This is a genomic window from Vibrio sp. RE86 (assembly GCF_013114545.1).
In the GTDB taxonomy this organism is placed as follows: Bacteria; Pseudomonadota; Gammaproteobacteria; order Enterobacterales; family Vibrionaceae; genus Vibrio.
This window is the reverse complement of the sequence record NZ_VTXI01000004.1, coordinates 57672-115342: the sequence shown is the minus strand read 5'-3', so window position 1 is coordinate 115342 and position 57671 is coordinate 57672. Positions and strand designations below refer to the sequence as shown.

Below are 57671 nucleotides of genomic sequence, written 5' to 3'. Positions count from 1 at the left end.
AGTATGACCTGCCAGGTGCAATCTCGATGCGTAAGGCTCTGCACAAAGGCCGTCGTCTACAATACGTAAAACCATTTATGTCTGGTGATGACATCGCATTCTTACAATACACCGGAGGTACAACTGGTGTTGCGAAAGGTGCGATCTTGACTCACCGCAATATGATTGCAAACGTGATGCAGGCGAAAGGCGCATACGGCCCTGTACTATCGGAAGGTCGAGAGTTGGTGGTGACTGCACTGCCGCTTTATCATGTCTTCGCACTGACAGTGAACTGCTTATTGTTTGTTGAAATCGGCGGTCAGAACCTACTAATTACCAACCCTCGTGATATTCCAGGCTTCGTTAAAGAACTGCAGAAAGTGCCATTTACTGCCATTACAGGTGTAAATACACTGTTCAACGCGTTAGTGAACAATGAAGATTTCCACGAACTGGACTTTAGCAACCTTAAGCTGGCTGTTGGTGGTGGTATGGCGGTTCAGCGTGCGGTAGCTGAAAGCTGGAAGAAAACCACAGGTGTTCACCTACTGGAAGGCTACGGTTTAACTGAGTGTTCTCCGCTAGTAACGGGTAACCCTTATGACCTCACCGATTATACTGGTGCGATTGGTCTGCCTGTTCCTTCGACTGAAGTTCGTATTGTTGATGATGAAGGTAACCCTGTGGCGAATACTGAGGTAGGTGAGCTGCAGGTTCGTGGCCCACAGGTCATGCAAGGTTACTGGCAACGCCCTGAAGCGACCAAAGAAGTGATCAATGCTGATGGCTGGTTGTCTACGGGTGATATCGTTAAGTTTGACGACGAAGGTTTGATTCATATTGTTGACCGTAAGAAAGATATGATTCTAGTCTCTGGTTTCAACGTTTACCCGAATGAAATCGAAGACGTTGTTGCCTTACACGGTAAAGTTCTTGAAGTGGCAGCGATTGGTCAGCCGCATGAAGTTTCAGGTGAATTGGTGAAGATCTACGTCGTTAAGCGTGATCCTAGCCTGACGAAAGACGAAGTGATTGCTCATTGTCGCCAGCACTTAACAGGTTACAAAGTACCTAAATTGGTTGAGTTCAAAGATGAACTACCAAAGACCAATGTAGGTAAAATTCTGCGCCGTGTGCTTCGCGAAGAAAACGATGCGAATCTCGCGAAATCGAGTCAGGAATAATCGACTTACCTAAGCAACGAAGTGCTAATAGTGATAGAATGCCGACAAAACCTGTCGGCATTTTTTATGCCTGAAGCAAACCGCTCATAGTGAGAAGTTAGTGAACTATCAAATTATTACCCAGTCAGCGCAATTGGAATCCGTATGTAAAAGCGCACGAAATGCCGATGTCGTAATGTTAGACACTGAATTCGTTCGTACACGCACCTATTATCCTCAGCTTGGTCTTATTCAGCTATTTGATGGACAAAACCTTTCGTTGATTGATCCTACAGAAATCGAAGATATGACATCGTTCGTATCGCTTTTAAAAGATACCTCTGTATTGAAAGTGCTCCATGCGTGTGGTGAAGATTTGGAAGTGTTCAATAATAGTTTTGGTTGCCTTCCTTACCCAATGGTGGACACTCAAATCATGGCAGCGTTTCTAGGACATGGATTATCGACAGGCTTTGCTTCGTTGGTTGAGACGTACTTAGGTGTTGAACTGGATAAGAGTGAATCTCGCACTGATTGGTTAGCTCGTCCGTTGTCAACAAAACAGCTTGAATATGCTGCAGCTGATGTTTTCTATCTCCAACCTCTATATGAACAATTGTTTGAAAAGATTACTCAAGCGGGTTGGTGGGAAGCGGCTCAACAAGAGAGTGACTTGATTGCTTCTAAGCGAGTCAAAACCATCAATCATGAAATGGCTTACCTCGATGTGAAGGGGGCTTGGCAGCTAAAACCAAGTGAGCTGGCGATTCTGAAGCCGCTTGCAACTTGGCGATTGAAAGAAGCTCTGCGACGTGACCTAGCGTTGAACTTTGTGTTTAAAGAAAATGATTTGCTGACGATTGCTCGCTACGGTATTCAAAATCGTCAAAGAATGGAGCAAGAGGGGATGGATTTACGTTCTGTGCAGCGCCACAGCACACGTATCATCTCTATTGTGAAGTCGGCAAAAATGACTCCGACCGATGAGTATCCTTACCAAATAGAACGTCTGATGGATCTTCCTGGGTATAAACAGAAATTCAAAGTGCTGAAAGATGAAGTGAAAAAAGCGTCAGCAGCAAGCGGCTTAGCGACCGAATTTCTAGCCTCCAAAAAACAACTTAATCAGTTACTGAGTTGGGTGTGGAAGAAAGATCGTGATCCGGCAAAACTACCTGATGTGATGAAAAACTGGCGTCTAGAGTTGTTTGGCGAGAAGTTAGACAAACTTGTTTAAACCGTATTAAGACCAGATACATAAAAGGGCTTCCAAATTGGAAGCCCTTTTTAGTTTAGACTTTCTAAAAGCTAAGTTTTAGCGACTAGCTAGACATAACCTTATAGATAGGGTCTTCTGCGTCGTTTGCTTCAACTAGGCTACCCGCTTTATGGAGAGTCTTAACACAGTCTTGGCTTAGATGGCGAAGGTGCAGTGTTTTACCCAGAGCAGAGTAACGCTCAGCAATAGTGTCGATTGCTTCGATTGCTGAGTGGTCCGTAACTCGCGAGTTAGCAAAGTCGACAATCACATCTTGAGGGTCGTTTGCAGCATCGAATAGCTCAAGGAAGTTTGCAGTTGAACCGAAGAATACAGGACCGTTAATCTTGTACTCTTTAGAGCCTTGCTCATTGATGTGCGTATCAGCGTAAATGTGTTTCGCATGTTGCCAAGCGAACATAAGCGCAGACGCGATAACACCAACAAATACAGCAACCGCGAGGTCGGTCATTACAGTAACAACAGTTACTAAAACGATAACAAAGAAATCTTGTTTTGGTACGCGGCGTGCAAGTTTGAATGTAGCCCATTCAAATGTACCAATAACAACCATGAACATTACACCCACAAGTGCTGCCAGCGGGATCATCTCAATAAGAGCTGAACCAAATAGAATGAACATCAATAGAGCAACGGCTGCAACGATACCCGAAAGACGACCACGGCCACCAGAGTTAACGTTGATCATTGATTGACCGATCATCGCACAGCCGCCCATCGCGCCAAATACTGAACATGTCATGTTTGCCATACCTTGACCGACACATTCACGGTTAGATTGACCGCGAGTGTTTGTCATCTCATCAAGTACAGTCAGAGTCAATAGGGACTCAATGAGACCGATAGCAGCTAGGATGATTGCGTAAGGTAGAATGATGTACAGCGTTTCTAATGTGAATGGAACCGCTGGGATAGAGAACGTTGGTAGAGAGCCAGCAAGTGTTGCTGCATCATCACCAGACATTGTTCGTAGGAAGTCGACAACCGTACGAGTTTCTAGATCTAGACCGACTACCAGAAGAGTAACGGTAACAATCGCAACCAGTGATGATGGCACTGCTGTTGTTAGTTTAGGTAGGAAGTGGATGATACCCATAGTGAGAGCAACAAGACCAAGCATTAACATCATTTGGTCTTGAGGTAACCAGGTTAGGGCACCTGTTAGATCTGGCGCTTTAAACTGACCAAGCTGAGCAAGGAAGATAACGATAGCAAGACCGTTAACGAAACCAATCATTACTGGATGCGGAACGATGCGGATAAACTTACCAAGCTTAAATACGCCAGCAGCAACCTGAATAATACCGGCCAACATGATTGCGGCAAAAAGGTATTGAACACCGTGAGAGGCAACAAGAGAGACCATTACAACGGCCATAGCACCTGTTGCACCAGAAATCATGCCAGGACGACCACCAAAGATAGAGGTAATCAAGCCAACAATGAAGGCCGCGTAAAGACCAACCATTGGATCTACGCCAGCAACAAACGCGAACGCTACTGCTTCAGGAACCAGAGCTAACGCTACCGTTAGGCCTGATAAAACATCATTCTTTACAGAATGTTTAGAGAATTGAGGAAATTCAAACATATTTGCTCAGTTTGGCTAAGTGTTTAAAGTATTCTGAATTGTGTTTAGTCACCACTGGGCAAAATGCAATGTAAAAGAGCTTGAGGACTAAAGCTTAATCGGTCCGGTAATTTCTGGACGTTTCGACAATTCAGATCGAGTCGGCGCATGCTACCGAAAAGTGTGATTAAGTTCAAGATTGATACAGATATTGACCAATATTTGTGACAAATTGTTGGTTTGATGACAAACGATATCAGTCGAAATGAACGAGGAGCCTGCAATAAGCGGCACTAACCATTGGGCATAAAAAAACAGCCTCTAATTAGAGGCTGTTTTTATTTCTTAGTTAGCACTTAGAACGACGGTTTCGTCATTCCTGCACCAGCTTGGTTACGAGCAACTTGGCTACCTGCACCACGCGATTCATAGCGCTCGGCTTTGAATGGTGCAGCATTAACAGTGATTTCTTTCATCTCTGTTGTACCAGGAGCTTTTGCCATTGCAGCAGATGCATGACCTTTAAAGTTCGCAGGAACAGCAATCTCAGATGTTGCAGAAGCCGTTGGAGCTTGAACCGGTGCTTCTTCTTTCACTGGTTGCTGAACTTCTACCACAGGTTGTGTTTCAGCTACGACTGTTTCAACTACAGGCTCAACAGCTTTAACTTCTGGAGTCGTTACCTTAACAGCTTCTTCTACAACTGTAGGCGCTTCACGGCGAACAATTACTTTACCCATTGCCATTTCAGGACAGGCAAAGCCACCTAATGTTGCTGCAGTTACTGCGTTTTCTACATTCGCTGCTTCAACTGCAGGAGCGTCCACTTTAGCTGCTTTTTGCTGCTTCGGTGCGGGTTTAGAAATACCGTAGCTTGGCATCACTTTACCCATTGCCATCTCTGGAGAAGCTACACCACCTTTACGTAGGCGGAATGGGTTAGGGCGACGATCACGACCACGACGACGACGCTGACCACTTGCACGTAGGTGACGAGGTGAGCGGCGGTTACGACGTTGTTTAGGTTGCTCTGCAGACTCTTCGCTATTCGCTTCTACTGCTTTCTCTTCAGCTACTTCTGCTTTCGCTTCTGACTTAACTTGCTTCGCTTGCTCATCAGACTTAGCTTGTGCTGCCTGATCTTTTACTCGAACTTGTTTAGTCAGTTTACGACGTTGGCGACGCTCTTTTACTTTTGCTGCTCTCTCTTCGCCACGATCTTTACGTGGTTCAGGTTTGTCAGTCTGAGCATCAGCTGCCAGTTTTAGACCTTCTTCAGCAACTTTGCTTGGCTTAGCATCTTCGCGTTTGTTGCGACGATCTTGCTTAGGCTTACGGTTCTGTTGCTTACGCTCGTTAGGCTTCGCTTCGTTCGCTTCATCACGTGTGTTCTTACGTTTATTATCACGCTTGTCTTCACGATTATCGTTGCGGTTGTCACGATTGTCGCGGTTATTACGGCGACGGTTATCGTTACGGTTGCGACGATTGCGATTGTTGCGATTACCTTCTTTACGTTCTTTTGGCTTCTGCTCTTCTTTCTTCTCTTCTTCCTTCTCAGCTGAGCCGAACAGGAAGCTACCTAGAGCTTTGAAGAGACGGCTAACTAAACCAGGCTGAGCCTCTTGAGCAGGTTCGCTTTTCGCTTTTTGCTCTGGAGCTTTAGGCGCAGGGGCTTGAGTTTCCGCTTTTGGCGCTGGAGCTGCTGATTGGCTAGGAGATGCAAAGCCTTTTAGTGCAGGCTCTTCAATCTTCTTAGGTTTCGCTTCGACTTCAACAGGCTCTTTACCTTCCGCTTCCTTCATCGCTTCAAGCTTTTTAGGAAGTAGGTAAGAAAGTAGGTCGAACTCTTCACCTTCACGAACACGGATAACGTCGAAGTGTGGCGTTTCCATATCTGAGTTAGGTACTACCGTAATCTTAACTTCTTGCGTACGTTCGATGTGGTTGACCGAGCGGCGTTTTTCGTTAAGTAGGTAAGAGGCGATAGGCACTGGTACCACAGCAAGAACTTGTGCTGTATTGTCTTTTAGTGCTTCTTCTTCAATAAGACGAAGAACAGACAGTGCCAGTGACTCGTTATCACGAACCACACCAGTACCTGTACAGCGAGGACAGATATGGTGGCTTGCTTCTGCTAGTGACGGACTTAGACGCTGACGAGACATTTCTAACAGACCAAAACGAGAAATTCGGCCAATTTGAACTCGAGCGCGATCCATACGAACAGAATCACGTAGACGGTTTTCCACTTCACGCTGGTGGCGAACTGGAGTCATATCGATGAAGTCAATAACAACTAGACCACCTAAATCACGTAGACGTAACTGACGAGCAATCTCTTCAGCCGCTTCTAGGTTTGTATTTAGAGCTGTCTCTTCGATATCGCCACCCTTTGTTGCACGAGCAGAGTTGATATCGATGGAAGTTAGAGCTTCTGTTGGGTCAATTACGATTGAACCGCCAGACGGTAAACGAACTTCGCGTTGGAATGCTGATTCGATCTGGCTTTCAATTTGGTAGTGACTGAACAGCGGCACTTCACCGTCGTATTTTTTAACACGGCTAACGAAGTCTGGACGCACTAAGCGAATGTGCTCTAGTGCACGCTCGTAGATAGTGTTGCTGTCAATCAGGATTTCGCCGATGTCACGACGTAGGTAATCACGAATCGCACGAACGATAACATTACTTTCTTGGTGAATCAGGAAAGGTGCTTCGTTAGAATCTGAAGCTTGCTTAATCGCTCCCCAGTGATTCAGAAGTACGTTTAAATCCCACTCAAGCTCTTCTGCACTTTTACCAACACCAGCTGTACGTACGATTAGACCCATACCTTGCGGAAGTTCTAGAGTACTTAGTGCTGCTTTTAGTTGAGTGCGCTCGTCACCTTCGATTCGACGTGAAATACCGCCGGCACGAGGGTTATTTGGCATAAGAACTAGATAGCTACCCGCAAGAGAGATAAACGTAGTAAGAGCAGCGCCCTTGCTACCACGTTCTTCTTTTTCTACTTGTACAATTACTTCTTGGCCTTCAGTCAGCACTTCTTTAATGCTTGGACGGCCTTGGTAGGTGTAACCTTCAGGGAAGTATTCGCGAGCAATTTCTTTGAGAGGGAGGAAACCGTGTCTTTCTGCACCGTAGTCAACAAAAGCCGCTTCTAGGCTTGGTTCGATGCGTGTGATACGTCCTTTGTAGATATTTGCTTTTTTAGATTCATGACCAGGGCTTTCGATATCCAAATCGTATAGGCGCTGACCATCAACCAAAGCAACACGCAACTCTTCTTTTTGAGTTGCGTTGATTAGCATTCTTTTCATTGATAAATCTCGTTGTCATTCTTTTGTTTTGTTCTTGTCATTGTGGTCGTGTTCACGGTGCCTGATCCCATGGCTTAATCGTTGCAGCCTCCCGGCTGGAGGGATGCTCTTGGGCACGTCAGTCTTACAGGCTTTTCTCGTTCAGCTTGTAAGCCGCATAATCGGCGGATAATACTCAACATGATCTACGACGAGTAGAGTGACAAGATTGCTAACTCCGAAAATGTCTTACGCCGATTGCAGCATTTTGGTAAATTAGCGGACTACTCTGTTTATTGCTCAAGATATGGGGTGGTTTGTTTAAAATGCAACCAACTCATATATTGCAGGTGTGAACTATAGCAGTACCCATTAAACTCAGCAATCTGCTTTATAATAAAACGCTAAAAAAGCTGATTTTATTTTGTGTAAGTATTTGTTTTTTATTGTGTATTGCGAGTGTTTTTGAAATTTGCAATAAAACTGATGGATTTTTATCCGTAAAGGATATGGAATTCAGTCTTATCACGAAATTTTCCATTTTGTTGCGAAGAAAATGTGAATCTGCGCATGTTAGGATGTTAGAATAACCGCATGAGTGAAATTAGAACTAAAGTCCAATTTGTCGATATCGACGAAGATATGGCGGGTCAGCGTATTGATAACTTCTTGCGCAACCAATTGAAAAGTATTCCTAAAAGCATGGTTTACCGCATCTTGCGTAAGGGTGAAGTGCGTGTAAACAAAAAGCGCATCAAGGCTGAGTATAAGCTAAAGGCGGGCGATCTTGTTCGAATCCCACCTGTGACCATCGAAGAGAAAGCCGAAGAAGTTGCTCCTAGCACGAAGCTAAATAAAGTAGCCGAGCTTGAAAACAAGATCATCTACGAAGACGATCACATGCTCATCCTAAATAAACCTTCAGGAACAGCAGTACATGGTGGCAGCGGCCTCAAGTTTGGTGCAATTGAAGCATTACGAGCTCTGCGCCCTGATGCTCGCTTCCTAGAGTTGGTGCACCGTATTGATCGCGATACCTCGGGTATCTTGTTGGTTGCGAAGAAACGTTCAGCTCTTCGTCATCTTCAAGCACAGTTTCGCGAAAAAACAGTACAAAAATACTATTTTGCTTTGGTGATGGGTGAATGGAAATCAAGCTGTAAGAAGGTCAATGCCCCTCTGCTTAAAAACGAGGTAAACAGCATTGTTCGCGTGAACCCAAATGGCAAAGCATCGGAAACTCGCTTCAAGATTATTGAGAAGTTCGCTAATGCAACTTTGATTCAGGCGAGTCCAATTACCGGACGCACGCACCAGATTCGGGTACACACTCAATATACCGGTCACCCAATCGCTTGGGATGATCGTTATGGTGACCGCCGCTTCGACGCTTACACTGGCAAAGTCGGGCTTGATCGCTTGTTCCTGCATGCCGCAAATATCAAGTTCCAACACCCTTCAAATGACGAGTGGATGGAGATCAATGCGCCAATGGAGCCTAAGTTAGAGAAAGCGTTGGCTGGGTTGCGTAAATTATAAACGTCGTTCCATAGAGTGACGAAGGAGCGAGTAGGGAATCTCTTTAGGGTTCCGACTCGCTTCTGCCTAAAGTACCTCAAACCCTTGTGCTTCAAGCATATCAATTAAGTCAATCAACGGCAGTCCTACCAAGGTATTTGGATCTTTACCTTCCAGGCGTTCGAATAGAGCAATGCCTAAACCTTCACTCTTGAAGCTACCTGCGCAATAAAACGGCTGTTCTTTATCAACATAGTTAGCGATCTGACTGTCGGTTAAATTACGAAAGTGAACGGTAAAGGTATCTACTTTGACATCTGTTTTCTTTGTACTCGAATTAAATAGCGCTAACCCGGTATAGAACTGAATAGATTGACCACGTTGCAGCGTCAATTGTTCGATGGCTTTTTCGCGGCTAAGCGGTTTGCCGATAATGTTGCCATTGATCACACACACTTGATCGCTACCAATCACTAAGTGACCATCGCTTACGTGACAAGATTTTGCTTTACCTATCGCTAGCCTTTCGACGAGTTCTAGTGGACTCTCGTTGGCTAACGGCGTTTCATCGAAGTCAGGGGAGGCGGTAGAGAAGTCAATTGCTAATTTATTGAGCAGTTGTTCTCGATAAGGAGAAGTCGAAGCTAAAACTAGTTGGTAATTTTGCATTTTAATTTACAATCTAAAGCAGGTTAGTAAGAGCTTAATCGATATCACGGTTAGGATACTAGCTCTCTCGTTGATAAGGAAAAAAAGTACATTTTTTTGCCCTTTTTCTTTGACTATAAACGATTTGGAAGATAGAATTCGCGCCCTATGCAAAAGGTAAAAATACCGCGTACGATTGATCCGACACGCTCAGCTCAAAAGCGACTAGATGTTGAAGGTATTATTCAAGTTAGTCTCTTTAAGCGCTTAGAGGAATCAGTCGAAGGCGTTAGACGCGACGCCCAAGTGTCACTGTCATTTGACTTAGATGAGCAGCGACTCGTTGTTATCTCTGGTAAAGCTAACATCGAAGTCGACTTAGAGTGTCAACGCTGTAATGAGGTTTTCGCACATGAGTGCGATGTCCAATTCACCTATACACCGTATCGCGGTGAGAGGACTGAAGAGGAAGCACCGGAAGAGTACGATTTGGTAGATCTGAACGAGTACGGTGAATTAGACCTAATACAGTTAGTTGAAGACGAGTTCATTCTAAACTTGCCTCAAATTGCAATGCACGAAGAAGCGGACTGTAGCGTTGATTCAGATAATATGGTGTTTGGTGAGATTCCAGAAGAAATTGTGGAAGAAGAGAAGCCGAATCCATTTGACGTTTTAAAAAGCTTAAAGAAGTAATTCTTTAATACTTACATAGGAGTAGGGTCAATGGCCGTACAAAAGAGCAAGAAATCACGTTCAATGCGTGGCATGCGTCGTTCACACGATGCCCTAACTACAGCTGCACTTTCTGTAGACGCAACTTCAGGTGAAACTCACCTACGCCACAACGTAACTGCTGAAGGTTACTACCGTGGCAAAAAGGTTATCAACAAGTAAGGTTGACCTTTGCAAAATATAGCCGTTGCACTTGATGCAATGGGCGGGGATTTCGGTCCTCGCGTCACAGTGCCTGCCGCCGTGCAGGCACTGTCGCATTTCCCAGAGCTAAAAGTGGTCCTCATTGGTGATCAAACTCAGATCACGTCTCAATTATCTTCGCTTGGTTTTCAAACGAACTCCCGTTTGAGTATTCAACATACTGACCGAGTGATATCGAATTCCGAAAAGCCTTCTCTTGCATTAAGAAACAGTCATGGTAGTTCCATGGGCACCGCGATTGAATTGGTTGCGGACAACCAAGCGGATGCATGTGTCAGTTGTGGCAACACCGGCGCTCTCATGGCGCTCTCGCGTTTCAAACTCAAATTACTACCTGGCATTGAACGACCAGCATTGATATCTGCATTACCGACCGCATCAGGTGGCCGAACTTGGATGCTCGATTTAGGTGCAAACGTATCAAGTGATGCAGACTCACTGTTTCAATTCGCTGTTATGGGCAGTGCATTGGCAGAACAATATTTGCAACGCGCACCTCGTGTCGCGATTTTAAATATCGGCGCTGAAGAAATAAAAGGTAATGACCTCGTCAAGCGTTGTTCTGAAATGCTATCTCAGACTCAGTCAGTTAACTTTGTCGGCTATATTGAAGGGAACCAACTTCTTCATGACGCCGCCGACGTAGTGGTATGTGATGGGTTTGTCGGCAATGTCTGCCTTAAAACGTGCGAAGGGACGGCACAACTCTTTATTGATAAGTTGAAATCTCACATGATGGCCTCATCTATAAAGGGTTGGATTGCAAGAAAATTATTTTCCAGCTTATTTAATGAGCTAAAAACATTGAACCCCGACCAGTATAATGGCGCAAGTTTGCTAGGATTGCGCGGCATTGTCATAAAAAGCCACGGAAGTGCTGATGTAGACGCTATCATCAATGCGATTGGTGAAGCGTTGCATGAGGTCCAACGACAAGTACCAAACCGTATTAGCGATCGTTTGGAAGCGGTTTTACTCGAGAGGCATTATTAGTCTTCATGTATAGCAAAATTTTAGGTACTGGCAGCTACCTGCCATCTCAGGTGCGTTCAAACGCAGATCTAGAGAAAATGGTAGATACAACGGATGAGTGGATTGTCACTCGTACGGGTATTAAAGAGCGTCGCATTGCAGCTGAAAATGAAACGGTTGCTGATATGAGCTACTTAGCTGCGAAAAACGCCATTGAAATGGCGGGCATTGATAAGGACGATATCGACCTTATTATCGTCGCGACAACAAGTGGCAGCCATACATTCCCGTCATCTGCTTGTCAGGTGCAAGCAAAGCTTGAAATTAAAGGTTGCCCGGCATTTGATCTAGCAGCTGCATGTTCGGGGTTTGTATACGCGCTCTCTGTTGCTGATCAACATATCAAATCGGGTATGTGCAAAAATGTGCTAGTGATCGGTGCTGATGCTCTGTCTAAGACCTGTGATCCAACTGATCGCTCTACTATCATCCTATTTGGTGATGGTGCGGGTGCGGTTGTTGTCGGTCAAAGTGAAGAGCCAGGCATTTTATCTACTCACATTTATTCAGATGGCCGATTCGGTGAGCTTTTAAGCCTAGAAGTGCCCGAACGTGGTAAAGATGCAGACAAATGGCTGCATATGGCGGGCAACGAAGTTTTCAAAGTAGCGGTTACTCAGCTATCGAAGCTAGTAAAAGACACACTTGCTGCGAATGATATGCATAAGTCAGAACTTGATTGGCTTGTACCACACCAAGCAAACTACCGCATTATCTCTGCGACAGCTAAGAAACTGTCAATGTCGCTTGACCAAGTGGTTATTACCCTAGATAAGCATGGCAACACATCAGCAGCGACTGTCCCTACAGCGTTAGATGAAGCTGTTCGTGATGGCCGTATTCAACGTGGCCAAACGTTGTTGCTAGAAGCATTTGGTGGTGGATTTACTTGGGGCTCAGCACTCGTTAAGTTCTAAACAGAATTCAAAAATTAAGATGCCTTTCGTGGCATCTTTTCTTTCTTCTTTAATTTAAAGAAACGTTTTTAAGGAAAAGAAAATGAGCAAGTTTGCTATTGTATTTCCAGGTCAAGGTTCTCAAGCAGTTGGTATGATTGCTGAGCTTGGCGAGCAGTATGACGTAGTTAAACAAACATTTGCTGAAGCATCTGAAGCGCTAGGCTACGACCTATGGGCCCTTGTTCAAAACGGCCCTGCTGAAGATCTAAACCAAACTCACCGTACTCAACCTGCATTGCTAGCATCATCAGTGGCTATCTGGCGTGTATGGCAAGAGCTTGGCCTAGAACAGCCAGCGAACCTAGCAGGTCACAGCCTAGGTGAATACTCTGCATTGGTATGTGCAGGTGTTATCGACTTTAAAGAAGCGATCAAACTTGTTCAGCTTCGTGGTCAACTGATGCAAGAAGCAGTACCAGCAGGCACTGGCGCAATGTATGCAATCATCGGTCTTGACGATGAGTCAATCGCTAAAGCGTGTGAAGAAGCTGCACAAGGCGAAGTCGTTTCTCCAGTAAACTTCAACTCTCCTGGTCAAGTTGTTATTGCTGGCAGCAAAGATGCAGTAGAGCGCGCTGGCGCACTATGTAAAGAAGCGGGCGCTAAGCGTGTACTTCCTCTTCCAGTTTCTGTGCCTTCACATTGTGCACTAATGAAGCCTGCGGCTGACAAGCTAGCAGTAGCTCTAGAAGCGCTAGAATTCAACGCGCCTCAGCTTCCAGTAATCAACAACGTTGATGTTGCTGCGGAAACTGATCCTGCAAAAATTAAAGACGCACTTGTACGTCAGCTATACAGCCCAGTTCGTTGGACTGAAAGCGTACAGCTGATGAGCGAGCAAGGCGTTGAGAAACTTCTTGAATTAGGCCCAGGTAAGGTTCTTACGGGTCTAACCAAACGTATCGTGAAAACACTAAGCGGCGCAGCAGTGAATGATGCTGCATCTCTTGAAGCTGCGAAGTAATTTAAGGAATTAACGACATGATGAATCTAGAAGGCAAAATTGCCCTAGTGACTGGCGCAAGCCGCGGTATCGGCCGTGCGATTGCTGAGCTACTTGTTGAGCGTGGCGCGACAGTAATTGGTACAGCGACTTCTGAAGGCGGCGCAGCTGCAATCAGTGAGTACCTAGGTGAGAACGGTAAAGGTCTTGCTCTAAACGTAACTGATGTTGAGTCTATCGAGGCAACACTAAAAACGATCAACGATGAGTTCGGCGCGATTGATATCCTAGTAAACAATGCTGGTATCACACGCGACAACCTACTTATGCGTATGAAAGATTCTGAGTGGGATGACATCATCGACACTAACTTAACGCCAATTTTCCGCATGTCAAAAGCAGTTCTTCGCGGCATGATGAAAAAGCGCGCTGGTCGCATCATCAACGTAGGTTCAGTTGTTGGTACTATGGGTAACGCAGGTCAAGCAAACTACGCTGCGGCTAAAGCGGGCGTTATCGGTTTTACTAAGTCAATGGCTCGTGAAGTGGCATCTCGTGGTGTTACTGTAAACACAGTTGCACCAGGTTTCATCGAAACTGATATGACAAAAGCACTGAATGAAGAGCAACGTGCTGCTACACTAGCTAACGTACCATCAGGTCGTCTTGGTGACCCTCGTGAAATTGCTTCAGCAGTTGTATTCCTAGCTTCTCCAGAAGCGGCATACATCACTGGTGAAACTTTGCATGTAAATGGCGGTATGTACATGGTGTAAATCGCTTTCGTGCGGAAATCGTGAACTTTTTCATTAATTTTCACTCAAATTTCTGCGCTAAGGTTAATTTGCACTTAATGTCGTCATATAGGCTACTTTTTCCGTTAAAAATAGCCTATAGTTTGTGAACTTTGACCTAAGTGTGCGCAAGATTTGTGCATGATTTAAGTCAAAAATGTATTGAATTTCGGTTAAAATCGCTAAAATTGTGGTTTGACCAGCAAGGTCCCTCTTGCAACTTTCAGTAGTTCGAATAAACTACGGAATCATCGCATTGAGCGAAATCTGTAAAGGAAAAGAAAAATGAGCAACATCGAAGAACGCGTAAAGAAAATCATTGTTGAACAGCTAGGTGTAGACGAAGCTGAAGTTAAAAACGAAGCTTCATTCGTTGACGATCTAGGTGCTGATTCTCTAGACACTGTTGAACTAGTAATGGCTCTAGAAGAAGAATTCGACACTGAGATTCCAGACGAAGAAGCTGAGAAAATTACTACTGTTCAAGCTGCTATCGACTACGTAAACAGCGCTCAGTAATAATATCTCTCCCAGGCGGCCTTCTGGCCGCCTGTGTTCTTTTTAACCCTTCTATCCTTCCATAGAATCATTTCATTTCCGGAGAATAAAATCGTGTCCAAGCGTCGTGTTGTTGTCACTGGCATGGGTATGTTGTCACCGGTAGGCAACACCGTAGAATCATCTTGGAAAGCCCTGCTAGCTGGTCAAAGTGGTATCGTGAATATCGAACACTTTGATGCTGAAAATTTCTCAACTCGCTTTGCGGGTCTTGTTAAAGACTTTGACTGTACTGAATACATGTCAAAGAAAGATGCACGTAAAATGGATCTATTTATCCAGTACGGTATCGCTGCAGGTATCCAAGCACTAGATGACTCTGGTTTACAAATTAACGAAGAAAATGCACCACGTGTTGGTGTTGCAATTGGCTCTGGTATCGGTGGTCTAGACCTTATCGAAACTGGTCATACTGCACTGGTTGATAGAGGCCCTCGTAAAGTAAGCCCATTCTTCGTTCCATCAACCATCGTAAACATGGTTGCAGGTAACTTATCTATTATGCGTGGTCTTCGCGGTCCTAACATCGCGATCTCGACGGCGTGTACAACAGGTCTACACAACATTGGTCACGCGGCTCGTATGATTGCATACGGTGATGCGGAAGCAATGGTTGCTGGTGGTTCTGAAAAAGCATCAACACCACTAGGTATGGCTGGTTTTGGTGCAGCTAAAGCGCTATCTACTCGCAACGATGAGCCACAAAAAGCGTCTCGTCCATGGGATCAAGACCGTGACGGTTTTGTTCTTGGTGACGGTGCAGGCATGATGGTACTAGAAGAGTACGAACATGCGAAAGCGCGTGGTGCTAAAATCTACGCTGAGCTAGTTGGCTTTGGCATGTCTGGTGATGCTTACCACATGACGTCTCCATCTGAAGACGGTTCAGGTGGCGCACTGGCGATGGAAGCAGCAATGCGTGATGCGGGTATCGAAGGTACTCAAGTTGGTTACGTAAATGCTCACGGTACATCAACACCTGCAGGTGACGTTGCTGAAATTAAAGGCGTGCGTCGTGCTCTAGGTGAAGAGGGCGTGAAGCAAGTGAAAGTATCTTCAACTAAATCAATGACAGGTCACCTTCTGGGTGCTGCCGGTTCTGTTGAAGCGATCATCACTGTTATGTCTCTGGTTGACCAAATTGTTCCACCGACAATCAACCTAGACAACCGCGCTGAAGGTCTAGACGATATCGATCTAGTGCCACATACAGCGAAAGAAGTTCAAATGGAGTACGCAATTTGTAACTCATTTGGCTTTGGCGGTACGAACGGCTCGCTAGTATTCAAAAAGATCTAAAGAATCGCTAATTGAATCTAAATAAACGGCTTAATGCTTTGGCATTAAGCCGTTTTGTTATTTAATAGCCCCTGAAACTTCAATAGGGATAGTTATGTTCTGGCTCAATGGAAAACGTGCGGATTCAGTTACGCTCACCGATCGTTCGTTTCAATATGGTGACGGCTGCTTTACGACTATGCTGACGCGAAACGGCCAAATACAACATTGGCAAAAGCATATCGACAGGATGAACGCTTGCCTCGATGTTTTATTGATTCCGCGCCCTGATTGGAAGCAAGTGGAAAAGTGGCTAGACCAAGCGGTCAGATCTGAACCTTTGGCTGGGATAAAAATTCATATTAGCCGCGGTGCTGGAGGAAGGGGATATAGCCCTACTCAAGTGACCTCACCAAATGTTACTATTAGCGCCTTTATTTATCCGCCCCATTATGAACAATGGAGCGCTGACGGGGTAACCCTTGGTGTGTGCCAAACTCGCCTAGGTTTAAACCCAATGCTTGCCGGGCATAAACATAATAATCGTTTAGAGCAAATTATGGTTAAGGCAGAGCTTGATGATTTGCAGCTGCCTGATGGCGTGGTGCTCGATATCAATGGAAATGTTATCGAAACAAGCATGGCTAACCTATTTTGGGTAAAAGATGGTGTTGTTTATACACCCGCATTGACCCACGCTGGTGTGAGTGGCGTGATGCGACGTGTGGTACTTGAAGTGTTAGAGAAACTCCAAATCAGAAGCTCTGTCGGTCATTTTGAATTAGATAATGTACTTGCAGCTGATGAGGTGTTTATCTCTAATTCTATTTTAGGTGTTGCGCCGATCCGTCAAATTAGCTCGGCAAATTTTGAGATTGGAACTATTACAAAACGAATTCAGGAGACGATCGACTCGTGATCAAAAAAATCACCCTTTTTCTTATACTGATTGCCGCCTTATTAGCTGGCGGCTATGTGTATGTCTCGCAGCAAGTATCGCAATACATTACTCAACCTTTAAAGCTTGAAGAAGCTCAGATTTTTACGATTGAATCAGGCACGAGTTTTAATCGAGTATTGGCGAACCTCACCAAGTCTAATCTTATCGAGCCTAACGACATGGTTAAGCTCGTCCGACGCTTTCACCCTGAATTGACTCAAGTTCGAGCGGGTACTTACTTATTAGAACCGGAGCTTAACCTTACACAGGCGCTTGAGCAGTTCAAACAAGGAAAAGAGCATCAATTTGCGATCACTTTTGTTGAAGGCTCAACTTTTAAAGAGTGGCGTGAAATTTTAAAAGCGGCACCATATTTAGAACATGAACTCACCGATTTAAGTGAAGCCGAAATTTCGGCGCTTATTGGCTCTGATCACGAGAAGCTTGAAGGTCTAATGTTAGCAGAAACGTACCACTACACACTGGGTGCGTCTGATTTAGACATTTTAAAGCGAGCGTCAAGCAAACTGCAGTCGGTACTTGATGAACAGTGGGAAAAACGTCAAGAAAAACTGCCCCTTAAATCGGCGTATGAAGCTTTGATCCTCGCCTCTATCATCGAAAAAGAGACGGCAGTCGAGTCAGAGCGTGAACGCGTTGCCGCGGTATTCGTTAACCGTCTAAATAAACGTATGCGCCTGCAAACGGATCCAACGGTTATCTATGGAATGGGTGACAAGTACGACGGAAATATTCGCAAGAAAGATTTGCGTACACCGACACCATACAATACGTACACCATCTTTGGTTTACCGCCGACGCCAATTGCTATGCCAGGTGAAGCGTCTATTGCAGCAGCGTTGAACCCTGAAGACAGTAACTATTACTACTTCGTCGCAAGTGGTAAAGGTGGTCATGTATTTTCAAAAACGTTAGCAGAGCATAATCGAGCTGTTCGAGCGTATCTAAAACAATTAAGAAGCAACAAATGACAAACGCTAAATTCATCGTAATTGAAGGCCTAGAAGGCGCAGGTAAGAGTACGGCAATTAATGCTGTACTAGAAACATTAAAGCAGTCAGGTATTGGGTCGATTAAAAACACTCGTGAGCCGGGCGGTACGGCACTTGCTGAAAAGCTGAGAACGCTTGTTAAGCAGGAGCATGAAGGCGAAACTCTACAGGATATGACAGAGCTTCTGATGATGTATGCTGCTCGCGTTCAACTGGTAGAGAACGTTATCAAGCCTGCACTAGCAGATGGTACTTGGGTGGTGGGTGATCGTCATGATATGTCGTCTCAAGCATACCAAGGTGGTGGTCGCCAAATCTCCAAAGAGACGATGACAGCGCTTAAACAAACCACACTAGGCGACTTTAAACCCGATCTCACCATCTATCTTGATATTGACCCACGTGTTGGCCTTGAACGTGCTCGTGGGCGAGGGGAGCTCGATCGTATCGAAAAGATGGACATGGGTTTCTTTGATCGCACTCGCGAGCGTTACTTAGAGCTCGCGAACAGTGATGAATCAGTCATTATTATTAATGCAGAACAAGAGATTGAGAAAGTCGCTGCTGATATTACTCAAGCTCTAGCTGCGTGGGTGCAAGCGTAAGCTATGAATGAGCTATACCCGTGGTTAACGCCACTCTGGCAAGAATGGCAAGCAAACTTACAAGCTGACCGCTTCTCTAATGCTTCTCTTTTGGTTGCGAACCAAGGGATGGGGGCAGAACAGTTAGTCGAACAATTTAGTCAGGCAGTTATGTGTCAGAACTACCCTGCAGAAGCGTGTGGTTTTTGTCATGGTTGCCAACTAATGAGCTCGAACAGTCACCCAGACTTTCATGTCGTTAAGCCTGAAAAAGAGGGCAAGTCGATCACAGTCGATCAAATTCGCCAGTGTAATCGAATTGCTCAAGAGTCCTCTCAACTGTCTGGAACGCGCCTTTTCATTATCGAGCCTGCTGAGGCTATGAATGAATCTGCTGCCAATGCGCTTCTAAAGACGTTAGAAGAACCTTCATTGAGTTGTATGTTCTTGCTCGTGACACATCGAGCGAATGCATTGCTGCCGACCATAACAAGTCGTTGTCAGCAATGGCACTTATCTGCGCCAAGCTCAGACGTTGTTTCGCAATGGCTATCTGGTCAGTTCAAAGGTTCTGTACCTGCTTATGCGGCTCATCTTAACAGCAATGCTCCGTTGTCAACGCTTGCGTTTGTTGAACAGGACAAAGTCAGCCGTTACGAAGCCATTGAACATGAGTTCATTCAGTGGTGCCAGCAGCAAGGTGATGCTGTCAAATTAGCGAAAGAGTTGGCGTCAGAGCCAAGCGAGTCGCTGAATTGGTTGTGGTATCTCTTATCGGACGCACAAAAAGTCCACTATGGTCTATCGACTGACGATTTTGTGCCTGGAGCTAAGAAACTGGCAACAGTTTGTGATTATCAGCTACTCTATTCTCAAGCTCAGACACTATTAACACTCAATGATCAACTGAGGCTTCACACTGGTTTGAATGCCGAGTTATTGATCATGGACTGGCTATTTCAATTTTACGAGGAACCATGTTCGTAGATTCTCACTGTCATTTAGACAAACTAGATTACCAAGACTTGCATACAGGTATTGAAGATGTTGTTGCTAAAGCAAAAGCGGCTAATGTAACAGAGCTTCTGTCTGTTGGCGTCACGCTAGATTCTTTTCCAAACATGCTCGAAATGATCGAGCCATTCGAGAACGTCTACGCATCATGTGGTGTGCACCCTCTCGACGTAGAGAGCGATTTCGCCTTAGATACACTGCATGAATACGCCGCGCACCCTCGAGTCGTTGCCATTGGTGAAACAGGCCTTGATTATCACTACCAACCTGAAACAGCCGATCTACAAAAGCTCCGTTTCGAGCAACAGGTCGAGTTAGGTGTGAAGTTAAATAAGCCGCTGATCATCCACACTCGAAATGCACGTGAAGATACTCTCGCAATTTTAAAGAATGGTCATGCCGATAAGTGTGGTGGGGTTATTCACTGCTTTACTGAAGACCTGCCTTTTGCCAAAGCGGCGATGGAGCTTGGTTTTTATATCTCGATCTCAGGCATTGTCACGTTTAGACAGGCGACAGAACTGAAAGAAGTGGTCAAAGCGCTTCCGCTTGAAAGACTGCTGATTGAAACAGACTCTCCGTACCTAGCTCCTGTTCCTCACCGAGGAAAACAGAACCAACCTGCTTATGTTGTAGAGGTAGCATCGTACATTTCTCAGCTAAAAGGATGTTCTTTGAGCGAGGTAGGTAAAACAACGACCGCAAACTTCCGTCGTTTATTTTTAGATAAAGTCTGATTTATCAAACCACTTAACAATCTAATATTTATATAGATGGCCAGAGTTCTCTGGCCATTTTTTATCTCGCCTTCTCGTTACTGTCCCATTTATCAACTAACTACCATTTAATGACTCTATTGTTATTAGCAAGGTGATCTAAGTCACGCTTATTAGTGGATATACTGACTTCATTTATAGTATGGTGTCTTGTAAATTTCTAATCATAGAGGCTTGAGGTTTGATTGGTCGATATAAAAAGTGGATGGGTTTTAGTGCTTTATTAGCTAGCCAAGCTTTTGCAAGTGAAACTGTGTGTGAAGCTCAGTGGTCAATATCGGTGGCTGCAACATCAGAGTTCTATTTCGAACAAGTAACGTACCAACATTTGACTCTGAACGGTTCACTACAAGCAAAGAAACTGCATCCAACGGAAGATAGTACAGAGGAAAGGTGGGTGTTTCATTTTATCGATGGTGAGTATTTGGCTGATGGAGAGAGCTATAGCGCCGATGAACTAGAGTACCCATTTATCGCTATCCGTGAAGAATCAGGCCTATTCACAAGCTTTGAATTTCAAGAAGGCTTAAAGCAAGAGAGCAAAGACCAATTAATTGGGATGATTGACTACTTCCAATACTCTTCGAAACTGAACGATAAAGTAGATGATTCAAATGGAAACTATTTGGCTGATTTTACTTACAGCGAAGGCGCTCATGGCAAAAACAAAACTAAATACAATAGCTTAGATCCTGAATTGACGATCACTGTGGACCAATCTAAACACAAAGCGATGGATGGTGTATGTCTACTTGAATCAGGACAGGGAAAGGAACAGCTTACATTTAAATATAACTCGGATTTTTATTTAGAGAGCTCCCAAAAATACAGTTTTGACAAGGAAGATATTACTGAAGGTCTTATTTGGGGGTTGTCATCAGATATTGATACTTGGCCACCTATAAACGTCGAAACCAAGCCATCTTTGCTAGAGATCAAACAAGATGAAAAAGAACTTTTAAGCTTATTGATGACGGGCGACCTCTCTTCAATTGACGCTTATGATCTTGCCGCTCTCCTAAATGAAAAAAAATACGCTCTCGATGGAATTAAAGAGTATTTAGCAGAGGACTCTTTTACTAATCGAGATGCAATGCGTTTCTACCATTCGTTGGGTATTGTCGACAACTCTTTTAGCCATTCGATTATAACGTACCTTTTGGGTGAAGAATCGGTATCTGACAACACGAAATTTCTCGTCACTCAGGCGTTGTTGCAAGGTGAGGGCGAGATATCGCGTAAAACTTACACAGAGTTAGAGGCGTTACTCAATGTTGGAATTAGCCTAGATAGGGACATCAATAATAGTTATCTGCTCGCTTTAGGGTCAATGGTTCAATATCGCGACGGAGAAGAGGTAAAGAAGCTTAACGATCTACTCTCGACTCGTTTAACTGAATCAGATAACCCTAACGAAAAAGCTAAATTTATTACCAGCCTGACGAACACCGCCGATGAAAAGAATATCGACCTTATATCTTCATATCATGACGATTCGTCTGTGTATGTTCAAAGGAATGTTGCCAAATCATTAGGAAAACTGACTTCAGAAAAAGCACAGGAAACCTTGGAGGATATGCTTCATTCGTCAAGTAACCCATCTGTAATTAACGAAGTTGTTCAGTCACTAGGGAGCTATGAGCTTGAGGAAGAAGTTGTAGGGACGCTTCTAGACTTAGCTGCCCGTAATGACAATGACCAATTAAGGTACTCAGCAATAGAAGCTCTAGGCCATCAAGACCAACACACCGATGTCGTTCAAGAAGAACTTCGCAAAATGTTGGCAACAGAAAGGTCGAGAAAAAATTTCCAAGCAATCGTTGATGTCATCGAAAAATAATCTAAAAGTCATAAGGATATAGTATGAAGAAAACATGGATCGCAAGCCTTGTTTCACTCGCATTATTGTCAGGGTGTGGGGAAGAAGATCAATCGGGTAACTTGAAGATTAGCTCTCTTAGAGTGGGTGACACCGACTTAAAAGCTAAAAGTACTGTGAATGTCGAATATGATGTTGAGGTAGAGGGTTACTCTGGTATTGAGACACGAATCGACTTTTATGCAGTATTAGATAGCGATGTTAATGCTCTCTCTGATTCGGACACTGAAACGGAGATTGGTGATTCGCATTTAATCATGTCAGACATTATCTCGATTGAGTCGACGGGTACGTTGAAGAAAAGTGCAGAGCTAGTGATCCCATCTGACGTTAAAATGGCTGGTGATTATATGATCATAGCTATGATCGACCCGTTGGAGGAGCTTGCCGAAACGAACGAAGAGGATAACTGGCCTACCGATGAAATGGTCGAACAGTATCAAGACGATACTTCTGAAATGTATGCATATTCAATGGTTTCAGTTGAAGCAGACCCAGACAATTCGTTAATGATTGATGAACTTGAATTCAGTGGTAACGCGGTCACTTTGGATCATAAGAACAATATGTCCGAATCAGAGATGATGAGTGACATTGTTGGTTTTATTGAGCTCCGTAGCTCTGGCTCGACAAGCTCTGAGTTATTGGTTGAAGCAACTGTGACGGTTCCTGGGACATCTATTAGTAACTCGCCGGTTACGTTTTTAGTGAATCATGATGATGGGACGAAGAGTTACGAGGAGTCTCTTTCTTGCTTCTTCGGTGAAAACACCAATGAGCACTTTATTGGTTTCGACATCCAACTCTCCGAAAGTGATAAGCAAGAGATAAGCGATAATTACGCCTCCAACATGGCTGATTATGCTAATGATCTCGAATTTAAGTTTACGGTTAAAACTCCAGAAGATGAGCTAGCAGCGGTCACGAGAGAAGTCACCATTCCATACTACGTATTTCAAGAAATGGAGGATGATGGAGGTTCAAGCGGCCTTGGTGTGAAGGCTCACAGCAGTGGATTTAGCAGCTCTAGTATTTCTCGTGAACGCTCTTTCGATAAATCTTTTGGTAACCCTAAGAAAGCGGCAATTGGCCTGAGCTTGGAAGGCGGGGCTGTTTTAGACCCGTTACGTGCTGGTGGTGCTGTCACAGCAGCTGGTGAAGCAACGGTAACGTTATTTAATGCTAGAAATACTATTTTTGGCGCAGAACTAGAAGCGGGAGCCTTTCTTCTTGATGAAACGGGGCTAGAGGCTGAATTAGTCCTTCTTAATGCGACTGTTGTTGAAATTGGTGGAGATGATGAAGGTGGTAAGTCTGACGATGATAATAACCTCCCTACTTGGTCTTACGGATTTGAAAAAGAGTGGGAGAAATCAAAGGACTTAATTACTAAAAAGATTTTTGTAGGTCCCGTTCCCATTACGTTGAGTGCTGGCGTTGTCGGTGCAATATCAGGATCGTTTGAGACAGGTTATCGTAGCCTAGGGATCTTTGCTGAAGGCGACTTGTTCTCTGCTGCGTTCGCAGTGAGAGCGAGAGGTGGATTCTCGTTGTTAGGGAATAAGATTTTTGCCGGCCTAGAAGCAAGATTGAACCTAATTGAAAACCTCTTTGCTTTAGAGTCTTCAGTTGGTCTAGACAAGATTACTATCGGTGCTGGTAATGCCGTTTCGGGCTCGGTTGGCTACAACATCTCGTTGACCGATGAATTAGATGCGATTAACGGTAAGTTTGGCTTATTTGCAGAAATTCGTAAGGTGAAGTGGTGTAAACGCCGTTGGTTCCCTTATCCATGTGGCAAAAAGTATTTAACGCATTACCTTTGGTTCTATCAAACACCAAGCTTGTTCTCTAAGGAGTGGACGCTACTCTCAAGAAGCGGGAGTATCGACTTCTAAAAGATAATTACAAAAGTAAATTAAGTTTTTACTAATTAAGGGGCTTTGGCCCCTTTTTTTTGTAACCTAAATCACGCGCAAGCGTTTAAATGGCATTGTTCACTAAAAATGTTGAACTTGAGAGTTAAAAAAGATGTCGATGTAATTTTGTTACATAAAATAACAACTGCATCTATTTTATTTACCCATCAAAATTAATCGTTTTTGAGATTATTTTTCATTTAATCAACAAGTTATGGTGTTGTAATCCATTTCAAATGCCAATTTGGATTGTGATCTATCTATTAGTTTGAAACTAAATTTCGTAACTGGCTAGAAAGTTTGACAAGCGGACAATATATTTAGAGGCAGAAAATATACTGTCATAAGTGGTTACATTTTCTTTGGGTGCTAACATTTAAGGCTACGGGGGTGTGCCGTTAGAACCCAACAATTCTAATAACTTTTCAGGAGCATAAACATGTTTAAGAACCTTTTTGCTAGCCTGCAGAAAGTTGGTAAGTCTCTGATGCTGCCAGTATCAGTGTTACCAGTTGCAGGTATCCTACTTGGTGTTGGTGCGGCCGACCTAGGTTTCATTCCAGAAATCGTTTCAAATCTAATGGAACAAGCGGGTGGCTCAGTATTCGGTCAAATGGCTCTGCTATTTGCTGTAGGTGTAGCACTTGGCTTTACTAACAACGACGGTGTTGCAGGTCTTGCTGCAATCGTTGGTTACGGCATCATGACGGCAACTTTAGCAGTTATGGCTGGCGTAATGGGTGTTGAGAAAATCGATACTGGCGTACTAGGTGGTATCCTAGTCGGTGGTGTTGCTGCTTGGGCATTCAACCGTTTCTTCAAGATTCAACTTCCAGAATACCTAGGCTTCTTCGCTGGTAAGCGTGCAGTGCCAATCATCACTGGTTTCTCAGCTATCGGTCTTGGTATCCTTCTATCTATTGTATGGCCACCAATTGGCGGCGCGATCGCATCTTTCTCTGATTGGGCTGCACACCAGAACCCACAGGTTGCGTTCGGTATTTACGGTATCGTTGAGCGTTCTCTAATTCCATTCGGTCTACACCACGTATGGAACGTACCATTCTTCTTCGAAGCAGGTACTTGTGTTAACGCTGCAGGCGAAACTCAAAACGGCGTACTAACTTGTTACCTAGTTGCTGATGAAGCATCTCGTGCTGCTGGTAATGGCTTCGGTCAGCTAGCGGGTGGTTACATGTTCAAGATGTTCGGTCTACCAGCTGCTGCTATTGCTATCGCTCACTCTGCTAAGCCAGAGAACCGTGCGAAAGTAATGGGTATCATGGCATCTGCTGCACTGACTTCATTCCTAACAGGTATCACAGAGCCAATCGAATTCTCATTCCTATTCGTTGCTCCTGTACTATACGGAATCCACGCTCTACTAGCGGGTTCTGCATACGTAGTTGCTAACACTCTAGGTTTCGTACACGGTACTTCGTTCTCACACGGTCTAATCGACTTCCTAGTACTGTCAGGCAACTCTCAGAAGATTGGCCTAATGGTTGTAACTGGTCTTGTTTACGCAGCAATCTACTACGTAGTATTCCGCGCTGTAATCAAAGCTATGGACCTTAAAACTCCAGGTCGTGAAGACGAATCTGAAGAAGCAGTGGCGACTTCTGGTTCAGACATGGCAGGTGAGCTAGTTGCAGCATTCGGCGGCAAAGCTAACATCACTGGTCTAGACGCATGTATCACTCGTCTACGTGTTGCTGTAGCTGACACAGAAGCTGTTGACCAAGACAAACTGAAACAACTAGGCGCAGCTGGCGTAGTGGTTGTAGCAGGTGGTGTTCAGGCTATCTTCGGTACTAAGTCTGACAACCTAAAAACTGAAATGGACGAGTGGATCCGTACTAACGGTTAATCACTTACCATTGTGATAAAAGGAGGCTTCGGCCTCCTTTTTTGTTTTCATGTTTAAGAGATACTGATAAAGAAATGTCACTTCCTACATTGGGCTTCTTCTCCGTTTCTTTTCACCTTTTCCTGACATCTTTTTCCTACATTTCTGAATAATTGTACGCTGTTTTATTTTGTGCATAGGAATAGCCAGATATGAAAAAGTTAGGTTTGTCGATTGTCCCTGCCTCTTTGCTTGTACTTAGTCCGAACGTATTCGCCAATGAACCTGAAGCGACCGATCTATCGATAGGTATGGTCGTAGACCAACAATTGAGCGTAGTGGTTGAGCTTGATAATAGTTACCGCTTTACACTAGGTAATGATGGAGCGGCGTTTGACTATATCTTGCAGCGCGGTGAGTTTGAGGGGAATACCCCAGTGTCATGGTACGTAGGTGTGGGTGGTTGGAGTGAATGGGAAGGTAAAGAGTTTGGAGCTCGCGTTCCACTGGGCTTAAAATGGGATATCAGCCAAGGCTGGGAGATGTATGGTCAAGTTCACCCTGAACTCAATCTCTACTCAGGCCCAGAGTTACAAATCGGTGGTGCACTAGGCATTAAATATAACTTTTAGGCCATCGTCGTTGAGCGAGAGTGCATTCGGCCTTCTCGCTTTTCACCGAATTATTATACCAACCTAAATAAATACCTGGTCATTCTTGCTTGCTAAAATCGCTAATAGCTTCGTTATAGATTTTGTAGGTAGGTCAACTAGCTAGCTGCAATCTATGCCTTGCTCTAAGCGATTCTTTCTACGCAATTATCTGATCACTTATTTATTCAGATTGGTATTAGAACGACCAAGTTAACCCTAGGTTTGCTGAAAACTGATTCATCCAATCTGTTTTAAATTTGATAACACAAGAATCATTGCCACCAGCGGGTAGGTTACAAACGCCACTGGTCTCATTATCAACCACGGTTCCTAGCCAACGCAGTTGAGTGTTTAGCGCCAAAGTATCGCTAAATGCATATTCAAATCCACCGAAAATACTGGCTGAAAAGCCCCATTCATCATCGACCCAGTCAGCATCAACATACGAGCCACCAAGGCCGATACCAAGGTAAGATGACCATTTATCCTGCACTGGGTAGTAAACGCTACTTTGAAAGTGAAGATAGTGGATAGACGAGCTGAGATTAACGTCTTCGACTTCACTGTTTTGTGTCGCATAGAACAGGCCCATACGCCCTTTATCAATATCCGCTTCTACAGAGAGAGCAAAACTTTCTGAGCCTTTTAGATCCAGTTCATTTTGGTTCTGATCTTCGACGCTTCCACCAAAGGTGTAGCCCACCCAAGGAGAGACATGGACGCTTGCTTGAGCGACCGAGCTTACCCCGATGAGAAGGAGAGAGGTACAGAGTGTTGGTATTGGTCTCATTTTTCACCTACGCGTTTATGTTCACCTTCTAAGTGTGACGCTAACGCCATAATTCCGCACGAAAAATACGTATTTATTGAAGATACCTCACAGTGATGTTATTACTTTGTTACACAATAAGGAGGTGTCTATGGAACACGATCTAAAATATGCCCTACTGATCACTGGTGCAGCATTTGCTGTGATTCTTGGCTACGGCTTAATTGCAGTCATGACTGCCTAGGCCAGCTATGAAGAATTGCGGTGTTATCACCAACGCTGCTGTACAACTTGATACTGATCGACTGAAAAAGTACACCGGCGGTAAAAACGCTCTGGTTGCCCAAGGCGGCGGCCAAAGAGGGATTTTTACTTCTGGTGTTCTTGATGCTTTTCTCCTCTCTAACTTTGACCCTTTCCATACCTTTTATGGCACCTCCGCAGGGGCAATGAATCTTTGTGCATTTTTGTGCCGTCAAAATGGTATAGGCCGCTCTTTCATCCTTGACCTAACAACCGATTCTGAGTTTTTTAACCTGTTCCACTATATTCGTCGCAAGCAGTATTTAGGCTTAGACTGGGCGCTGGATAAAATCTGTGATTACCCATATCGGTTGGATGTGGACTTGGGTCGGGAAGTCCTTGCTGATCGTCAAGCATTCGCTGCGGTAACAGACAGTCATAGCTTAACTGATCGCTATCTTCCAATGTTGCAAGGTGACTGGAGGAGAGTGTTGCTTGCAACGTGTGCGATTCCACGTTTGTATCATGAGACTGTGCGTTTTGAACATGGTGAATATGTCGATGGTGGAGTGTCGGCTTCGATACCCGTTCAAGAAGCATGGCGCAAAGAAGCTCGTTGTATTGTCGTTATTCGAACAGAAGGGGAAGACCTACAAACGGATACTGAGCAATTAACTCAAGAGTACCCGATAGAGTGGCTGAGAGACTCCTTCAACGTTGTTCAAGAACATTGGCAAGGGAAGTTGAGTCAGTGGAAACTGGACTGGTCGAGTTTTTTTAATGAACAGGTACAGAAATCTCAGTTAGAGAAAAGAGACCAAATACATTTGGAGTCATTGAACGGTGGACGTTGGCTTTTCGGTGCTGATGATATTTATCGTTTGAGCCATCTTTTAGGCGATAAATTTGATTCTGGCTTGGCGGACATGCTGATGGTGCACTATCAAACCTATTCATTGACCCAAGACTTTCTCAATTCGCCACCGGATGATTGCTTTATTTTGCAGATAAAGCCCGAGCAGCCTTTAAGGGCGAGCTCTTTAATGAGTGAACGTGAAGACCTACTTCATGATTATCAGATTGGTTTGGATGCAGGGTTTCGCTTTGTAGAAGCATTTAGCCCGTGCATAGAAAAGCCGGTCTATCTAATGAAGTAGGGAGCGTTAGCTGCTCCCATCTCCCATATAGTCCTACTAAATTGATTATGCCGCGAGAATCCGCATACAGTTGGTTGAACCGACGACATCCATCACGTCACCTTGTGTGATGATGACCAAGTCCCCTTTATCCAAAAGTCCGCACTCTCGAAGTGTTGCAACAGCCGCTTCAGCGGTTTCTAATCCCGTATCTCCCTTATCATCAAAGTAGACCGGAAACACGCCACGATAAAGAGCTGAAAGGTTTAACGTTCGCTCATTACGTGACAGTGCGAAGATAGGCAGTCCAGAGCTTAGGCGTGACATCATTAGGGCGGTTCTGCCAGATTCAGTCAGGGTTACAATTCCTTTAATTCCACGCATGTGGTTTGCGGCAAACATGGTCGACATCGCGATGGTTTCTTCTGCTGTCTCAAATACAGACTCCATACGATAGCTTGAGCGATTAACCGACGACATTTTTTCGGCGCCAACACACACTTCAGCCATTGAGCGTACCGTTTCTAATGGGTACTTACCAGCAGCTGTTTCCCCTGACAGCATGACGGCATCGGTGCCATCTAGAACCGCGTTAGCGACATCCATAACCTCTGCACGAGTCGGCATTGGGTTTTCCATCATGGATTCCATCATTTGGGTCGCCGTGATCACTGTGCGATTGAGTGCGCGAGCGCGTCGTATGAGTTGTTTCTGGACACCGATTAACTCAGGGTCACCAATTTCCACCCCTAAATCGCCACGAGCGACCATAACCGCGTCTGACGCCAGAATGATATCATCGATACTCTTTTGGCTTTCGACCGTCTCAGCTCGCTCTACCTTTGCAACTAGGCGTGTTTGTAGCCCTGCATCTGTGGCAAGTCTGCGTGCGTATTTCATGTCTTCCCCATTACGAGGGAAAGATACGGCTAAATAGTCCACTTTAATGTCGGCCGCGAGCTTAATGTCGTTCTTATCTTTCTCTGTCAGTGCTTCAGCGGATAATCCTCCGCCTTTCTTGTTTATGCCTTTGTTGTTCGACAGCGGGCCACCAATCGTCACTTCAGTCCTTACTTGGCATCCAGACACACCCACAACCTTAAGTTGAACGCGACCATCATCGAGGAGCAGAATATCGCCGGTTGAAACATCGTTTGGGAGTTCTTTGTAATCTAAGCCGACCGCATCTTGGTCGCCTTGGCCTGGTTCAATGTTGCTATCAAGCGTAAAAATGTCACCGACCTTGAGTGTGACTTTGTTCTCTTTAAACGTGGAGACACGAATCTTTGGCCCCTGTAAGTCCCCTAAAATCGCGACGTGAGTCCCCAGTTTTGCAGCAATGTTACGTACACGAGTGGCTCTTTCTCGATGGTCCTCAGCGCTACCATGCGAGAAATTCATTCTTACTACATTCACACCTGCTTCGATGATTGCTTCAAGTATGCCGGGTTTGTCGGTGGAAGGTCCAAGAGTCGAAACAATTTTTGTTCTTCTTTGGATGGTGGTCATTCGCATCTCCTTGCTTATGTGCCGCAAATTGTGAAAGGCGTGCGGCGGACGATTAGCGCTTTATCTCTCTGAATTGATAAAACTTGTTTAAGTATATACCCGCTAGAATAAGGTGCTGATTAATTCGGTGATATGAGGCGAGAAACAAGATATTTATTTGTGCAAAAAAATTGCGAAATATTTGTGATAAAAGCTTCGCTATTTGACTCGCTACACAAAGAACCATCTTTATACGTGACACTTGTCACGGCGATATATAAAACTTCTTCACAATTACTTCGCAAAGTAAAAAAATTACCAGGTTGTTGATATCTGGAGCACTCAATGTACATGGCTCAACCTGGCCATATTGATCATATCAAGCAGGTCAATGCTGGCCGTGTATATAAACTCATTGATCAAAAAGGCCCTATTTCTCGAATCGATCTCTCGAAGCAGAGTGAACTTGCGCCCGCGAGTATCACCAAAATTACCCGAGAGTTGATCGAGGCACATCTCATTCATGAAACGACCGTTCAGGAAGCGACCAGTCGTGGGCGTCCTGCTGTCGGTTTGCAAGTCAACAACGAAGGGTGGCAATTTCTCTCTATGCGTTTAGGCCGTGGTTATTTGACCATTGCACTGCACGAATTGGGCGGTGATGTCCTGATCGACACCAAAATAGATATCCACGAAGTTGACCAAGAAGACGTTCTGGCGCGTTTGCTTCATGAAATTGACGAATTCTTCCAAACCTATACTGAGCAGCTTGATCGTGTGACCAGTATCGCGATTACTCTGCCAGGCCTTGTGAACTCAGAGCAGGGTGTGGTGTTACAAATGCCACACTACAATGTTGAGAACCTGCCGCTAGGCCCTGAGATTTACAAAGCGACTGGCTTGCCTGTTTTCATTGCCAATGATACGCGAGCATGGGCACTGGCTGAAAAGCTGTTTGGTCATTCGCAAGAGAATGAAAACTCGGTACTTATCTCAATCCACCATGGTTTAGGTGCAGGCATTGTTTTAGATGGGCGTGTGTTACAAGGTCGTCATGGCAATATCGGCGAGCTAGGTCATATCCAAATAGATCCGAACGGGAAGCCTTGCCACTGTGGTAATCGAGGATGTTTAGAGACAGTCGCAAGTTCACAGGCAATTCGTAATGAAGTAAGTGAACGTCTTGCTAATGGTGAAGAATCATCGCTGTCTGATATTGAAGAGATTTCAGTCGAAGATATCTGTGAAGCAGCTGCGAATGGTGACCCATTAGCCGTAGATGTGATCGAGAAGCTTGGGCGTTATCTGGGCTCTGCAATTTCAATCGTCATTAATCTGTTTAACCCAGAGAAAGTCTTGATTGGTGGTGCGATTAACCAAGCAAAAGACATTTTGTACCCAGCGATTAGAACCTGCATTGAAGAACAAAGCTTACCTGTTTACCACCAAGATCTAGAGCTGGTGGAGTCGCGTTTCTACAAACAAGCAACCATGCCTGGTGCAGCACTGATTAAGCAAGCGCTATACGATGGTCTATTGTTAATGAAGGTGATTGAAGGGTAAAGCAATACAAATCTATTTGATTTCAGAGTAAACCCATATAGTCTTGAGAGATATATGGGTTTATTTTTATCTTAGTCTTGCTATAGACTATTTTTACAGTATCCACAGTGGACGAGAAGTAGTATGTCTGGAGTTTTAAATACCGTTGATCAGCGCACAAATCTAGTGGGTGAAAACCGCTTAGAGTTGTTGTTGTTTAGCTTAAACAGCAGACAGATCTTCGCCATTAATGTCTTTAAAGTCCGTGAAGTGATCAAAGTTCCTCCTCTGACTAAGATGCCAGGTTCACACCATCACATTGTCGGTGTAGCGTCACTACGTGGCGTTTCGGTACCAGTGATAGACTTGCGAGCGGCGATTGGCTTTCCGCCATCACGCATAGAGGACTACGAAGAGAACTTGATCATTACGGAATATAACCGTTCCGTTCAAGGGTTCTTAGTTGGTCAAGTTCGTAACATCGTTAATACCGCTTGGACTGAGATTCAGCCTCCACCGAAGACCGCAGGGCGTGCTAACTACCTGACGGCAATCACTCATGTTAAAGATGCTGACCAGCTTAATATTGTTGAAATTATTGATGTCGAGAAAGTGCTCGCACAAATTATTGACTACGATATTTCCATTTCTGAAGGTGTGCTTGATGAGGCGTTAGCGAATGAGATGGTCGGGCGCAATGTTCTGATTGTTGATGACTCATCGACTGCGCGATCTCAGGTTCGTGGCACCTTATCTCAACTTGGGTTGAATATTATTGAGTGTCGTGATGGCCTAGAAGCACTGAAACTACTTAAAGGTTGGTGTGATGAAGGTAAGAATGTAACGGAAGAATTGCTGCTAATGATCACCGATGCCGAGATGCCTGAAATGGATGGTTATAAGCTGACTTATGAAGTACGTAACGACCCGAGAATGAAAGATCTTTATGTAACGTTGAACACTTCGTTGAGTGGCAGTTTCAATGATGCAATGGTGAAAAAAGTTGGCTGCGATCGTTTTATTTCGAAGTTCCAACCAGATTTACTCGTTCAGGTAGCACAGGATCGTCTAAGACAGGTGTTGAATCGATAAAATATCCTACCATTTTATAGGTAGTGACGATAATTCATTCAGATGCTATATTATTAGTGTTATTTCTAATCGTTTGAAGTAACAGAGCTACTGAAAATTAACTTTTCGTCAGTCTTTTTAAAGGTAGATCTTATTCATGATATGGTTCACGTCTAAGGTTGTTATGACCTTGTGTATGTTGCTATATAGGGAATATAAGAAAAGAAGTATGGAAGCTGAAGGCAAGTTATAGTTTGTCATTAGTAAACACGAAGGGGAGCTACGGCTTCCCTTTTTCTTTGTCTATCGATTAGGGCGAACAGACCCTAATGAAAGTCGCGTGATTTGCTGTCCAGCCCTTGTAGTTTATCGGTCATATCAATCAGTCGCCCTGCGATGACGTGGTGTACTTGCCCCTCTTTTTCCAGAATGCCTTTGACCTGCAATATCTTCGCCGTCAGATACGCCGACTTTTGCGCTCTTGCGGTTGCTTTCCAAACCACGACATTAATATTGCCCGTATCATCTTCTAGAGTGAAGAAGGTGACGCCTGCTGCTGTTCCCGGGGATTGTTTGCCTGTCACTACGCCTGTCACCGTGACTAATGACTGGTGCTCTTTCGCTGACAGGTCGCGCATTCGGGTAAAGCGACCTAAGACTCCTGCCTCATCGAGAAGAGTGATTGGGTGTTTAGCCAGTGATAACCCGGTAGATGCGTAATCTTCCAGCAAGGTTTGGCTGTCACTCGGGTTGCCAATCATCTGCGTCTGTTGATCCTCTACATGTTCAAATAGTGGCAGATCTGACAGTGAATCCATCATTGCCCAGCGAGTTTGATAGCGGTTATTGCTGAGTTGATGCATCGCATTGGCGGAAGCAAGCAGTTCTATATCACGTCGATTCAAACCAATGTGTTTGAGTTGCTGAGTGTGTGTGAACCCATTTTTAGGACGAGCATGGAGTAGTTGTTTAACACTTTGTAAGCTAAACCCTTTTATCTGTCTTAACCCTAAACGTATGGCTAGCTTGCCTTGCACATGGATGACTTGGTGATCGTAGAGTGAGTCATTAACGCAAATAGGTAATACCGTTACTCCGTGGCGACGTGCATCTTGTACGAGTTGTGAGGCGCTGTAAAAGCCCATAGGCAAACTGTTAAGCAGTGAAGTATAGAAAGCCTCAGGGTAATAGTATTTTAGCCAAGCAGAGCAGTAGGCGAGCACTGCAAAAGAGGCGGAGTGACTTTCAGGAAACCCGTATTCACCAAAGCCCAGAATTTGCTCAAAAATACGTTCTGCAAATTCCAACTGGTAGCCACGATTTAGCATGCCTTCGACAAGCTTGGTTTTAAATTTCACCAAATCGCCATTCTTCTTCCAAGCCGCCATTGCTCGGCGCAGTTGATCGGCTTCGCCCCCAGTAAAGCCAGCAGCGACCATAGCAATTTTAATCACTTGCTCTTGGAAGATAGGCACGCCGAGAGTGCGTTCTAATACACTACGCACTTCTTCCGATGGGTAATCAACCTGTTCTTCACCATTACGGCGTTTTAGGAAAGGGTGCACCATGTCCCCTTGAATAGGGCCGGGACGAACAATCGCGATTTGAATCACCAAGTCATAGTAAGTCGCGGGTTTTAGCCGTGGCAACATGCTCATTTGAGCGCGCGATTCAATCTGAAAAACGCCAACCGTATCAGCGTGTTGGATCATCCTATAGACGTCAGGGTCATCCTGTCGTCGGGTGATTTCGGCGATGGAAAGTTTGTGGTTGTAAAGCTTCTCAACCAAATCAAAGCATTTACGGATGGCCGTTAGCATACCAAGGGCAAGCACATCGACCTTGAGCAGCTTGAGTGACTCTAAATCATCTTTGTCCCACTGAATGACAGTGCGGTCGGCCATCGAGGCATTCTCAACGGGAACGAGTTCATAGAGTGGCCCTGCAGCGATTATGAACCCGCCAACGTGTTGAGACAAATGGCGAGGAAAGCCCATAATATCGTTAACCAAAGCGATAAACTGCTCACCTTTGAGTGAATCAGGTTGTAGACCGAGCTCGACAATCTGCCCTTGCCACCCTTGAGAGCGATCGCGGCGATTAACGTTTTTGATAAAGTAATCGAGTTGGCTCTCTTCAATCCCGAGTGCTTTACCCACATCACGAATCGCACTTTTAAAGCGATAAGAGATCACCGTGGCAGCTAATGCAGCGCGTTCACGACCATATTTTTGATAGATGTATTGGATCACCTCTTCACGGCGTTCGTGTTCAAAGTCGACATCAATATCAGGCGGCTCATCTCGCTCTTTACTGATGAATCTTTCAAACAACACTGAGATTTGGCGAGGGTCAACAGAGGTGATCTCCAAGCAGTAACAAACGACCGAGTTAGCGGCAGAGCCTCGGCCTTGGTAAAGAATATGCTGACGCTTGGCAAACATGACGATGTCATGAATCGTCAAAAAATAGAACGGATAGTTGAGCTCTTCAATTAAGGTCAGCTCTTTATCGATGGTGTGCTGAATTTCGGCAGGCACCCCTTCAGGAAAACGTAAGGATTTGCCTTTCTCGACTAACTCTCTTAGATAGCTCATAGGGCTGTAACCATCAGGCACAAGTTCACTTGGGTACTCATATTGAAGATCCCCTAAGCTGAAGGTGCACCTTTCAGCAATTGCCACACTCTCTGTTAGCCACTCTGGCTTAAACAGTTTGGTGAGTTTCTCTTGGCTACGTAAGCTGCGTTCGGTGTTAGTAAGTAGTTGCTCACCTAATTCATTGACGCTGCAACCATGCTGGATAGCCGTTAAAGTGTGTTGCAAAGGCAGACGTGTCGCGGTGTGCATCAGTACACCACCACAGGCAGTGATCGGTAGCTGAATGTTGTTTGCAAGCGTTTGGCAGTGGTCAAGGTATTGTTTGTCGTCGTCTTTTAAGTGACGTTGAATGCCTACCCACAATCTGTGCTGGTGGTGTTGAGCGAGCCAGTGCCCCCATTTTGAATCACTCTCTTGGTGACATGGCAACCAAATCACCAAGCAGTGACGAATCGACATTAAATCCCATTCCGACAGTTGATATTGACCTTTCTCTGAGCGTCGTCTGGCATTGGTAATGATGCGACAAAGCTCAGCGTAGGCTTCTCGGTTGGGGCACAACAAAACAACTTGGCACTCATTATTGAGCCAAAACATACTGCCAATGATGAGTTTGACATTGAGCTGGTGGCTTTGACTGGCGCTGTAGGCTCTCACTACGCCTGCCACCGAGCACTCATCGGTGATGGCCAATGAGTGATAGCGGAGAAAGTCAGCCTGCAAGATCAGTTCTTCCGCATGGGAGGCTCCAGTGAGAAAAGAGAAGTTACTTTGGCAAAAAAGTTCAGCGTAAGCCATGGTGCCTCCAACTAACTAAACAATCCGTGGACGAACCACTGCTTATCTTGATTACGGAAAACCCATAGCCAGCGACCTTGGTTGCTTTGAGCGATAAAGTAGTCGCGAGTCATGTCGTCACCGTCCCACCAACCCGTCACAAACCGTTCGGGGCCTTGGATTAAAGAGACTTTATCGGTTAATGGTTCCGGGTAGGGCAACATAAAACTTGGCCTTAATTTATGCCCGCTGGTTGTTCTAGGAATAGGCAAGGTTGGGTCGCACAAAAACGTGGCCTTTTCGGGGCGAGGATCATGACTATGGGCGACTTTTCTTACTTGTGCTTTGCCTAATTTCGCTTGGAGCATACCGATCAATTCAAGCTCTGTTTGCTCCCCTTGCATACCGTTGAATAGGTCAGAGCTGGTTGACTCAAGTTCACCGCCGCGCACCATGCGTAGAGTGAGCCCTTGCACTGGCGCTTCTAGCTTGATGGATTCCAAAGATAACTGGCACAGAACCATCCAACGGTCGGCAAAGTAGTCACCACTGGCTGAATAAAACTGGATGGAGCTGTCCTCTTTATCTCGCTGGTGGAGAACGAGTTCTAATTCATAACCGACTTGATTTCGTAGAGTCAGAAACAGCTCCAATTTATGGAGCAACTTACTTAAAGGCTTTTCGAGCCATTGAATATTCTCAATATCAAAGAGAAGTTCTTGGTAGCTCTCAAAACATTCTGGCGGATGATAGAAGTCGATAGGGTGTTTAAATTGCCCCATCAATCGACCAATGTAGTTGACTAAGTCAATATCGAAACGTCGAGCTACCTCTTGCATTGGAATGGCTAACAAGTCTTGCAGTGTCTGAATACCCACACGCTGAAGCTGTTCGACTTTTTTGAGCTCAAGCTCCGTCGCAATTAACGGAAAGCTCTGAATGGCTTGGGTAATGTGCTCTTTTTCTAGCGAGAGCAGTTTGGCATTGGACTTCGCGAGCAACATAGCGGAATAAGGGGAAAAACCAATGGAGTAGTAGTATTGAAACCCTAGCGTATTTAAGTGATTAGATACGCGCTGCCAGTAGGCTTCTAGCCCTCCGTAGAGCGATAGCATGTCTGTCACTTTCAGTAGAATACCTTGTGGTGGAAAGAGGCAGATGTCAGAGGTTACGACATAGAGCCATTGAGCAATATTGAGCAGAGATTGTTGCTCGACACTTTCATCATAAGGGTGAACTTGGAGTTGGTGGCAAAGCGCACTTGCACTGCCAAGCCCCATACCGAGCTCAATGCCTTGCTCTTGGGCGACAAGGTTACGTTGTACGACCTTGAAACGCTTGGAATCGACGATCGCTAAAGGCAGATCCTTTTGCTCGGCAAACAAACCGTCCAATTGCAGAGTCGGGAAATGAAGATAGATCCAGCTCTGCATCGTTAACCTTGTCGGCGGATAGGGAAAGGAACCACAACGTGTGCCGCTGGTTTTAGCGTTAAGCTTGGCCAAGTCGCACTCATATCAAGAATAAAGCTTCCCTGAGGCCAGCCCCCTTTGCGTTTTGTAATGGTCACTTCGAGTCCCAAAGGGTGAGGAAGCAGCGTCATGCTTAGATTGACAGGTAAAGAGAAGACACACTTTTGCTCGGTCTTAAATAAAAAATGCAGAGCATTGCCTCGCTCACTGGCCACCTGAAGGCGTCTTGCTTGGTGGACTTCCAGTTCGGAATGCCAAAGTAGAACATTGCTACACGCACCGCTGCGTAAGCACTGCTCAGCGGCCCATAAGGCTTCTTTAGCGTTATTAGGTTGTATCAATAGAATCTTATTATTATCCAGCCCTGCATCGGTTAGGTGCTGAGCGCACAAGTAGCCTGGAGGCTGAATGAAGACAGAGAGCCGTTCCTGACTGGTGTTTTTTAGATGTGGCAGCAGTAGTCTCAATTCGCCGATGCCAGATGATCCTTGTAGCTCAACCACGCCATGTTTTGGAAAGCCACCATCAAGCTTTTGATCAAGAAGATCAAAGCCGGTGGTGAAGTGATCATGGTGTTCTTGAGTTTGTACTCCAGACCAAAGCCATTGTTTCTGTTTAAGATGTTCGATTAATTCATACATAACAAGATACCTGTATATACATACAGTATATATTGTTATTCTTGATGGGCAAGAGGGCGGAAAGCTGAATGGATAAAAAAACGCCTTGTACTCTTTGTTCAAGAGGGCAAGGCGTTGAATTTTTTAATTAAAAAGTAAGGTGTTTAGTCGTTACTTTTTTGGTTGTGCGTCAATACATTCGCCATTGACGCTTTGACCTTCTGGCGCCATTAAGTAAAGGTACAGTGGCATGATATCTTGCGGTGTTTTTAGCAGCTCTGCATCTTCTGCAGGGTAAGCTTTCGCGCGCATACCTGTACGGGTTGCACCTGGGTTAATCGCGTTGACACGAATTGTGGTGTCGCTTAGCTCATCCGCTAGGATCTGCATCATACCTTCAGTGGCAAACTTAGACATGGCGTAGGTGCCCCAAAAAGCACGGCCACTATGACCCACAGTAGAAGAAGTGAAAATGATACGAGCATCTTCAGACTTGTGTAGAAGTGGTAGGACGGCTTGTGTCATCAAGAATTGCGCTTTGACGTTAACTTGCATGATGTCATCAAAGGTGTCTTCACCGATTTGGTCAAACGGGCTGATCACGCCAAGCAAACTTGCATTGTGTAGTACACCATCAAGACGACCAAATTGACCTTGGATAGTGTCAACCATATCCAAATAGTTCTGCTTGGTTGCCCCTTTCATATCGAGCGGGATAATTGCCGGTTGCGGGTAGCCCGCTGCTTCAATTTCGTCGTAGGTTTGTTCGAGTTTTTTCACTGTACGACCAAGCAAAATCACGGTTGCACCATGCTCGGCATAAGAGAGAGCGGCTTGCTTACCAATACCAGCACCAGCGCCAGTAACCAGAATGACTTTACCTTTCAAGGCATCTGATGAAACAGCATAATCCACGATGTGTATCCTTTTTTGATGTTCTACTTTAAGTCTTCGTGACAAGACGGTTACAATACACTAATTCGCACATTAGGGGATATCACATTGGAATTTTTGTTGGACTACGGGCTGTTTTTAGCCAAGATTGTGACTGTCGTGGTCGCAGTGATTGCGATTTTAATTATTGCTAAAGCAGCGGGTGGTAAAAGCGGTGCAGCTAAAGGTGAATTGGAAATTACCAACCTTACTGAGCAACACAAGCAGACGGTTGAGCAGTTAGAGCATCATCTGCACGATGATTCATTCATTAAAGCGCGTGATAAAGCAGAAAAGAAAGAACAGAAAGAGAAAAATAAAGCTCGCGAAAAAGAGATCAAGAAAGCCTCTAAAGAAGGCGATCTTGATAGCCAACGTGAACCGCACCTATTTGTTCTAGATTTCAAAGGCAGCATTGATGCAAAAGAAGTCGCGTCACTGCGTGAAGAGGTGACGGCTATTCTTGCTGTTGCTCGTGAAGGCGATGAAGTCTTGTTACGTTTAGAGTCTGGTGGTGGCATGGTTCATGGTTACGGCCTTGCATCTTCTCAGCTTGATCGTATCAAAGCAGCGAAACTTCCACTGACCATCTCTGTCGATAAAGTGGCAGCAAGTGGTGGCTATATGATGGCATGTATTGCCGATAAAATTGTGTCTGCGCCATTTGCGATTGTTGGATCGATTGGTGTGATTGCCCAGCTACCAAACTTCAACAAAGTGCTGAAAAAGTACGATATTGAGTATGAGCAGCTGACAGCAGGTGAGTATAAACGTACCTTGACCATGTTTGGTGAAAATACAGATAAGGCGCGTGACAAGTTCAAGCAAGAGCTAGAAGAGACACACGGCCTATTCAAAGACTTCATCCGTGAGCGTCGCCCTGAGCTTGAACTTGATAAGGTTGCGACGGGTGAACACTGGTTCGGTACTCAAGCGCATGAGCTAGGCTTAGTTGATGAGATCAAAACTTCGGACGACTTAGTTGTTGAAGCGTGTAAAGAGAAAACGGTTCTAGCGATTCACTACGTTGAGAAGAAAAAGCTGACTTCAAAACTTGCAGGTATTGCAGGAGAAGCGGCAGACAGTGTTCTGATGAAGTTGATTGATCGCGGCCAACGACCGATTGTGTAACTGATCATGACTGCATGATTCAATGCCCACCACTTGGTGGGCATTTTTATAAGAACTGGAAAATAATATCGATGTGTTCAGGTATTCGTGATTTGAATTGCGTGTTCTGTGAGTAGAACAGTCGTTTATAATAGGCTTTGTTAGGTATATACTTCTGATATGTCAGATAGTACAACCTGTACCAGGTACACTGGATGTTAATTAAAAAACAAGAAGCACCACACGATATGCAAATAGGTGCTCGATTTGAAACAAAAAAACATGGCTACGTTCAAGTCATTGAATATTACAACACTCATACTGTGATTGTTGCCTTCGAAAATACCGGTAATATTCGTGCAATTACCGCAGCGAAACTTCGTAGTGGGCAAGTTCCAGATCGCTCTGTTCCTCCGCAGTCTTCTATGGTCGGAGAAAAAGTAGAATCGCTAAAACACGGGATTTTAACCATCATGCAGGTTGAGTCTGAAAATATTGTGGTATTAGAAAATGAAGCGGGTGAAGAAATTCGTATGTTACTTCCTGCTGTTCAAAAACTACGAGATAGAATTGAAGACGAAACTGAAGTTCCTAAGCCAGAAATGCCAACCTCTTTAAGTGCTCTAACAAAAAGAAATAAGAAAACTAAAGACGTTAATAGTCTTTTGAAGAAAATGCTTACCGACTACGGAAAATAATAAAAATTACTATTTGACTGAATTCATAACGTCAGATCACACTTTATCCTTCCCTGTTATACACTTATTCAAAACATACTTTTTTATCGCTACTCCTTTCGAGGTGTTAGTGATAAATTATGTGTTTTAAACTTCTATATGCGTGATCTCCGTCACGAGGTCATTTTGGTTTTGTGATGGTGATCTATTCTGTTTTGGGGTTATTTGGATATTATTCCAATCAACAAATAAACGGAAACAAACAGAGTTTCCTGATTAAAACCCTACAGAGAAATGTATTATGAAAAAGATTATGGTTGTATGTGGTAACGGTCTTGGCACATCACTAATGATGGAAATGGCAGTAAAAGAAGTTGCAAAGAAAATTGGCCTAGAAGCAGACGTTGACCACGAAGATTTATCGTCAGCAGCATCAAGCACTGCTGATATCTGGGTTGCTGCTACAGACGTTGCAAACCAACTTTCAGAAGCGGGTAAAACAAACATTGTAAGCCTTGCAAATATTTTTGATAAAGCGTCAATTGAAGAACAATTAAAAACTTTCATGTAAGGAAGTAGAATATGGCTAATTTCTTTGAGTTCATGCTTGGCTTATTAAAAGAGCCAGCAATCATGGTTGGTTTAATTGCTTTTATAGGTTTGATTGCACAAAAAGCAGATATTTCAACCATATTAAAAGGCACGATTAAAACCGTAATGGGTTTCCTAATTTTAGGTTTCGGTGCGGGTGCACTTGTTGGTGCCCTAAATCATTTTTCAACAGTATTTACAGAAGCATTTGGTGTAAGCGGTGTTATTCCAAATAACGAAGCCATCGTAGCATTAGCGCAAGAAGCATTTGGCTACGAAATGGCACTGATTATGTTCTTTGCGTTCGTAGTAAATATTCTTTTGGCTCGTTTTACTCCGTTAAAATATATTTTCTTAACGGGTCACCACACGATGTTCATGTCTATGCTAGTCGCTGTAATCCTATCTACAGCGGGTATTCAAGGCACAGTATTAGTGGCAATGGGTTCTGTTATTGTTGGTTCTCTGATGGTGATCATGCCTGCACTTGCTCAGAAATATACTGAGAAAGTAATGGGTACTGACCAGCTAGCAATGGGTCACTTCTCAACGTTCTCTTACCTAGTATCTGGTTACATCGGTAGCAAGTTTGGTGATACGTCGAAAACAACGGAAGACATCAATGTACCTAAGAGCCTAATGTTCCTACGTGACACACCCGTTGCGGTTGCGACAACCATGGCAATCTTCTTTATGTTTGCTTCTATCATCGCGGGTGGCGAGTTTGTTGAAACGGTTTCTGGAGGTCAGAACTGGGTAGTCTTTACCTTCATGCAGTCTTTGGTTTTTGCGGGTGGTGTTTACATCGTACTGCAAGGCGTGAAGATGCTAATCGCAGAAATTGTTCCAGCGTTTAAAGGTATCTCTGACAAGCTAGTACCAGGTGCAAAACCAGCACTAGACTGCCCAATGGTATTCCCAGTTGCGCCAAATGCGGTACTTATTGGCTTCCTATCATCGTTTGCTGCAGGTTTAGTAGCGATGGGTATTCAAGGCATGTTTGACTGGACGATTATTGTCGCAGGCGTTGTTCCTCACTTCTTTGTGGGCGGTGCAGCAGGTGTTTACGGTAACGCAACCGGTGGTCTACGTGGTGCGATTCTAGGTTCGTTCACACAAGGTCTGTGTATCTCGTTCCTACCAATGCTTCTTCTTCCTGTTCTTGGTGGCTTAGGTCTTGAAGCAACAACATTCGCTGACTTCGACTTTGGTGTGGTTGGCCTGATTCTAGGATGGTTAGTATCATGAGCATTATGAATCTGATTGGCGATAACATTGTTATCTCAAACGAACAAAACTTAACGGTAGACAACGCACTTGATATCACTTGCTCAAAGCTTATCGAGCAGGGCAAAGTGGAAGCGACTTACCTAAAGGCGATTAAGCAGAAACACAAAGAAATCGGTGCATATTATGTACTGGCTCCGAAAATCGCGATGCCTCATGCTCGCCCTGAAGACGGTGTAAATGAAGCATCTCTGCAAATCACAGTATTTAAACATGGTGTGGATTTGGAGTCAGAAGATAATGGCAATGTGTTTTTCTCTGTCACTTTGGCTGCGCTAGATTCAGACAGCCATATTCAAACGATTGTTGCTTTGTCTGAGCTGTTTCAAAATGATGATGACATCGACGCTATCATTAGTGCAGAGAACAAATCAGCGATTGCTGAGATTCTAAAGAAATACTAATAAAGTAGTCCTCCCCCCTTACTGAAAAGTATTGAGCCCCCGTTAGTCACGGGGGCTTCTTTTATCTAATCATCTATCTATCTAGCTTGGTGACACCTAGTTTTCATCAAGGTCGAAATGATCAACAAGATAGTCAATCAATACGCGTACTCGTTTTACTTTCTGACTGTTGCGACTGAAGTAGAGGTAAAGACCGGGGTAGGTTGGCCACTTACTTTCAAGCACGGGAAGTAGTTCTCCACTCTCCAGTTCCTTTTTCAAAGATGGCAAGACGAGGCGACCAATACCGAGCCCTTGTTTAGCGGCATCAACCATTAAATCGGTATCATTGACGACAAGGCCGTAGGGTATTTCGACACGGATTTGTTGACCGTCTTCGATCAAATTGAGTTGTGCGTATTTGTTGGAGGTAATAAAGCGGTACTGGATCAGTTTGTGCTGGCTTAGATCTTCAAGCGCGCTCGGTGTACCGTAATGCTTCAGGTATTCTGGGGATGCGAACAATGCCTCTTGCATTGGCTCGGTGAGCTTTTTGGCCACCATACCTTCCTCAAGAATACTGCCGAATCGAATCCCTAGGTCGATGCCTTCCTTCACTATGTCCAAAGAGGCATCTGAGATAGAAATCTCAAACTCAATTTGAGGGTATTGGCGACAGAAATCGGCAAAAATGCGCTTGAAGTAAGTATTGTAGACAAACTTTGGCAGAGTAATGCGCAGCTTGCCACTTGGTTCTTCTGTCAGTTCTTGAACACTTTCCAATGCATAGCTGAGGGAATCCATCGCCTTGGCAGTGCGCTCGTGCAGCAATCGACCCGCGTCGGTTAATTCAATCTTTCGGGTGGTTCTATTGAACAGAGTGAGTCCGATATTACTCTCTAACAACTTAAGTGACTGACTCACGGATGGCGCCGCCATCTCAAGTTTTCTAGCCGCAGCGCGAATACTGCCTTCTTGAACAATGGTCTGAAACACTTGCAGTTGGCTATAGGTGGTTCCTTTCATACAGCACTTATCTATTGTTAGGTTTAACCTAATTAAAAAGTAAAATTTACAGATCTACAAGTGATGAATAAACAAGACTAAAGTACTCACATCCGATACGCAGTGTCGCGTTATCCAAAGAGTATTGAGTAGGAGCTAAACATGAGCAAAGTCGTCGTTATTTCAGGTCATCCAAATCTTGAGTCTTCGTACACAAATAAAGTGATTCTTGAGACGCTAAATGAGCAGATAGAGAGTATTGATGTTCGCCGCCTTGATGAACTGTATCCTGATTATCAAATCAATGTTGAGCAAGAACAGAATGCGCTACTGGATGCGGATGTGATTGTGCTTCAGTTTCCATTCTACTGGTACTCAGTGCCAGCACTACTGAAGAAGTGGATTGATGATGTGATGGCATTTAACTTCTCTTACGGGCCAGAGGGCGACAAGCTAAAAGGGAAAGCATTTATCATCTCTACAACTATTGGTGGGCCTACTGAGTCTTATGACCCGCTGGGTTACAACCACTTTACTGTCGAGCAATTGTTATACCCAATACAGCAAACCGCTTACCTAGCTGGAATGAACTACCAAAAGCCAATCTACACCAATGGCATGGTCTATATTCCTGGAGTGTACAACACTCAAAAAGGCGTTGAAGCGAAAGCTGTAGAGCATGCAGAGCGTTTGAGTAATCAAATCAACCATTTGCTTGAGTCACCACAAGTCAAAGTTACCGCTTTAGTAAAACGCTGGTTTGAAAAAATGGACAAACTAGAAGAAGACTCAGGTCCATTCCATGCAATGTTGCGTAACGATGTAGTGATTACTGTGCCAGAAGGTGAGTTCAAAGGGATTGCAGGGTTTAATGATTGGTACGCATTCCTACGTGATGCTTTTAAGCCAAATTGTGAACATGTGTTAGAGCAGATCACGGTTCATGAGCGAGAAGGACAACAAGTCGCTGAACTTAGAGTTCGCTTGATTGCGGAAACAACGCAAGGTGAGTCTATCAATGTACTTGTCAATGAAGAGTGGGTTGTAGACATGAGTGCAAATCAGCCAAAAATTGTGACTTACAAAGTTGAGCCAGTTATCAGCGCTTAATCGACCCGTTCGTCAGTCGAGTTAGCCAAAACAGTAAAGGCTTACTAAATGAACCTAGTAAGCCTTTATTGGGTGTTGCTATTTATTGTCGACTCGCACGAATGCCGTCGTTAAAGCAAATGAAAGAATAAACACTCCGCACACACCTAACACCGCTTGAATAAAGTTTTGAGTACCACTTGCAAGATAAGCAGGCAGACTGAAAACAGAAGACAGAATGTAACTGGTTAGGTGAGTATCAATCGTGACTGAGATTGCGCCAACAATACCGGTAGCTAGGCTCGCCATAAATAGTGCTTTTGTGTACTTAGTTAGGGTACCGAAAAGTGCCGGTTCAGTAATACCAAGGATTGCCGTTACACCAGAACCTACCGTTACTGAAGATTGCTCTTTAGAGACGCTGTTACGTTGCTTGTACCAGATTGCCATTGTTGCACCGGCGATAGCGAGGTTACCCAGACACATAATAGGCATCAGGAGATCTTTTCCGTATAGGGCAAAGTTGTTCAAGCTGATAGGTGTCATGCTGTGGTGGATACCAAACACAATCGTAATTGGACGTGTTAGGCCGAAGATAAAGCCAGTCAGCGTTGGTGAAATCTCAAGTAGTGAACTCACCACCCAGCCTGCACCGTTACTCAGCCACATACCTGCTGGAGCAACCAGAGAAAGCACTACTGTTGACGTTACCGTGAACGCAAGTAGCGGAGTGAATACTGGTTTGGCAGAAGCAGGAACTAACTTATCTACCATAGGGGTGATTTTAGACAGTACCCACACCGCAAGAATCGCAGGCACGATTGCGCCGCCGTAATTTAGAAGTTCAATTGGCAACATGCCAAAGACTTGAAGTTCTGCTTTATCACCTGCTTCACTAAGTAGTGTCGCTTTTTCTAGAAGTTTTGGTGACATCATTGCTGCTGCAACCGCTAGCGCAATGTATTCATTTACCTTGAACACCTTCGCTGCTGAGAACGACACCAGCATTGGTAGGAAGAAGAACACAGCAACCGAGATTGAGCGGAAGAAGAAAACGGTATCTGAGGATTCTGAAATCACGTTGGTTGCGATAAGGCCAGATAAGAGACCCATCAACATACCCGCACCGGCAATCGCTGGTACGACAGGACCAAAGATACCCGCTACGATACGCATCGCGTTTTGGAATAGCTTGCCTTTCTCTTGTGGGATCTCTGCATCTTCTGGTGCCGCACTTGCGCCAGAAAGAGCTAAGTACCACTTTTCAACATCGACACCGATGATAACCTGAGTCTGGCCTTGAGCCAGAACCACGCCTTTAACGCCTTGGATAGCTTCGAGTTTTTCTTTGTTTGCTTTTGATTCATCCACAAGCTTAAAACGCAGTCGTGTCATACAGTGCGTGATGTTTGCGATGTTTTCTTTGCCGCCAAGTGCTGCGACTAAATCATGTAGTTTCATGCTGAAGCTGTCTGCTTTTTCTGGCGGTACGTCGCCAATAGCCATGTTCGTTTCGGTCAATTGCATCATACTTTCCCATGTGCTTGTCTGCTCATTTACTGCGCTCATCTTAGCGGTTGAGCGTTTTTATCCAATCGAGAAAACAGTGACTGAACTCACATTAAAACGGCTAGAAAATTAATTTTGGCCTATTTTTACCAATTGGTTCGTTTTTCTATCTTAAATCAAAACAGGAACGAACCAGTTAAATTTAAGCATAATTTAGCCCTTGAAATCTGCATTTTTTCGCTGTTATATAAAATAATTCCAGATAGCCAGAGATAGTTCAAAGTGAACAAAAATACGATTTCAAATATAGAGTGCATCATTACTAAACCAGATAGACATAACCTAATTACAGTTATTGTCGAGACTGATTCTGGTGTAACTGGTTTTGGTTGTGCGACCTTCCAGCAAAGACCATTAGCAGTAAAAACTATGGTTGATGAATATTTAAAACCGTTATTAATTGGTAAAGATGCAAATAATATTGAAGATCTTTGGCAAATGATGATGGTTAATTCATATTGGCGTAATGGACCAGTCATTAATAATGCTGTGTCTGGTGTCGATATGGCACTTTGGGATATAAAGTCTAAACTCGCAAATATGCCCTTACATCAATTGTTTGGTGGTAAATCGCGAAACGCAATTCAAGTTTATACCCATGCGACTAGTGACACGATGGAAGGGTTGTATGCACAAGTCGATAAATATCTGGCGCAAGGGTATAAACATATCCGTTGTCAGCTTGGTTTTTACGGTGGTGTGCCTGAAAATATCCATACAGCTGATCAGCCAACAGAGGGTTCCTACTACGACCAAGATCAGTACATGGACAATACGCTAGAGATGTTTAAGCAGCTGCGTGAAAAGTATGGCAAGTCATTCCATATTTTACATGATGTTCATGAAAGGCTATTTCCAAATCAAGCGATTCAGTTTGCTAAAGAGGTCGAGAAGTATTCACCATACTTTATCGAAGATATTCTGCCGCCAAACCAAACAGAATGGTTGGACAACATACGCAGTCAAACATCGACGTCGCTTGCATTAGGTGAATTGTTTAACAACCCTGAAGAGTGGAAATCACTGATAGCTAATCGTCGCATAGACTTTATTCGTTGCCATGTCTCTCAAATCGGCGGTATTACGCCAGCGTTGAAGCTTGGCCATCTATGCGCAAACTTTGGCGTTCGCATCGCTTGGCATTGCCCGCCTGATATGACGCCAATTGGTGCCGCAGTAAATACACACCTCAATGTGCATCTACATAATGCTGCAATTCAGGAGCACGTCGAGTATAAAGCCAATACCAAGCGTGTATTCCCTAATGCTGCAGAGCCGAAGAATGGCTATTTGTATGCTTCAGAAAAGAGTGGGATTGGCGTTGAAATGGACGTGACTGCTGCGAGAGATTTTCCAGTTGAATATCGCCCTCATGAGTGGACTCAAAGCCGCTTACCTGACGGCAGTATTCACACCCCATAATAAATAAACGGCCGCAGTTAGCGGCCGTTTTCATCTCTGTAATTAAGACTCTCGGAATTAAACTGTGTGTGGTAAGTACACTGGTAGTCGATATCAATAATATCGCTCACAACAAACACTTCACCTGACTTCAGAAACCCGCGATTGGTAATGTTCATAGCCGCATGAGAACGCTTACAGCTCAATAGATCGGAGTCTTCCTTAGACAGATTGATGGCTCTATACGTCGTGAGATAACTGTCGATTTCTAAACCTAATGAAAGTACGTATTTTTGCAAAGAGCTTTCAATGATCTTCTCATCAACTTTAGGGAATATTCGTACAGGGAGACGAGTCTCCTCTATTTGAGTGACTTTCCCGTGAATTAGTCTAAGCCGTTTTATATGCCAAAGGTATTCATCTTCTTTAATTGAAAATACTTGCATTTCATGGGGAGTCGGTAAGCGTTTATTGAGTTTTAACTTTCTATAAGCGATCTCTCCAAATTTATTCTCTGTCACTGAGTTATAAATTAAAGGCGTGCCGATAATAGAAGTGTTAACGAAATAGCCAGAACCCATTTTTGATTTAACTATTCCGATCGCTTCGAGTTTAGATAATGCTTTTCGAACAGAGAATCTTGATAATTCATATTTTTCAGCGAGCTCTCGTTCGGAAGGGAGTTTAACCGCTATTGCCCCTTGGCAAACTTTACTTACGATATCTTGGACTAACTCTTCGTACTTTTTCATAATACCTTGGGTAATATTGGAAAGGTGCAGTAAATATTTTACGCTCGAATTCCAAAACCGCTAACGATTTCTATTCAGAGTTTGATGCTGTTCAATTGATTAATTAGGCATAGCGGACGCATGAACGTTAGATAAACAAAAGCCCCACGAATGTGAGGCTTAATAGACATTATGATGCAAAGAGATTAGGCGCTTGGCTTGCGATTCGCAGGTTTACGGCGCTGCTGGCCATTACCACTGTTCCCACCGTTATTGCTCTTTGGTTTTCCGCCAACCGGTTTGCGTTTTGCCTGACCGCCGTTACCTTTGTTGTCACCGTTTGGTTTACTGTGACCAAAGTGGCGTTTGTTCTTTCCTGCAGGTTTATTGCCACGAGCATTATCGCCAGAACGCTGACCATCAGCATGATCTGTCTTTGGCTTTTTCGGCTTTTTAGGTTTCTTTGGCTTGATAGGGCGAGTATCTAGCTTAGATTCCGGCAGTTCATTGACTGGTTTGTAACCTTCAAGCTCTAAGCGAGGTAGAACTTGTTGGATTAAACGCTCAATACCAAACAGCTCACCTGCTTCATCCACTTCAACCAGTGAGATTGCATGACCCGGCTCACCAGCGCGGCCAGTACGACCAATGCGGTGAACGTAATCTTCAGACACTTTAGGTAAGTCGAAGTTAACAACTTGCGGAAGCTGAGGAATGTCGATACCACGAGCTGCGATATCGGTTGCAACGAGCACACGTACATCACCAGACTTAAAGTCCGCTAAAGCGCGAGTTCGAGCACCTTGGCTCTTGTTGCCGTGAATAGGCGCCGAGGTAATGCCTTCTTTTTCTAGGAAGAATGAGAGGCGGTTTGCGCCGTGTTTCGTCTTACAGAAAACCAGAACCTGTTTCCAATCACCGTCTTTAATCAGCTTGACCAGCATTGGCGCTTTCTTACGCTTATCAGCAGGGTAAATCACCTGCTCGATAGTCACCGCTGTCGAGTTCTCTTTACTTACGGAGACTTCAACAGGGTCGTTGACTAAACCTTTGGCAAGTTCACGAATCTCAGGTGAGAAAGTCGCTGAAAATAGCAGATTCTGACGCTGTTTTGGCAGAATGTTAAGGATCTTACGGATATCACGGATAAAGCCCATATCTAACATACGGTCAGCTTCGTCCAGTACCAGCACTTCAAGTTGATCAAACTTCACTGCGTTTTGCTGATAAAGGTCGAGTAGACGACCCGGTGTCGCCACCAAAACGTCACAACCTTTACGAAGCTTCATCATTTGTGGGTTGACTTTAACGCCGCCGAATACAACCTGCGACGTTAAGCGTTGGTGACGGCTGTACTTGAATACGTTCTCCTGAACCTGCGCAGCAAGCTCACGTGTTGGCGTTAGTACCAAAGCGCGTACATGGTTGCCTTTCACATGTTTGCCCTTATCCAGACGCTCAAGAATAGGAAGCGTAAAGCCAGCAGTTTTACCTGTACCTGTCTGCGCGGCTGCCATCACATCTCTTCCCGCTAAAACAGCAGGAATTGCTTGTTCCTGAATAGGAGATGGCGTGTCATAGCCTTGTTCTTCAATAGCTTTAAGGATTGGTGCAGAAAGGCCTAAAGAGGTAAAACCCATATATGATTCTCAGTTAAGTATGCAGAGGGTGAACCCGTAGTGGCTCTCCCAGAAAAGGGCGCCATTCTGAGCCCTTTACCGACTAACATCAACCTAATTATTTAATTCACAAGTTAGTAGGTTGGGCAATTTCGCCAACGGCTGAGGCTTAAAAAAGTAAAAGCCTTGGATGAACTGTATGCCAAGTTGGCGTGCGAGGTTGAGTTCATTTTCATTTTCTACCCCTTCAACAACCACTTGGGAGCAACTTGTTGCCGCTATCTGATAGGTTAGATCCAAAAGCTTTCTTCCACGAGTGGTCGCGGAGTTCATCACCAATGAGCGATCAATCTTGACCTTATCGAATTCAAATTTTGCGAGGTACCCGATAGATGAGTAGCCAGAGCCAAAGTCGTCCAGAGCAATTGAAATACCATACCCTTTTAATTGCGTCAGCACTTCTTGAGTCGCGGTTTCATCCTTAATTAAGAGTTCTTCGGTGATCTCCAGTTCCAGATTTTTCGCATCTAATTCGCTTGCTTCGACCATTTGAATGAGAGTGGAGGCAAAGTGAGTCACTAAGAAGGTTTCAGGTGAGATATTGATTGAGATCTTTTGCCCTTCTTGTAATGAATAGTGCTGATAGTTGTCGAGTGCCTCTTGAATCACCCACATATCAAGATTGGCGAGTAAGCCTAAGTTGGCAAAATCATCAATGAAGTGCGGAGGAGTAATGCGCCCATCATGACCTTGGTGACGCAGCAGGGCTTCAAAAGAGACGATTCGCCCCGTTTTGATGTCGACCTGTGGCTGGTAAAAGAGAACAAATTTGCCGGACTCCTGAAGTTCAGAGACAACTCGCTGAGATTGTGTCTTCATTTCCAGTTGCGGCACCACAGTACGATTGTGTTCAAATGAGTAAGCCTCAGGTGTCGCGAACATGCGTTCTGAGTTGAGCTTAGGTGTGATAACCGAATCACTGCCAAGCTTCTCCATCTTGGTGAAGAATGGCAAATAGATCATCATACCTACGGCCAGAATCACTGCCTGAAGTGCCATTCCCGCTATTGAGCCAGTCCCGACATAACCACCAACCAAAGGAGGGGTGAGCCAGCTCATTAACTCTGAAATCGGGGGAACCAAACCAATAGTAGTGGCGACGTAAGCGATGATAAGACCGACAATGGGCGTCACAATGAAGGGCAGGATCATAATAGGGTTAAACATAATCGGCAGCCCATAAATCACCGGCTCGTTAATATTGAACAAGCTAAGAACGAACACGGCGAGAGCCAATTTTCGGTACATGACGTTTTTGGCAAAGAACAGCATGCAAAGCACTAAACTAAAGGTGTTCCCCGCGCCGCCCATTCCGCTGTAGAAGTCAAAAAAGTTAGAGGTAAAAATAGGCAGTTCATGGCCGAATTGATGATACGCGGCGAGGCTTTGCTCGGTCAGTTGATAGATTTCGGTTTTGTAAGCTGAAAAAATAACGTGTCCATTGATACCCACTGACCATAATAGATTTCGCACGAGTTCATAAAGCACAGCATCAACCAGAGAGTTCGGATCAAGCTCGGGCAACAAAGAGTTAAAAGGGATATAGCGCAGCGTCAGATGGTTTAGGACTGTGCTGATAAAAACAACACAAAGGACAGTCGCGATGCATTGGACAACTAACTGCAATGACGATTCAACCACCGAGGGAAGCGACTTATCGGCTTTAACATTAAAACGACTCAGCTTTTGTTGAACGAAACTAACGGCGATAGGAATGCAGATGGCTAAAAAGGTATTTGGTGGAACAATCATGTCGCTCGAAATCAGATCCCACTGCAAGCAGACAAGGAAGTAACTGACCAAAGACGAGATGATCACACCCTCTTTGAGCTGGTGTTTAAAACTTGCGATAGTCTGTGAATAGAACGTAATCAGCAGAATAGGGAAAAGCTGAGAGACCAGAGCAGTGGCGGATTGCATTGAGCGGCTTAACTGGTCATAGCCCAGCAGATCTACGCCGTTAGAAAGCAGCAATAAAAAGGCTGAAATAATCGATATCGGGAGTAGCCGAATAAAAACATGGCAGATACCCGCGAGGTAGGGGCTTTGAGTTAATCTAGAGTAGAAGCTTTTGTTCTCTATTTGCATTTCATTGCATAAATATAAATCCTTTGTGTATAGTTAACCAAATTTTATGATATTTCGTCTAGTAAAATATCTATTAAATAGTCAATTATCGGCCGGAATGAGTGTAAGTAATACGTTGAAATACGCACTTAACGTGCAAGAAAGTGGTTACTTTTTTGTATAGTTAGAAGCAAACTTGTAAAACAAAGCCAATGCAAAACCAGACACTACGCCAAACAGGTGAGCTTCAACCGCAACTCGCGCATTAATCAAATCGCTAGTGGATTGTGAAGCGCCAACAGTCATCTCCCAAGTTACCTTAGCTATGACCCCTAAAACCAGTAGCCAACTACTTTTACGTCCGTTTAAACTCTCTTGCAGTGCAAAGTAAGCGAATAATCCGTGTAGTAGACCTGACAGCCCAACGTAACCCTTCATGTCACTCAAGAAGTTAAGCAGCCCAACAGACACCCCAATGGTAAGCAGTAAGGCAAGCAATGTTCTCTCACTCGGTTTAAAGATGTAGCTGATGACCCAAAGCCCTGCTAAGTTCATTCCAAGGTGGGCAAAGTTGGTATGGGTAAAGTTTCCTGATAGGATGCGCCACCATTGGCCGTCTAAAATTAGGTAGCGATGCCAATTAACCAGCGAAGCCATTGGCTCAAATTGCAAAGCTAAGCAAGTAACGCTGACTGCGATCAACAATAGAAATAAGCGCACACTATGTCCCGATACTGTTCTCAATGTGGAAAATCACTCAAAGCGTGTATTTGTGAGTGGATACAAAGCCTAACATCGAATGTTGAGCTGATCATCCTCCAACATCACAGCGAGACGAATCGTCCGATGGGGACAGCGCGAATTCTCAACCTATCCCTTGCTAACAGTTACTGTTTTGTTGGTGAAGACTTTACTGCCGATGACAAGCTTAACCAGCTGCTTGATGACGATTCTTACCAGCATTTCGTTCTTTACCCCGGAGAAGAAGCAATATCGCACCAGAGTGTGGCGGCACGCGTGTCTGAAGGTGAAAAAGTGCGAATCATTCTACTCGACGGAACGTGGAAAAAAGCCTACAAAATGTGGCAGCTATCGGTCAATCTGCACTCTTTGTCTTTAATTCGTTTACCTGAGAACTTACAAGGTAACTACCGCATTCGAAAAGCGCCTAGCGATAACAGCCTCTCTACGGTTGAAGCCGGGTTTCATATCTTAACGCTGTTAGAACCAAGCCGTGATTTTTCTCCACTCCTTGAGGCTTTTAATCAGATGATTGAGTTTCAAATCAAGCAGATGCCGCCCGGCGTGTTTGAAAAAAACTATCTCTCTTAGTTTCATATTGGTCTAGACTTAACCCCAAGCGCGAAGTTGCAACAGCCAATAAAGTCTGAATATAATGCGCGCAATCGTTTAGCTTTCGAGCTTTGCGATCTTCGTATAATCCCACTGATAGGGTGTGGGAGTCTCTACCTGAAACCGTTAATTTCAGATTACGAAGAGTTAAGTGCATAGCGCTTTTCTCTTTGTATGTCCGAAACTTTTCTAGAGAAAAGCGTTTGCTAGAACCAATCATTTGAATGGAGACGCAAGCGTGAATCAAACCACTTTTATCCAACAGATGCCCAAAGTTGAGCTGCATTTACATATTGAAGGGTCACTAGAGCCTGAAATGATGTTTGAACTGGCTCAGCGTAATCAAATCTCATTGCCATTTTTGACGCCTGATGAAGTGAAAGAAGCCTACCAGTTCAGTAACCTTCAGTCGTTTCTTGATATCTACTATCAAGGGGCGAACGTACTGATCCGCGAGCAAGACTTTTACGATCTAACTTGGGCTTATTTACTTCGTTGTCAGCAAGATAATGTGATTCATACTGAGATTTTCTTTGATCCTCAGACACACACCGAACGAGGCATTGCCTTCTCGACAGTGATAAACGGCATTCATCGAGCATTAGAAGATGGGCGCGATCAACTCGGGATCAGCAGCCAAATTATCATGTGCTTCTTACGCCACCTCGATGAAGAGAGTGCGTTTGATACCTTGTTCGAGGCCTTGTCTCATAAAGATAAAATCATTGGTGTTGGTCTGGACTCATCAGAAGTCGGTCATCCACCTGAAAAATTCCAGCGAGTGTTTGAAAAAGCCATTGAAGAGGGATTTTTGACTGTGGCTCATGCGGGTGAAGAAGGGCCCGCAAGTAATATTTACAAAAGCTTAGAGCTACTCAAAGTAAGCCGAGTAGATCATGGAGTGCGTTGCTCAGACGATGAAAATCTCTTGCAGCTACTGGCTGAAAGTCAAATGCCTTTGACGGTTTGCCCACTCTCAAATACCAAACTGAAAGTGTTTGAAGATATGTCTGATCACAACTTGGTTGAGCTACTTCGCCGTGGCTTATGTATTACGATTAATTCCGATGATCCGGCGTACTTTGGCGGGTATATGACCGATAACTTCGTTGCGGTTGCGCAGAGTCACCAGTTGAGTTATCAAGAGTTAGTGCAATTCACACAAAATGCCATTTCAGCGAGCTTTATTAGTGAAGACCACAAACAATCATTAAGACAGAAAGTAGCGGAGTTCTGTCAGTCTACGATGTGATAAAAAGTATTCAGCGTCAGAGGGTGGACTCTGACGCTGAACTTGATCATAGAGAAGAGAATAGCTGTTGATGAAGCCTTTGAGCATGGCCGTCAGTCATGGATGAAATGTAGTCGGCGATAACGCGATAGCCGGCGCTCTCGTCTTCTTTGCCTAGCCACTGCTGACGAGTTTGGATAGGTAGAAGCCTTTCTGGGTCAGCACTCAAGGCTTCGAAAACATCCATTATGATCTGTTGACCTTTATATTCGACCACTTGAACGTGCGGAACTTGAATCACGTACTCACTGACAAAGCGTTTTAGAATATCTAAAGCTTTGGCCATTGAAGGCTCAAGCACCGCGTTGAATGCCAGCAGGTCGCTTTTAAACGGCGCATCGACGGGCTTGACGGAAATACTGGTGAGGAGTGCGTTTACCATCCCGCCGATTGCATCTTTACGCTGATAATGAGTGCCTGCAAATAGCATCTCAGAAATAGAAGCAATGTGCTTTTCAAACCAAGGGTCGCCACACTCAGCTAATGAGCTTGCGGCACCTTCGACCCATTGATGTCGATTGACCATACCAAGCACTAAGGCATCTTCTAAATCATGCACTCCGTATGCGATGTCATCAGCAAGTTCCATAATGGAACAGTCAATGGACTTGTAGCGCGTTTTCTTGTGTTGGTGGTCATTGTAGATTTCCTCGCGCATCTGGCTAAAGAGTGCTTTGTCTGCTTCATCCAGTGGCTCTAAAACCCATTCAAATGATTTATTGTCGCAGTCATACAAACCTTTGGCTGGTGACCAATCACTTGCTTTTAGTTTTCGCTGATGCGAAGGGATAGGCGCAAGAGCAGTCGCACGTGTTTGGCTAATCAACGCCGGATACTTGAGCAGGCCAAGTAGTGTGCGGCGAGCTAAGTTCATGCCAAAGTGTTCAGTGTAAGGTTCGAGTTTGGCGACAATACGGAATGTTTGAGCATTGCCTTCGAACCCTCCATGGTCACGCATCATATAGTTAAGTGCGACTTCACCACCGTGACCATAAGGTGGGTGGCCGATATCATGGGCAAGGCAGAGAGAGTCGATCAAACTGTCACTGGGCAGTAAGTCACGAAACTCGGGTTGTTTCTTCTTAATTTGAGCGACAATACCTGTACCGAGCTGAGCGGCTTCAAGAGAGTGGGTCAGACGGGTGCGGTGGAAGTCATCAAAACTGTTACCGTGGACTTGCGTTTTCGCTTGTAAGCGGCGAAATGCAGCAGAATGTAAGATACGCGCACGATCGCGCTGAAAAGGGCTACGATGGTCATCACGACGCAGCTTATGCTCATCATCATGTCGTTCTGCCCATAACTCGCTGATTTTAAACGTCATAGGTGTACTCCCTTATCTTTTTTCTTACCGTACACTTATACAAATGCCACTGCAAGGCATTGACGGCAAAGCACGCGAATTAGCTGATTTCATCCAGAGAGAGTTCAAAGCTTGGCGCAAACACATTAAGGAAGTAATCCATCTCTGGGCTGCTGCGTTCCTTGAGAGTGACGTCTAAACGCTTTTTAGCCAGTGCATATTCATGGTTGCCCGCACTGAGTTCTTCTAAGCATTTTAAGTAAGCGCAAATCGTATCGGCTTGCTTAACAATGGATGCATCTTCTTTATGAGCCGCTGTTGATACCAGAAATGGAGCGAAGTCTTCTTGAAATTCTTCAGGCAACATCGAGAGCAACTTTTGTTCGGCAGCCGCTTCTATCTTCTTATATTCTTTGGCAATTTCAGGGTTGTAGTATTTGACTGGCGTTGGAAGGTCACCCGTCAACACTTCGCTGGTATCGTGGTACATACCCAAGATCGCGATTCTTTCTGGATTGAGATCGCCGCCAAACTTTTTGTTTTTGATGACAGCAAGGGCGTGAGCGACAAAGGCAACCTGTAGGCTGTGCTCAGAGATGTTTTCTGTTGAAACCGAGCGCATTAATGGCCAACGCTGAATGAGCTTCATACGAGCAAGGTGGGCGAAGAAGTGGCTTTCACTAGGATGTTCTTGTGACATTACTTTCCTCCAAAATTAGAAAAGGGCACTCAATGAGCACCCTTTAAGCATATGAAAGAACGGACTTAATTACTACTGGCTGTAAGTCGATAAGAAGCGTTCAAAACGACCAATCGCCAGCTCAAGGTCTTCGACGTGTGGCAACGTCACAATGCGGAAGTGGTCAGGTTTAGGCCAGTTGAAGCCAGTTCC

51 protein-coding genes and 1 riboswitch (2 of these 52 cut by a window edge) are annotated in these 57671 nt (G+C 44.5%); of the genes, 33 read left to right on the top strand and 18 right to left on the bottom strand.

Annotated features, from left to right (window positions below):
* Together fadD and rnd are read left to right on the top strand one after the other, a co-directional pair.
* Positions 1-1166, top strand: partial view of a long-chain-fatty-acid--CoA ligase FadD gene (fadD, locus tag F0231_RS05720; RefSeq protein WP_171758758.1) — the 3' portion only. The gene continues 529 nt to the left of window position 1, outside the view; 1166 of the gene's 1695 nt are visible here — the last part of the coding sequence; its start codon lies beyond the left edge, outside the window; its stop codon occupies positions 1164-1166.
* 100 nt (positions 1167-1266) lie between these two features.
* Positions 1267-2382: a ribonuclease D gene (rnd, locus tag F0231_RS05715; RefSeq protein ID WP_171758757.1), complete on the top strand. Its 1116-nt coding sequence runs from the start codon at positions 1267-1269 to the stop codon at positions 2380-2382.
* A gap of 85 nt (positions 2383-2467) precedes the next feature.
* Here the strand turns inward: rnd and F0231_RS05710 are convergent, their stop codons facing one another.
* Positions 2468-4015 carry a SulP family inorganic anion transporter gene (locus F0231_RS05710; protein ID WP_171758756.1) on the bottom strand — a complete coding sequence of 516 codons (1548 nt, stop codon included), beginning with the start codon at positions 4013-4015 and terminating at the stop codon, positions 2468-2470.
* A 335-nt stretch (positions 4016-4350) separates the two neighbouring features.
* Positions 4351-7317 (bottom strand): ribonuclease E, encoded by a 2967-nt coding sequence (rne, locus tag F0231_RS05705; protein ID WP_171758755.1) that lies wholly within the window; start codon positions 7315-7317, stop codon positions 4351-4353.
* A 573-nt stretch (positions 7318-7890) separates the two neighbouring features.
* Between rne and rluC the strand changes: the two genes are divergently transcribed.
* The gene (rluC, locus tag F0231_RS05700; protein ID WP_171758754.1) at positions 7891-8835 is read left to right on the top strand and encodes a 23S rRNA pseudouridine(955/2504/2580) synthase RluC; all 945 of its coding nucleotides are present in this window, start codon (positions 7891-7893) and stop codon (positions 8833-8835) included.
* Between the two features lie 66 nt (positions 8836-8901).
* On the opposite strand, the gene F0231_RS05695 is transcribed toward rluC, so the two are convergent.
* Positions 8902-9483, bottom strand: a complete 582-nt coding sequence (locus tag F0231_RS05695) for a nucleoside triphosphate pyrophosphatase (protein WP_171758753.1) — start codon at positions 9481-9483, stop codon at positions 8902-8904.
* Positions 9484-9630: 147 nt separating this feature from the next.
* Here F0231_RS05695 and yceD point away from each other — a divergent pair, with 147 nt between their 5' ends.
* The 17 genes from yceD (at position 9631) to F0231_RS05610 (ending at position 26571) form a co-directional block, all read left to right on the top strand.
* Positions 9631-10158, top strand: coding sequence for a 23S rRNA accumulation protein YceD (yceD, locus tag F0231_RS05690; RefSeq protein ID WP_171758752.1), 528 nt, complete (start codon positions 9631-9633; stop codon positions 10156-10158).
* A 30-nt stretch (positions 10159-10188) separates the two neighbouring features.
* Positions 10189-10359 (top strand): 50S ribosomal protein L32, encoded by a 171-nt coding sequence (gene rpmF, locus F0231_RS05685; RefSeq protein ID WP_004414666.1) that lies wholly within the window; start codon positions 10189-10191, stop codon positions 10357-10359.
* Positions 10360-10368: 9 nt separating this feature from the next.
* Positions 10369-11394 carry a phosphate acyltransferase PlsX gene (gene plsX / locus F0231_RS05680; RefSeq protein ID WP_171758751.1) on the top strand — a complete coding sequence of 342 codons (1026 nt, stop codon included), beginning with the start codon at positions 10369-10371 and terminating at the stop codon, positions 11392-11394.
* A gap of 5 nt (positions 11395-11399) precedes the next feature.
* Positions 11400-12350 (top strand): beta-ketoacyl-ACP synthase III, encoded by a 951-nt coding sequence (locus F0231_RS05675; RefSeq protein ID WP_171758750.1) that lies wholly within the window; start codon positions 11400-11402, stop codon positions 12348-12350.
* Between the two features lie 82 nt (positions 12351-12432).
* On the top strand, positions 12433-13356 hold the full coding sequence (gene fabD / locus F0231_RS05670) for an ACP S-malonyltransferase (RefSeq protein WP_171758749.1): 924 nt from the start codon (positions 12433-12435) through the stop codon (positions 13354-13356).
* A gap of 20 nt (positions 13357-13376) precedes the next feature.
* Positions 13377-14111 (top strand): 3-oxoacyl-ACP reductase FabG, encoded by a 735-nt coding sequence (gene fabG / locus F0231_RS05665; protein WP_171758886.1) that lies wholly within the window; start codon positions 13377-13379, stop codon positions 14109-14111.
* 303 nt (positions 14112-14414) lie between these two features.
* A complete protein-coding gene (gene acpP / locus F0231_RS05660) occupies positions 14415-14648 on the top strand; it encodes an acyl carrier protein (protein WP_004406112.1) in 234 nt (77 codons plus the stop codon).
* Positions 14649-14741: 93 nt separating this feature from the next.
* Entirely contained in the window at positions 14742-15986 is a 1245-nt protein-coding gene (gene fabF / locus F0231_RS05655; protein WP_171758748.1) for a beta-ketoacyl-ACP synthase II, read from the top strand.
* Between the two features lie 94 nt (positions 15987-16080).
* Positions 16081-16884: an aminodeoxychorismate lyase gene (gene pabC / locus F0231_RS05650; protein WP_171758747.1), complete on the top strand. Its 804-nt coding sequence runs from the start codon at positions 16081-16083 to the stop codon at positions 16882-16884.
* The gene (gene mltG / locus F0231_RS05645) at positions 16881-17897 is read left to right on the top strand and encodes an endolytic transglycosylase MltG (RefSeq protein ID WP_171758746.1); all 1017 of its coding nucleotides are present in this window, start codon (positions 16881-16883) and stop codon (positions 17895-17897) included. The genes pabC and mltG overlap by 4 nt, the downstream gene beginning before the upstream one ends.
* Positions 17894-18523 carry a dTMP kinase gene (gene tmk / locus F0231_RS05640; protein ID WP_171758745.1) on the top strand — a complete coding sequence of 210 codons (630 nt, stop codon included), beginning with the start codon at positions 17894-17896 and terminating at the stop codon, positions 18521-18523. The genes mltG and tmk overlap by 4 nt, the downstream gene beginning before the upstream one ends.
* Positions 18524-18526: 3 nt before the next feature.
* Positions 18527-19489 (top strand): DNA polymerase III subunit delta', encoded by a 963-nt coding sequence (locus F0231_RS05635; RefSeq protein WP_171758744.1) that lies wholly within the window; start codon positions 18527-18529, stop codon positions 19487-19489.
* Positions 19480-20253: a TatD family hydrolase gene (locus tag F0231_RS05630; protein WP_171758743.1), complete on the top strand. Its 774-nt coding sequence runs from the start codon at positions 19480-19482 to the stop codon at positions 20251-20253. Before F0231_RS05635 ends, F0231_RS05630 begins: the two co-directional genes overlap by 10 nt.
* 463 nt (positions 20254-20716) lie before the next feature.
* On the top strand, positions 20717-22132 hold the full coding sequence (locus F0231_RS05625) for a HEAT repeat domain-containing protein (RefSeq protein WP_171758742.1): 1416 nt from the start codon (positions 20717-20719) through the stop codon (positions 22130-22132).
* A gap of 23 nt (positions 22133-22155) precedes the next feature.
* Positions 22156-24069: a hypothetical protein gene (locus F0231_RS05620; protein WP_171758741.1), complete on the top strand. Its 1914-nt coding sequence runs from the start codon at positions 22156-22158 to the stop codon at positions 24067-24069.
* Positions 24070-24529: 460 nt separating this feature from the next.
* Positions 24530-25960 (top strand): PTS glucose transporter subunit IIBC, encoded by a 1431-nt coding sequence (ptsG, locus tag F0231_RS05615; protein WP_171758740.1) that lies wholly within the window; start codon positions 24530-24532, stop codon positions 25958-25960.
* A 191-nt stretch (positions 25961-26151) separates the two neighbouring features.
* Complete coding sequence (locus F0231_RS05610; protein WP_171758739.1) at positions 26152-26571, top strand: hypothetical protein; 420 nt, start codon at positions 26152-26154, stop codon at positions 26569-26571.
* Between the two features lie 217 nt (positions 26572-26788).
* On the opposite strand, the gene F0231_RS05605 is transcribed toward F0231_RS05610, so the two are convergent.
* Complete coding sequence (locus tag F0231_RS05605) at positions 26789-27382, bottom strand: outer membrane protein (protein ID WP_171758738.1); 594 nt, start codon at positions 27380-27382, stop codon at positions 26789-26791.
* Between the two features lie 130 nt (positions 27383-27512).
* Here F0231_RS05605 and F0231_RS05600 point away from each other — a divergent pair, with 130 nt between their 5' ends.
* Entirely contained in the window at positions 27513-27605 is a 93-nt protein-coding gene (locus F0231_RS05600) for a YnhF family membrane protein (protein WP_171758737.1), read from the top strand.
* A 7-nt stretch (positions 27606-27612) separates the two neighbouring features.
* A complete protein-coding gene (locus tag F0231_RS05595; RefSeq protein WP_171758736.1) occupies positions 27613-28761 on the top strand; it encodes a patatin family protein in 1149 nt (382 codons plus the stop codon).
* Positions 28762-28806: 45 nt separating this feature from the next.
* Here F0231_RS05595 and pyk read toward each other — a convergent pair whose 3' ends face one another.
* Positions 28807-30249 (bottom strand): pyruvate kinase, encoded by a 1443-nt coding sequence (gene pyk / locus F0231_RS05590; RefSeq protein ID WP_171758735.1) that lies wholly within the window; start codon positions 30247-30249, stop codon positions 28807-28809.
* A gap of 324 nt (positions 30250-30573) precedes the next feature.
* Here pyk and F0231_RS05585 point away from each other — a divergent pair, with 324 nt between their 5' ends.
* The gene (locus F0231_RS05585; RefSeq protein ID WP_171758734.1) at positions 30574-31791 is read left to right on the top strand and encodes an ROK family protein; all 1218 of its coding nucleotides are present in this window, start codon (positions 30574-30576) and stop codon (positions 31789-31791) included.
* Between the two features lie 123 nt (positions 31792-31914).
* Positions 31915-32862, top strand: coding sequence for a chemotaxis protein CheV (locus tag F0231_RS05580; protein WP_171758733.1), 948 nt, complete (start codon positions 31915-31917; stop codon positions 32860-32862).
* A gap of 305 nt (positions 32863-33167) precedes the next feature.
* Here the strand turns inward: F0231_RS05580 and F0231_RS05575 are convergent, their stop codons facing one another.
* From F0231_RS05575 to F0231_RS05560, 4 genes are all read right to left on the bottom strand, one after another.
* A complete protein-coding gene (locus tag F0231_RS05575; protein WP_171758732.1) occupies positions 33168-36239 on the bottom strand; it encodes an error-prone DNA polymerase in 3072 nt (1023 codons plus the stop codon).
* Between the two features lie 11 nt (positions 36240-36250).
* Complete coding sequence (locus F0231_RS05570) at positions 36251-37651, bottom strand: DNA polymerase Y family protein (protein ID WP_171758731.1); 1401 nt, start codon at positions 37649-37651, stop codon at positions 36251-36253.
* Positions 37652-37653: 2 nt separating this feature from the next.
* Positions 37654-38331 carry a translesion DNA synthesis-associated protein ImuA gene (gene imuA / locus F0231_RS05565; protein ID WP_171758730.1) on the bottom strand — a complete coding sequence of 226 codons (678 nt, stop codon included), beginning with the start codon at positions 38329-38331 and terminating at the stop codon, positions 37654-37656.
* Positions 38332-38481: 150 nt separating this feature from the next.
* Entirely contained in the window at positions 38482-39225 is a 744-nt protein-coding gene (locus F0231_RS05560; protein WP_171758729.1) for a YciK family oxidoreductase, read from the bottom strand.
* Positions 39226-39312: 87 nt separating this feature from the next.
* On the opposite strand from F0231_RS05560, the gene sohB reads away from it, so the two are divergent.
* The 5 genes from sohB (at position 39313) to F0231_RS05535 (ending at position 43312) form a co-directional block, all read left to right on the top strand.
* Complete coding sequence (sohB, locus tag F0231_RS05555) at positions 39313-40374, top strand: protease SohB (RefSeq protein WP_171758728.1); 1062 nt, start codon at positions 39313-39315, stop codon at positions 40372-40374.
* 194 nt (positions 40375-40568) lie between these two features.
* Positions 40569-41051, top strand: coding sequence for a hypothetical protein (locus F0231_RS05550; protein ID WP_171758727.1), 483 nt, complete (start codon positions 40569-40571; stop codon positions 41049-41051).
* Between the two features lie 280 nt (positions 41052-41331).
* Positions 41332-41601, top strand: a complete 270-nt coding sequence (locus F0231_RS05545; protein ID WP_171758726.1) for a PTS sugar transporter subunit IIB — start codon at positions 41332-41334, stop codon at positions 41599-41601.
* 11 nt (positions 41602-41612) lie between these two features.
* Positions 41613-42869: a PTS ascorbate transporter subunit IIC gene (locus F0231_RS05540; protein WP_171758725.1), complete on the top strand. Its 1257-nt coding sequence runs from the start codon at positions 41613-41615 to the stop codon at positions 42867-42869.
* Positions 42866-43312, top strand: coding sequence for a PTS sugar transporter subunit IIA (locus F0231_RS05535; protein WP_171758724.1), 447 nt, complete (start codon positions 42866-42868; stop codon positions 43310-43312). Before F0231_RS05540 ends, F0231_RS05535 begins: the two co-directional genes overlap by 4 nt.
* A gap of 96 nt (positions 43313-43408) precedes the next feature.
* Here the strand turns inward: F0231_RS05535 and F0231_RS05530 are convergent, their stop codons facing one another.
* A complete protein-coding gene (locus tag F0231_RS05530) occupies positions 43409-44317 on the bottom strand; it encodes a LysR family transcriptional regulator (protein WP_171758723.1) in 909 nt (302 codons plus the stop codon).
* 141 nt (positions 44318-44458) lie between these two features.
* On the opposite strand from F0231_RS05530, the gene F0231_RS05525 reads away from it, so the two are divergent.
* On the top strand, positions 44459-45406 hold the full coding sequence (locus F0231_RS05525) for an NAD(P)H-dependent oxidoreductase (RefSeq protein ID WP_171758722.1): 948 nt from the start codon (positions 44459-44461) through the stop codon (positions 45404-45406).
* Between the two features lie 78 nt (positions 45407-45484).
* Here the strand turns inward: F0231_RS05525 and F0231_RS05520 are convergent, their stop codons facing one another.
* Complete coding sequence (locus tag F0231_RS05520) at positions 45485-46891, bottom strand: PTS transporter subunit EIIC (RefSeq protein ID WP_253825735.1); 1407 nt, start codon at positions 46889-46891, stop codon at positions 45485-45487.
* Positions 46892-47176: 285 nt separating this feature from the next.
* Between F0231_RS05520 and F0231_RS05515 the strand changes: the two genes are divergently transcribed.
* Positions 47177-48376, top strand: coding sequence for an enolase C-terminal domain-like protein (locus F0231_RS05515; RefSeq protein ID WP_171758721.1), 1200 nt, complete (start codon positions 47177-47179; stop codon positions 48374-48376).
* 17 nt (positions 48377-48393) lie between these two features.
* On the opposite strand, the gene F0231_RS05510 is transcribed toward F0231_RS05515, so the two are convergent.
* The 4 genes from F0231_RS05510 to rrtA all read right to left on the bottom strand — a co-directional run bounded on the left by F0231_RS05510 (position 48394) and on the right by rrtA (position 53552).
* Positions 48394-49107, bottom strand: a complete 714-nt coding sequence (locus F0231_RS05510; protein ID WP_171758720.1) for a GntR family transcriptional regulator — start codon at positions 49105-49107, stop codon at positions 48394-48396.
* Between the two features lie 185 nt (positions 49108-49292).
* Positions 49293-50726, bottom strand: coding sequence for a DEAD/DEAH box helicase (locus tag F0231_RS05505; RefSeq protein WP_171758719.1), 1434 nt, complete (start codon positions 50724-50726; stop codon positions 49293-49295).
* Positions 50727-50819: 93 nt separating this feature from the next.
* Positions 50820-52853, bottom strand: coding sequence for an EAL domain-containing protein (locus F0231_RS05500; protein WP_171758718.1), 2034 nt, complete (start codon positions 52851-52853; stop codon positions 50820-50822).
* A 147-nt stretch (positions 52854-53000) separates the two neighbouring features.
* The gene (gene rrtA / locus F0231_RS05495) at positions 53001-53552 is read right to left on the bottom strand and encodes a rhombosortase (RefSeq protein ID WP_171758717.1); all 552 of its coding nucleotides are present in this window, start codon (positions 53550-53552) and stop codon (positions 53001-53003) included.
* 3 nt (positions 53553-53555) lie between these two features.
* On the opposite strand from rrtA, the gene F0231_RS05490 reads away from it, so the two are divergent.
* Positions 53556-54164, top strand: coding sequence for a tRNA-uridine aminocarboxypropyltransferase (locus F0231_RS05490; RefSeq protein WP_171758716.1), 609 nt, complete (start codon positions 53556-53558; stop codon positions 54162-54164).
* Positions 54165-54245: 81 nt separating this feature from the next.
* Positions 54246-54345: riboswitch (purine riboswitch) on the top strand.
* Between the two features lie 78 nt (positions 54346-54423).
* The gene (locus tag F0231_RS05485) at positions 54424-55437 is read left to right on the top strand and encodes an adenosine deaminase (RefSeq protein WP_171758715.1); all 1014 of its coding nucleotides are present in this window, start codon (positions 54424-54426) and stop codon (positions 55435-55437) included.
* A gap of 46 nt (positions 55438-55483) precedes the next feature.
* Here F0231_RS05485 and F0231_RS05480 read toward each other — a convergent pair whose 3' ends face one another.
* From F0231_RS05480 to F0231_RS05470, 3 genes are all read right to left on the bottom strand, one after another.
* Positions 55484-56800, bottom strand: a complete 1317-nt coding sequence (locus tag F0231_RS05480) for an anti-phage deoxyguanosine triphosphatase (RefSeq protein WP_171758714.1) — start codon at positions 56798-56800, stop codon at positions 55484-55486.
* Positions 56801-56879: 79 nt separating this feature from the next.
* Entirely contained in the window at positions 56880-57479 is a 600-nt protein-coding gene (gene yfbR / locus F0231_RS05475; RefSeq protein WP_171758713.1) for a 5'-deoxynucleotidase, read from the bottom strand.
* 72 nt (positions 57480-57551) lie between these two features.
* On the bottom strand, positions 57552-57671 hold the end of the coding sequence (locus F0231_RS05470; RefSeq protein ID WP_171758712.1) for a pyridoxal phosphate-dependent aminotransferase. The gene runs 1095 nt beyond the window's last position; the window shows 120 of its 1215 coding nt (coding positions 1096-1215); its start codon lies off the right edge, out of view; its stop codon occupies positions 57552-57554.

What these genes read in the sequence shown, in the direction of transcription:
- F0231_RS05710 (WP_171758756.1), bottom strand. Translation starts at nt 4,015, where the DNA reads ATGTTTGAATTTCCTCAATTCTCTAAACATTCTGTAAAGAATGATGTT.
- rne (WP_171758755.1), bottom strand. Translation starts at nt 7,317, where the DNA reads ATGAAAAGAATGCTAATCAACGCAACTCAAAAAGAAGAGTTGCGTGTT.
- rluC (WP_171758754.1), top strand. Translation starts at nt 7,891, where the DNA reads ATGAGTGAAATTAGAACTAAAGTCCAATTTGTCGATATCGACGAAGAT.
- F0231_RS05695 (WP_171758753.1), bottom strand. Translation starts at nt 9,483, where the DNA reads ATGCAAAATTACCAACTAGTTTTAGCTTCGACTTCTCCTTATCGAGAA.
- yceD (WP_171758752.1), top strand. Translation starts at nt 9,631, where the DNA reads ATGCAAAAGGTAAAAATACCGCGTACGATTGATCCGACACGCTCAGCT.
- rpmF (WP_004414666.1), top strand. Translation starts at nt 10,189, where the DNA reads ATGGCCGTACAAAAGAGCAAGAAATCACGTTCAATGCGTGGCATGCGT.
- F0231_RS05675 (WP_171758750.1), top strand. Translation starts at nt 11,400, where the DNA reads ATGTATAGCAAAATTTTAGGTACTGGCAGCTACCTGCCATCTCAGGTG.
- fabD (WP_171758749.1), top strand. Translation starts at nt 12,433, where the DNA reads ATGAGCAAGTTTGCTATTGTATTTCCAGGTCAAGGTTCTCAAGCAGTT.
- fabG (WP_171758886.1), top strand. Translation starts at nt 13,377, where the DNA reads ATGAATCTAGAAGGCAAAATTGCCCTAGTGACTGGCGCAAGCCGCGGT.
- acpP (WP_004406112.1), top strand. Translation starts at nt 14,415, where the DNA reads ATGAGCAACATCGAAGAACGCGTAAAGAAAATCATTGTTGAACAGCTA.
- pabC (WP_171758747.1), top strand. Translation starts at nt 16,081, where the DNA reads ATGTTCTGGCTCAATGGAAAACGTGCGGATTCAGTTACGCTCACCGAT.
- tmk (WP_171758745.1), top strand. Translation starts at nt 17,894, where the DNA reads ATGACAAACGCTAAATTCATCGTAATTGAAGGCCTAGAAGGCGCAGGT.
- F0231_RS05635 (WP_171758744.1), top strand. Translation starts at nt 18,527, where the DNA reads ATGAATGAGCTATACCCGTGGTTAACGCCACTCTGGCAAGAATGGCAA.
- F0231_RS05630 (WP_171758743.1), top strand. Translation starts at nt 19,480, where the DNA reads ATGTTCGTAGATTCTCACTGTCATTTAGACAAACTAGATTACCAAGAC.
- F0231_RS05620 (WP_171758741.1), top strand. Translation starts at nt 22,156, where the DNA reads ATGAAGAAAACATGGATCGCAAGCCTTGTTTCACTCGCATTATTGTCA.
- ptsG (WP_171758740.1), top strand. Translation starts at nt 24,530, where the DNA reads ATGTTTAAGAACCTTTTTGCTAGCCTGCAGAAAGTTGGTAAGTCTCTG.
- F0231_RS05610 (WP_171758739.1), top strand. Translation starts at nt 26,152, where the DNA reads ATGAAAAAGTTAGGTTTGTCGATTGTCCCTGCCTCTTTGCTTGTACTT.
- F0231_RS05605 (WP_171758738.1), bottom strand. Translation starts at nt 27,382, where the DNA reads ATGAGACCAATACCAACACTCTGTACCTCTCTCCTTCTCATCGGGGTA.
- F0231_RS05600 (WP_171758737.1), top strand. Translation starts at nt 27,513, where the DNA reads ATGGAACACGATCTAAAATATGCCCTACTGATCACTGGTGCAGCATTT.
- F0231_RS05595 (WP_171758736.1), top strand. Translation starts at nt 27,613, where the DNA reads ATGAAGAATTGCGGTGTTATCACCAACGCTGCTGTACAACTTGATACT.
- pyk (WP_171758735.1), bottom strand. Translation starts at nt 30,249, where the DNA reads ATGACCACCATCCAAAGAAGAACAAAAATTGTTTCGACTCTTGGACCT.
- F0231_RS05585 (WP_171758734.1), top strand. Translation starts at nt 30,574, where the DNA reads ATGTACATGGCTCAACCTGGCCATATTGATCATATCAAGCAGGTCAAT.
- F0231_RS05580 (WP_171758733.1), top strand. Translation starts at nt 31,915, where the DNA reads ATGTCTGGAGTTTTAAATACCGTTGATCAGCGCACAAATCTAGTGGGT.
- F0231_RS05575 (WP_171758732.1), bottom strand. Translation starts at nt 36,239, where the DNA reads ATGGCTTACGCTGAACTTTTTTGCCAAAGTAACTTCTCTTTTCTCACT.
- F0231_RS05570 (WP_171758731.1), bottom strand. Translation starts at nt 37,651, where the DNA reads ATGCAGAGCTGGATCTATCTTCATTTCCCGACTCTGCAATTGGACGGT.
- imuA (WP_171758730.1), bottom strand. Translation starts at nt 38,331, where the DNA reads ATGTATGAATTAATCGAACATCTTAAACAGAAACAATGGCTTTGGTCT.
- F0231_RS05550 (WP_171758727.1), top strand. Translation starts at nt 40,569, where the DNA reads ATGTTAATTAAAAAACAAGAAGCACCACACGATATGCAAATAGGTGCT.
- F0231_RS05545 (WP_171758726.1), top strand. Translation starts at nt 41,332, where the DNA reads ATGAAAAAGATTATGGTTGTATGTGGTAACGGTCTTGGCACATCACTA.
- F0231_RS05540 (WP_171758725.1), top strand. Translation starts at nt 41,613, where the DNA reads ATGGCTAATTTCTTTGAGTTCATGCTTGGCTTATTAAAAGAGCCAGCA.
- F0231_RS05535 (WP_171758724.1), top strand. Translation starts at nt 42,866, where the DNA reads ATGAGCATTATGAATCTGATTGGCGATAACATTGTTATCTCAAACGAA.
- F0231_RS05530 (WP_171758723.1), bottom strand. Translation starts at nt 44,317, where the DNA reads ATGAAAGGAACCACCTATAGCCAACTGCAAGTGTTTCAGACCATTGTT.
- F0231_RS05525 (WP_171758722.1), top strand. Translation starts at nt 44,459, where the DNA reads ATGAGCAAAGTCGTCGTTATTTCAGGTCATCCAAATCTTGAGTCTTCG.
- F0231_RS05520 (WP_253825735.1), bottom strand. Translation starts at nt 46,891, where the DNA reads ATGGCTATTGGCGACGTACCGCCAGAAAAAGCAGACAGCTTCAGCATG.
- F0231_RS05510 (WP_171758720.1), bottom strand. Translation starts at nt 49,107, where the DNA reads ATGAAAAAGTACGAAGAGTTAGTCCAAGATATCGTAAGTAAAGTTTGC.
- F0231_RS05505 (WP_171758719.1), bottom strand. Translation starts at nt 50,726, where the DNA reads ATGGGTTTTACCTCTTTAGGCCTTTCTGCACCAATCCTTAAAGCTATT.
- F0231_RS05500 (WP_171758718.1), bottom strand. Translation starts at nt 52,853, where the DNA reads ATGCAAATAGAGAACAAAAGCTTCTACTCTAGATTAACTCAAAGCCCC.
- F0231_RS05490 (WP_171758716.1), top strand. Translation starts at nt 53,556, where the DNA reads ATGTCCCGATACTGTTCTCAATGTGGAAAATCACTCAAAGCGTGTATT.
- F0231_RS05480 (WP_171758714.1), bottom strand. Translation starts at nt 56,800, where the DNA reads ATGACGTTTAAAATCAGCGAGTTATGGGCAGAACGACATGATGATGAG.
- yfbR (WP_171758713.1), bottom strand. Translation starts at nt 57,479, where the DNA reads ATGTCACAAGAACATCCTAGTGAAAGCCACTTCTTCGCCCACCTTGCT.